36 protein-coding genes, 1 pseudogene and 1 riboswitch are annotated in these 42,474 nt (G+C 43.2%); of the genes and pseudogenes, 16 read left to right on the top strand and 21 right to left on the bottom strand.

The genetic code is table 11. The features are described from left to right. Positions 1-165 precede the first annotated feature (165 nt). The 9 genes from SHK35_RS09615 to SHK35_RS09575 all read right to left on the bottom strand — a co-directional run bounded on the left by SHK35_RS09615 (position 166) and on the right by SHK35_RS09575 (position 8,330). Positions 166-1,041: a DUF3881 family protein gene (locus SHK35_RS09615; RefSeq protein ID WP_318709618.1), complete on the bottom strand. Its 876-nt coding sequence runs from the start codon at positions 1,039-1,041 to the stop codon at positions 166-168. 193 nt (positions 1,042-1,234) lie between these two features. Beyond that, positions 1,235-1,651 (bottom strand): hypothetical protein, encoded by a 417-nt coding sequence (locus SHK35_RS09610; protein WP_442867438.1) that lies wholly within the window; start codon positions 1,649-1,651, stop codon positions 1,235-1,237. 61 nt (positions 1,652-1,712) lie between these two features. Continuing rightward, positions 1,713-3,002 carry a serine--tRNA ligase gene (serS, locus tag SHK35_RS09605; protein WP_318709616.1) on the bottom strand — a complete coding sequence of 430 codons (1,290 nt, stop codon included), beginning with the start codon at positions 3,000-3,002 and terminating at the stop codon, positions 1,713-1,715. A gap of 186 nt (positions 3,003-3,188) precedes the next feature. Then, a complete protein-coding gene (locus tag SHK35_RS09600) occupies positions 3,189-4,241 on the bottom strand; it encodes an HD-GYP domain-containing protein (protein WP_318709615.1) in 1,053 nt (350 codons plus the stop codon). Beyond that, a complete protein-coding gene (locus tag SHK35_RS09595; RefSeq protein WP_442867440.1) occupies positions 4,242-4,697 on the bottom strand; it encodes a DUF4446 family protein in 456 nt (151 codons plus the stop codon). It abuts the gene before it with no gap. A 112-nt stretch (positions 4,698-4,809) separates the two neighbouring features. Continuing rightward, a complete protein-coding gene (locus SHK35_RS09590) occupies positions 4,810-5,694 on the bottom strand; it encodes a ParB/RepB/Spo0J family partition protein (protein WP_318709620.1) in 885 nt (294 codons plus the stop codon). A 119-nt stretch (positions 5,695-5,813) separates the two neighbouring features. Beyond that, positions 5,814-6,575 (bottom strand): ParA family protein, encoded by a 762-nt coding sequence (locus SHK35_RS09585; RefSeq protein WP_318705111.1) that lies wholly within the window; start codon positions 6,573-6,575, stop codon positions 5,814-5,816. Positions 6,576-6,973: 398 nt separating this feature from the next. Continuing rightward, entirely contained in the window at positions 6,974-7,618 is a 645-nt protein-coding gene (locus tag SHK35_RS09580) for a response regulator transcription factor (protein ID WP_318705115.1), read from the bottom strand. Positions 7,619-7,685: 67 nt separating this feature from the next. Beyond that, the gene (locus tag SHK35_RS09575) at positions 7,686-8,330 is read right to left on the bottom strand and encodes a sensor histidine kinase (RefSeq protein ID WP_318709613.1); all 645 of its coding nucleotides are present in this window, start codon (positions 8,328-8,330) and stop codon (positions 7,686-7,688) included. Positions 8,331-8,840: 510 nt separating this feature from the next. On the opposite strand from SHK35_RS09575, the gene SHK35_RS09570 reads away from it, so the two are divergent. After that, on the top strand, positions 8,841-9,791 hold the full coding sequence (locus SHK35_RS09570; protein ID WP_318705109.1) for an alpha/beta fold hydrolase: 951 nt from the start codon (positions 8,841-8,843) through the stop codon (positions 9,789-9,791). Here SHK35_RS09570 and rsmG read toward each other — a convergent pair whose 3' ends face one another. The 8 genes from rsmG to rpmH form a co-directional block, all read right to left on the bottom strand. Continuing rightward, positions 9,792-10,538, bottom strand: a complete 747-nt coding sequence (rsmG, locus tag SHK35_RS09565; RefSeq protein ID WP_442867437.1) for a 16S rRNA (guanine(527)-N(7))-methyltransferase RsmG — start codon at positions 10,536-10,538, stop codon at positions 9,792-9,794. Beyond that, positions 10,535-12,481, bottom strand: a complete 1,947-nt coding sequence (gene mnmG / locus SHK35_RS09560; protein ID WP_318709611.1) for a tRNA uridine-5-carboxymethylaminomethyl(34) synthesis enzyme MnmG — start codon at positions 12,479-12,481, stop codon at positions 10,535-10,537. The genes rsmG and mnmG overlap by 4 nt, the downstream gene beginning before the upstream one ends. Positions 12,482-12,513: 32 nt before the next feature. Next, positions 12,514-13,917: a tRNA uridine-5-carboxymethylaminomethyl(34) synthesis GTPase MnmE gene (mnmE, locus tag SHK35_RS09555; RefSeq protein ID WP_318709619.1), complete on the bottom strand. Its 1,404-nt coding sequence runs from the start codon at positions 13,915-13,917 to the stop codon at positions 12,514-12,516. A gap of 89 nt (positions 13,918-14,006) precedes the next feature. Further along, positions 14,007-14,642: an RNA-binding cell elongation regulator Jag/EloR gene (gene jag, locus SHK35_RS09550; RefSeq protein ID WP_318705106.1), complete on the bottom strand. Its 636-nt coding sequence runs from the start codon at positions 14,640-14,642 to the stop codon at positions 14,007-14,009. Positions 14,643-14,658: 16 nt separating this feature from the next. Next, entirely contained in the window at positions 14,659-16,005 is a 1,347-nt protein-coding gene (locus tag SHK35_RS09545) for a YidC/Oxa1 family membrane protein insertase (RefSeq protein ID WP_318709610.1), read from the bottom strand. A 27-nt stretch (positions 16,006-16,032) separates the two neighbouring features. Next, positions 16,033-16,242: a membrane protein insertion efficiency factor YidD gene (gene yidD / locus SHK35_RS09540; RefSeq protein ID WP_318705104.1), complete on the bottom strand. Its 210-nt coding sequence runs from the start codon at positions 16,240-16,242 to the stop codon at positions 16,033-16,035. An 8-nt stretch (positions 16,243-16,250) separates the two neighbouring features. Next, the gene (rnpA, locus tag SHK35_RS09535; protein WP_318705103.1) at positions 16,251-16,613 is read right to left on the bottom strand and encodes a ribonuclease P protein component; all 363 of its coding nucleotides are present in this window, start codon (positions 16,611-16,613) and stop codon (positions 16,251-16,253) included. A gap of 52 nt (positions 16,614-16,665) precedes the next feature. Beyond that, positions 16,666-16,800 carry a 50S ribosomal protein L34 gene (rpmH, locus tag SHK35_RS09530; RefSeq protein ID WP_318705102.1) on the bottom strand — a complete coding sequence of 45 codons (135 nt, stop codon included), beginning with the start codon at positions 16,798-16,800 and terminating at the stop codon, positions 16,666-16,668. Positions 16,801-17,379: 579 nt separating this feature from the next. Between rpmH and dnaA the strand changes: the two genes are divergently transcribed. The 7 genes from dnaA (at position 17,380) to SHK35_RS09495 (ending at position 26,732) form a co-directional block, all read left to right on the top strand. Continuing rightward, positions 17,380-18,744 (top strand): chromosomal replication initiator protein DnaA, encoded by a 1,365-nt coding sequence (dnaA, locus tag SHK35_RS09525; RefSeq protein WP_318709609.1) that lies wholly within the window; start codon positions 17,380-17,382, stop codon positions 18,742-18,744. A 280-nt stretch (positions 18,745-19,024) separates the two neighbouring features. Then, complete coding sequence (gene dnaN, locus SHK35_RS09520) at positions 19,025-20,134, top strand: DNA polymerase III subunit beta (protein WP_318705100.1); 1,110 nt, start codon at positions 19,025-19,027, stop codon at positions 20,132-20,134. Between the two features lie 63 nt (positions 20,135-20,197). After that, a complete protein-coding gene (locus tag SHK35_RS09515; protein WP_318705099.1) occupies positions 20,198-20,407 on the top strand; it encodes an RNA-binding S4 domain-containing protein in 210 nt (69 codons plus the stop codon). 14 nt (positions 20,408-20,421) lie between these two features. Beyond that, positions 20,422-21,513, top strand: coding sequence for a DNA replication/repair protein RecF (gene recF / locus SHK35_RS09510; protein ID WP_318705098.1), 1,092 nt, complete (start codon positions 20,422-20,424; stop codon positions 21,511-21,513). Between the two features lie 44 nt (positions 21,514-21,557). Next, the gene (gene gyrB, locus SHK35_RS09505; RefSeq protein WP_442867439.1) at positions 21,558-23,624 is read left to right on the top strand and encodes a DNA topoisomerase (ATP-hydrolyzing) subunit B; all 2,067 of its coding nucleotides are present in this window, start codon (positions 21,558-21,560) and stop codon (positions 23,622-23,624) included. A 30-nt stretch (positions 23,625-23,654) separates the two neighbouring features. Further along, positions 23,655-26,261 (top strand): DNA gyrase subunit A, encoded by a 2,607-nt coding sequence (gene gyrA, locus SHK35_RS09500; protein WP_318709607.1) that lies wholly within the window; start codon positions 23,655-23,657, stop codon positions 26,259-26,261. Next, positions 26,262-26,732 carry a YbaK/EbsC family protein gene (locus SHK35_RS09495; protein WP_318709606.1) on the top strand — a complete coding sequence of 157 codons (471 nt, stop codon included), beginning with the start codon at positions 26,262-26,264 and terminating at the stop codon, positions 26,730-26,732. It begins immediately after the preceding gene. Positions 26,733-26,735: 3 nt separating this feature from the next. Here SHK35_RS09495 and SHK35_RS09490 read toward each other — a convergent pair whose 3' ends face one another. Further along, positions 26,736-28,091, bottom strand: a complete 1,356-nt coding sequence (locus tag SHK35_RS09490) for a hypothetical protein (protein WP_318709605.1) — start codon at positions 28,089-28,091, stop codon at positions 26,736-26,738. A 494-nt stretch (positions 28,092-28,585) separates the two neighbouring features. On the opposite strand from SHK35_RS09490, the gene abc-f reads away from it, so the two are divergent. The 4 genes from abc-f (at position 28,586) to SHK35_RS09470 (ending at position 32,520) form a co-directional block, all read left to right on the top strand. After that, on the top strand, positions 28,586-30,106 hold the full coding sequence (gene abc-f / locus SHK35_RS09485) for a ribosomal protection-like ABC-F family protein (RefSeq protein ID WP_318709604.1): 1,521 nt from the start codon (positions 28,586-28,588) through the stop codon (positions 30,104-30,106). Between the two features lie 14 nt (positions 30,107-30,120). After that, entirely contained in the window at positions 30,121-30,888 is a 768-nt protein-coding gene (locus SHK35_RS09480) for a hypothetical protein (RefSeq protein WP_318709603.1), read from the top strand. Positions 30,889-31,215: 327 nt separating this feature from the next. Beyond that, positions 31,216-31,404: riboswitch (cobalamin riboswitch) on the top strand. A 163-nt stretch (positions 31,405-31,567) separates the two neighbouring features. Then, positions 31,568-31,993, top strand: a complete 426-nt coding sequence (locus SHK35_RS09475) for a DUF4430 domain-containing protein (RefSeq protein ID WP_318705091.1) — start codon at positions 31,568-31,570, stop codon at positions 31,991-31,993. Positions 31,994-31,995: 2 nt separating this feature from the next. Then, a complete protein-coding gene (locus SHK35_RS09470; RefSeq protein WP_318709602.1) occupies positions 31,996-32,520 on the top strand; it encodes a hypothetical protein in 525 nt (174 codons plus the stop codon). Between the two features lie 3 nt (positions 32,521-32,523). Here SHK35_RS09470 and SHK35_RS09465 read toward each other — a convergent pair whose 3' ends face one another. Genes SHK35_RS09465 through SHK35_RS09455 form a run of 3 tightly spaced genes read right to left on the bottom strand, consistent with a single transcriptional unit; the run spans position 32,524 to position 37,063 of the window. After that, entirely contained in the window at positions 32,524-33,951 is a 1,428-nt protein-coding gene (locus SHK35_RS09465; RefSeq protein WP_318705089.1) for a HAMP domain-containing sensor histidine kinase, read from the bottom strand. Next, positions 33,948-34,655, bottom strand: coding sequence for a response regulator transcription factor (locus SHK35_RS09460; RefSeq protein ID WP_318705088.1), 708 nt, complete (start codon positions 34,653-34,655; stop codon positions 33,948-33,950). The genes SHK35_RS09465 and SHK35_RS09460 overlap by 4 nt, the downstream gene beginning before the upstream one ends. Before the next feature lie 29 nt (positions 34,656-34,684). Continuing rightward, positions 34,685-37,063 carry an endonuclease MutS2 gene (locus SHK35_RS09455; protein WP_318709601.1) on the bottom strand — a complete coding sequence of 793 codons (2,379 nt, stop codon included), beginning with the start codon at positions 37,061-37,063 and terminating at the stop codon, positions 34,685-34,687. A gap of 152 nt (positions 37,064-37,215) precedes the next feature. On the opposite strand from SHK35_RS09455, the gene SHK35_RS09450 reads away from it, so the two are divergent. The 4 genes and pseudogenes from SHK35_RS09450 to rlmD form a co-directional block, all read left to right on the top strand. After that, positions 37,216-38,547 (top strand): S1C family serine protease, encoded by a 1,332-nt coding sequence (locus tag SHK35_RS09450; protein ID WP_318709600.1) that lies wholly within the window; start codon positions 37,216-37,218, stop codon positions 38,545-38,547. Positions 38,548-38,579: 32 nt separating this feature from the next. After that, positions 38,580-39,527, top strand: a complete 948-nt coding sequence (locus tag SHK35_RS09445) for a 3'-5' exoribonuclease YhaM family protein (RefSeq protein ID WP_318709599.1) — start codon at positions 38,580-38,582, stop codon at positions 39,525-39,527. A gap of 14 nt (positions 39,528-39,541) precedes the next feature. Beyond that, positions 39,542-40,744 carry an FprA family A-type flavoprotein gene (locus SHK35_RS09440; protein WP_318709598.1) on the top strand — a complete coding sequence of 401 codons (1,203 nt, stop codon included), beginning with the start codon at positions 39,542-39,544 and terminating at the stop codon, positions 40,742-40,744. Between the two features lie 40 nt (positions 40,745-40,784). Then, positions 40,785-42,474, top strand: a pseudogene (rlmD, locus tag SHK35_RS09435) (23S rRNA (uracil(1939)-C(5))-methyltransferase RlmD); the annotation flags it as partial.

Genomic DNA, 42,474 nt, shown 5'->3' with positions numbered 1-42,474 from the left:
GAGACTTATATGAAATTGAATTGGTAACTATCACTTTTGGCTTCGAGTTGATTGGTTGAGCACAACCTTAGGAGGCGATCGCTCTATCCAACTGAGCTACGAGGACATTTATGAAAACCTGCTGATAAGCAGGAATCCAAACTTATTCAATTTTCCTCCGGCCCGCTACAAATCCTCCGGAAAATTAATTCTCCCCTGCAGCCAGATAATTCCCTTGAACCGTCTGCCAACCTGGGGTTCCCCAAACAAGTCTATTATATTAATACAAACGTCAAATGTCAATTCATTACAGCAAATTCTTAAAATATAAATTTTTTCCCCGGTGACATCATTGGCAGCCTCCTGCATGGAAACAATCTCTCCCAATATGGAATATTGATCGCATTCCACCCCATAGGGCATAAAATAGGTATCTACCAGGCTGAATACATCTTCCTTCTGAATCTTGCGGGAAATGGTGGTGTACATGTCCATGTCCTCCAGGGTCAGAGTCTCAATAGCGTCCTCATCTCCCTTTCTGGCCGCCGCCAGCAGATTATTCCTGTTGGCAGAATTTTTCTTGACTCTCAGCTTCTGCTCCTCATCCTTTTGTATGGGCATCATAATACTGCCGCTTACGGAAAGAGCCGAAAGAGTCAGGGTGGTTCCTCTGATGGGAAGCTTTCCCGTTGTCTGCGCCTTTACATAAGGAATTCTGTTTTTCAGGTAAAAAATCAGGGATATCCCAACCTTGACATCATCGCACACGCCAGCATAAGAATCCTTGGCCGCATGGCGTTCCACAGAGACATCCTCATGGGTTGTAATTCCGGTGCCGTTCAAATAGGGAAAATAATAGTCGTAAATAAATTTATCCTCCTCGTCAAATTCACCGCAGACTGTCACTCCCACGGAACCGGCAAAGTTTTTGCTGAATTCTCCCAGCATAATTCCTTCCTGATTTAAGGTATATGCACGTTGATCGGAATTCATAATGACATCCGTCAACAAATTTCTTATTTTTTTACGGTCAGAATAATCACTGAAGCCGATAGCACGCATATATCTATGCAACTCTTCACCTTCTCTCCCGATTTTACATTTCAATTTTACAAGGTGTCAGGTATAATCCACAATTCTTCCCTGTAAAACGCCTTGTATGTCTATATAATACTTACTGAAATCATTGCCATCCACATAGACACGGACTTCACTGCCCAAAGTGATTACCGGCTCAGGATTTGTCCATATATTTTCACTTTTGAAGCTGTCCGGCCTCCAGCAATCTTTTTTTCTTCCGGTTCCTTCTGGCAAAAAGGATCAGCGCAATAATGCAGATCAACAGAAAAATGAACCCAATCCCGACAAAGATACCTCCAATCAAAATATTGATTAATCCTGTGGACACATTGTAAAGGTCATCCGGCTGTACCAGCAGAGTAATCTCTTTTCCTTCATACATTCCGCTGCTGTATTCCTGAAGATTTACATTCTCATATGTTTTTCCGCCATAGGAATAGGTCACATACACTCTATGAGATATATCTCCATCTATATCCCGATAGCTCTCAATTTGAGTAATTTCAGCGCTGACCTCTACCGCTTCTTCCTGAAATCGTATGCTGGACACCAGCAATATGATACCGACTATGAAGAAAATAAATCCTACCACTGCTAAAATGCCAAAAACCAATTTTAATACAATATTATTTTTTTTTCATATGTGTTTTAATTTATTTTTGAGAGGGATATACTTTATCCTTTCCTCCCATATAGGGACGCAGCGCTTCCGGTATGCTGATACTGCCGTCCTGATTTACATTGTTTTCCAAAAATGCAATTAATCCTCTGGGCGATGCCAGAACAGTATTATTCAAGGTATGCACAAAATAAGTTCCATTCTCTCCCTTGGTGCGGATGCCAAGCCGTCTTGCCTGAGCATCTCCAAGAGTAGAGCAGGAGCCTACCTCGAAATATTTTTTCTGTCTGGGACTCCATGCCTCCACATCACAGGATTTCACCTTCAGGTCTGCCAAATCGCCGCTGCAGCATTCCAGAGTGCGCACCGGTATATCCAGACTGCGGAAAAATTCTACCGTGTAGGTCCACATTTTATTGTACCAATCCATGGATTCTTCCGGTCTGCACAATACTACCATCTCTTGCTTTTCAAACTGATGTACCCGGTACACTCCTCTTTCTTCAATGCCGTGAGAGCCTACTTCCTTTCTAAAACAAGGAGAATAGGAAGTCATGGTAATCGGCAGACCTGTCTCCTTTACGATCTGTCCTTTAAATTTTCCAATCATGGAATGCTCGGAGGTGCCGATTAAATACAAATCCTCTCCTTCGATTTTATACATCATGGCTTCCATCTCGGCAAAGCTCATCACACCATTTACCACGCTGCTGCGGATCATAAAAGGGGGAATACAATAAGTGAATCCCTTATCAATCATAAAATCCCTGGCATAGCTTATCATGGCAGAGTGAATTCTGGCTGCGTCTCCCATCAGGTAATAAAAGCCGTTTCCGCTGGTGCGCCCTGCGCTCTCCTTATCCAAGCCATTTATGCTGTCCAAAATATCTGCATGGTAGGGCACCTCAAAATCAGGCACAATAGGCTCACCAAATTTTTCTATCTCCACATTTTCACTATCATCCCTGCCGATAGGAACAGAAGCATCTATTATATTGGGAATCACCATCATAATTTTTGTGATCTTCTCCTGAAGCTGCGCCTCTTTCTCCTCCAGCTGGGCAAGTCTCTGTGCTCCTGCTGTCACCTGGGCTTTTTTTTCTTCTGCCTCTTCCTTTTTCCCCTGTGCCATCAAAGCGCCGATTTCCTTGGATATTTTATTGCGGGAAGCACGCAGGTCATCTGCCTCCTGCTTTACCTTCCTGCTCTCCGCATCCAGCTGAATCACTTCATCCACCATGGGAATTTTGGAATCCTGAAATTTCTTCCGAATATTTTCCTTCACAACCTCAGGGTTTTCTCTGAGAAATTTAATGTCTATCATAGCTTCCTCCCTTTTATCGTATCCTTACGATTTTTAATCTAATTAGGTACTTGCGAAACTCGCTCTCTGGTATCAGAAACTGGGCGTAATAACCAAAATAAGGGTGACTAGCCACTGCTTCGGAACCCGTTTTTGGTTATTATGACCAGGTTCGTGACTTTGTCAGTGAGTTTCGCAAACGCCTATTTAATCCAATGCTTTTTCAATATAAATATTGTGTACTTTGACAAGATCCTTAATCAATACACCCTCTACATCATTTCCTGCTTTATCCTTTATAATGCGCAACACTGGTCTCTCATGGAAATTTTTGTTTTGGGACAAAACTACTCCCACTTCTCCTTCGTTGGTTAGAACATGTGTTCCTGATGGGTATACTGCCGTGAAGGCCAGAAAAGTGTCTACAATTTCAGCATCAAATAAAATATCTTTATAATTTTTTAAATATTCGATGGCCTCATATACCTTTACTCTTTTACAGCCAATTCCGCATATCATTTCGTCGAAAGCGTCGCATACATTTACTATTCTGCATTCAAAGGGAATCTCTCTGATCCGCAAAGGGAAACCAGAACCATCCAGTCTCTCATGATGATACAGTACAATATTTTTGCTGATTTTTGAAATCCAGCCTTCCGTCTTTAAATTGCTGAAGCCATACACAGGATGCTTTTTATATTCTGCAATCTGCTGTTTGTTCATGGATGTCAAAGCTATACCATTAAAATCCATTGTAATATATCTGAGTCCTATGTCGTGAAGCAGACAGCCTACGCCGATTTCATGAATCATACTTTTGTCTGCCTTAAGCTTCAGCGCCGTAAGAATGGCAAAGGTACATACACTGATAGAGTGCTCATAGAGATCAAAGCTTCTCTCCTTGATGTCAAAAACCTTTTCTACGACCTGATCTTCTTCTAAAATAGTGGAAATAATTCGATCCGTCTCTAAACTTAATTCTTCCAGTTCCTGATTATGATGATAGGTATGTCTCTCCAGAATATCTCGGACCTTTGACTTAATATTTTCCTCGATCTCTGAGCGCAGAATGACCAACTCGCCCTCCTCCATTTTTTCTTCCTTCACATATACATAGAAAATCCCGAGCTCAATGATTTTATCAATATATTCCTTTTTCAGCTTCGCCCCTTCCGGAAGCATAATCTGATAATCCCATGTCATAATGGGTTTTGCTAAAATTTCTCCACCCTTAAGTTCATCAATTCTTTTTAATTCCATTTATATTTCCCCCATTGCCATTGACAGTGCTTCCTCTTCTTCCTTGCCAAGAGAAATAGAGCTTTCCCCTCCTTTTATTTCCTTAGTATAGGAATAGCAGCCTTCTGTGCTGTGAACAGAATTGATAATAAATCCATTATTATTCTCATCAAGCAGTGCCAGGCAGAAGCTTAACTGTCCTCCCATTTGATTGAATGCGTCGTATTTTACCAGACCCATTTTCTGAAATGCAGATTCCATATTTCTATATAGGGTACGGATATCCTTCTTATTCTTTTCTGCAATTTCTTTTAAGCTTTTATTGTCCTCAAATAACGCTGCGATATCCTGCTCCAGGCTGCCCCCATCCTTTCCCGTCAAAAACTGATCCAGCCTCTTTTTCATTTTTCCGATTTTTCTTAAAAGGATAACAGATATCACAATAAATATAAGAAGAAGGACTGCCAATATAGCCATCCCAATCAACAGATATCCCAAATCAAACGCGCCCAGTCCTATCTGATTTAAAAAATTACTGTAATTTGCACTCATTTTATCCGATTTCAATTTCTCCTCTGTACTTTATTTATTACTTCCCGATCATTTCAAGCAGCCTGTCCAAATCTTCATGGCTGTAAAATTCAATTTCAATTTTTCCAGCCCCCTCACCCTTTGCGGATACGATCACCTTTGTGCTGAGCTTTTGCTTTAGCTTTTCCTCTATATCCAGATAGATGGCCTGCAGCGCTTTATCATCCATTTTTTTCTGCTTGACAGGCTTATGTAGATTTTTTACCAGCTTTTCCACATCTCTGACACTAAGCTTTTCATCAAAGATTTTTTGAGCAAGGGTATACTGTTCCTCCGGATTTTCCACTGCCAAAAGAGCTCTTGCATGTCCGGTGCTGATCATTTCGTCAATAACCATCTGCTGCACCTCATCTGAAAGCTTCAAAAGACGGATGGAATTTGTCACCGCAGCGCGGCTTTTGGAAACCCTCTCAGCTACTTCATCCTGCTTTAAGTGAAATTCTGTCAGCAGTCTCTTATAAGCCTGGGCCTCTTCAATGGGATTCAAATCCTCGCGCTGTATATTTTCTATCAGGGATATTTCAACAATCTCCTGATCTGTATAATTGCGGATAATTACAGGAATCTCTTTTAATCCCGCCATTTTTGCAGCCCGCCATCTGCGCTCCCCTGCAATAATCTCATAATACTCTTTTCTGTCCTGTACCAAAATAGGCTGCAAAAGTCCAAATTGTTTGATAGAGTCTGCCAGCTCCTGCAGTGCATCCTCATCAAAATTCTTACGAGGCTGCTCTCTGTTGGGCTCCACTCTTGTTATCTTCACAATCGTCTCCGGCCCACTATTTTCAGAAACAGCATTCTTTATTTCTTTTTTTGTCTTTGCTTCCCCAACTGCATCTGGAATCAAAGAATCTAACCCTTTTCCCAATCCTCTTGCCGCCATATGATCGATCATCCTCTCCTTATTTAAAATCCTTCATGTAATTGCGAAGCTCGATTTGATTATTATAATCAGTTTCGTGACTTTATCAGCAAGTTTCGCAATTAATTGTTTTTAAAAGCTTATTCATTACGGATTACTTCCTCCGCCAGCTGCATGTAGGCCTCTGCTCCTGCAGATTTTGCATCATACATATTGATAGGCAATCCATAGCTGGGAGCTTCCGCCAGCCTGATATTTCTTGGAATTAAAGTCTCATAAACTCTTTGGTTTAAATTCTTTTTTACATTTTCCACAACCTGCATGGACAAGTTTGTCCTGGCGTCATACATAGTAAAGACTACACCCTCCATCTCAAGTTCCGGATTTAATCGTTCCTTAACCAAATTTACCGTATGAATTAACTGGCTTAAACCTTCCAACGCATAATATTCACATTGAATGGGTACTAAAACACTGTCAGCTGTAGTCATGGCATTTATAGTCAGCATATTCAGGGAAGGAGGACAATCAATAATGATAAAATCATATTCTTCCTTAATATAATCTACCTCATTGCTCAATATGTACTCCTTCTTGTCAATGCCAATCAGCTCAATTTCAGCCGCCGCAAGATTTACATTGGAGGGAACCACAGAAACACCTGGAATAACATCCTTTATAATACAATCTCTGATAGAACACTCTCCCAAAATTAATTCGTAAATTGTATTTTCCAGATTATTTTTATCTATACCGAATCCACTTGTAGTGTTTCCCTGTGGGTCTGTATCGATCACTAACACTTTCTTTCCTTTGGATGCCAATGAAGCAGATAAATTAATCGAGGTAGTAGTTTTTCCAACGCCCCCCTTTTGATTTGCAATTGCTATAATTCTTCCCATATTTTTTCGCCTTTCCTATGTTTCGCTTTACAATTATATCACTTATAGCAAAAGATATCTACATGAAAATATTGAAAACTGGTATAAAGTGTAATTGTTCAGCCTGCGCCATTCGCAAAGCCGCGCCAAGGCGCTTTTCCGCTGCTATGCAGCTGCCTTTGCTCATTATCGGGCGCTCCGCTCATAAGCTGCACAACAAGCAACTTCATGCAAGCATGATTTGCTTGTCATACAGCTTATGGCTGAACTGTTACAAAATTATGTTTCACACTGATTTATATGATGTTTCACGGATATTGGTCACAATATCTTGGGTTTAAATGTTTCACGTGAAACATTATCTTGTGTTTTATGAAAAAGAGAGAAAAATGTTTCACGTGAAACATTTTTCTCTCCCACTAATAAAGCTTAATTAAGTCATTTTTTATAGCAAAAACCGCAGCCTGGGTTCTGTCTGAAACATCTATTTTCTTAAATATATTTGAAATATGATTTTTCACAGTTCTCTCACTGATGTGTAAAGCAGAAGCTATCTCCTTATTAAACATACCATTAGCAACCTGAATTAAAACCTCTAATTCTCTCTTTGTAAGAGACTCTATTTTATCTCTGTCCGAATCTCTTACAATCAATCGGTGATTCAAAGCAGGTATCAAATTAGGCTGAATATAATTTTCACCCTTCATCAGCATATGAATTGCTTTCTTTAATTCGGACGATTCTGAATCCTTTAAAATATAACCATCTACTCCAATATCGATTGCTCTTATCAAATATTCAATCTCATTATGTACTGTAAGAATCAGTACCTTTACATCTATTTTTTCTTTCTTTATCTCCTCTAAAACTTCTATTCCATTTTTCTTTGGCATATTAATGTCTAAAAGAAGGACATCCGGTTTTGCTTTTCTTAACTTTGTCAAACATTCTTCTCCATCATTTGCTTCCTCCACAACCTCAATACTGCCGTCAAATTCTAAAAGCTGTCTGATACCCTCTCTCATAAGAATATGATCATCAGCCAACATCACTTTTACACACATTATATCCATGTCCTCTCATTCAAAATTTATTAAGTAATTCCAAAACTCACTTCTATACGTTTCGCAATTACTTATTAAAAATAGGCACTTCTATTCTTATTTTAGTGCCCTGGTCTATTTTAGAATCAATTTCTATTTTTCCACCAATCAAGGCAATTCGCTCCTTAATTACAGAAATTCCAAAATGCTTGTCAGAATCTTCACCCGGTCTGTTCGGATCGAAACCCTTTCCATTATCCTCTATATGAATCAGGCAAAGGTTGTCCTTACATTCACAATGAAATAAAATGCGATCCGCATCTGCATGCTTTACAATGTTAATCAGACATTCCTTTGCAACTCTGTATATAGACATTAAAATCAGATTGTTTTCACATGAAACTTCTTCTAAAGACAAATCAATTTCATAATTACCTTTTTCATTGATTCCACTGACCAAACGCTCAAAGGCAGCCTTCAAACCCAAATCATCAAAGCTCATAGGACGCAGATCAAAAATTGTACATCTGATTTCTTCAATAATTTCTCTAAGGTTTTTATTCACAACGGATAATTCCAGCTTTGCCCTCACCGGGTCCTGATCAATGAATAAACTGCTTAACTCAATCTTATGAATTAAATGGGCCAGGTTCTGCAGTGATGTATCATGAAGCTCCCTGGCAATCCTCTGTCTGTCCTCCTCCTGAATGCTTAAAGCCATCAGATTGGACAAATCCTTTTCCTCCTCCAGAATATCCTTCACAGTAGCCACCCTGGAGATAAGGATGTCTCTACTTTGATGCAGACGTTCATTTTCTGCAAGGCAGGACAATTTTTCTCTTTTTATCCTCTCAAATTCCTCCTTATGAATACTCTCTGCATCCCTGGGAGAAAAAACTTTAAAATCACGATCTTCCTTTTCTAAAATAGAAGCCGTATAAATATCAAATTCTTTTATCTTCAATAAATTATCATTTATTTTTTCTTCAATTTCTCTTTTTTCCTGCTCCAGCTCCTGGAGCAGGTGAGAAAGCTTTTTATAATTAGCATGATTCATAAGCTTATTAAGAACATACGTTCTAATCCTATATTTTCATTTCGTCTTTGATTCAAATATGCTTCCTATTTATTCTACATTAACATAATATAATAAAATCAATCATATGTAAAACACATTTTATTTGTATGTTTTAATTATTTCCTATATAATAAAAGAAAAACAGGAAAAGACAAGGGGTTTGGCATGAATCAAAAAGCAAAAAAAATTTTATTTCTGACAGCTTTGGCAGCAGGCACCATCCATATCATAAACCGTTTACAGTATGCCGCTTCCACAGGAAAAAACGTTCTGGCATTTCCCGATAATCAATACTATGAATGGAGATTTGGGAAAATCAGATATATCAAAAAGGGAACGGGAACGCCTCTTCTTCTGCTTCACAACCTGACAGTAGGAAGCTCTTGCTACGAATTTTCAAAAATATTAAATCAACTGGCAAAGGACCACGAGGTTTACGCCATTGATTTTTTAGGTTATGGACTTTCCGACAAGCCGGATATCACCTTTACCAATTATCTATACGTCCAAATGGTCACCGATTTTATCAAAAACGTAATCGGTAAAAAAACAGATATCACAGCCTCGGGGGACGCCTTTGCAGTTGCAGTGATGGTATGCCATAACGACAGTGAGACAGTGAGAAAACTCATCGGCATAAATCCTCAGAGTCTTTTTCAGCTGAATCAGATTCCTTCCAGGCAGACCAAAATTTTAAAGCTTCTTCTGGACACTCCCGTACTGGGTACTTTCCTCTACAATATGCAGACAGGAAGAACGGCTTTTCAAAAATTATTTGAAGAAAGTTACTTTTACAATCCTTACAAAATAGAAGAAAAAGATATATTATCCTACATGGAGGCTTCCCACACCACAGATTACCACTCTAAGCATTCCTATGCCAGCTATGTGGGAAGATACACAAACATCAACATTCTGCACGCCTTAAAGGAAATCAATAACAGCATTTATCTCATTTCCGGAAAGGAAAAAGCAGACATTGATACCATCATCGAAAATTACGTGTATTACAACGGCGCAATTGAAACCACTTTTATCGAAAAAACAAAGCAGCTCCCCCATCTGGAACGGCCCGAGGAAACACTATCTGCCATTCAGTTATTTTTAAATTCATAATTACAAAGGTTCTTTCCCAGGAATTCCTGCCTTCCTGGGAAATTTTTTTGGAGTCTGCTTTATTTTTTCCACAACAAACAGATTTCTGTAAATATCAGAATCCGGGAGATAAAAGGAAACCTGATCCTTGATTTTTCCCCCTAAAACCTGTATGGCATTTTCTGCAAGGGGAAGCTCTTCAGAAATCTTCTCAGATTTATAAGAAATAAAGCTGCCTCCCACCTTCACAAAAGGAAGGCAGTATTCCGAAAGAGTAGAAAGATTTGCAACGGCTCTGGAAACACACAGATCAAATCGTTCTCTCAGCTCCTTCTGCCTTGCCAGATCCTCAGCCCTTCCATGCAGCGCCGTAACTTCCTTCAAACCCAGTTTTTCAACCACTTCCTTCAAAAACAGTACTCTCTTATTTAAGGAATCTACAAGAGTCACCCTTAAATCAGGAAACACAATCTTTAAAGCAAGTCCCGGAAAGCCCGCTCCCGTTCCCACATCAACCACTGAAATCCCTCTCTTCATGTCACAGGCACGAACCAAAGAGACGCTGTCAACAAAATGCTTTTTCATCACCTCATCATAGTCCGTAATGGCCGTAAGATTCATCACCTGATTTTTTTCAATCAGCAGTTCATAATAGAGAAGAAACTGCTCCCTTTGCTTTTCTGAAAGCTCTATGCCAAACTCTTTTAAATCTTTTTCAAACTGCACTGTATTATATTCTTTATTCAAAGTGTTCCTCCAAAACTTCATGCTTTGTTATAATGCTCCAAAAAAACAAGAAGCACAGAAATATCCGCAGGAGACACCCCTGAAATCCGAGAAGCCTGCCCCACAGACACAGGCTTAAATTCCTTCAGCTTCTGCCTTGCCTCCAGACGTAGGGACGGCACCTGATCATAATCCAGTCCCTCCGGTATCTTCTTTTTCTCCATCTTTTTATATTGCTCTACCTGACGTTTTTGACGGACAATATAGCCCTCATATTTGATCTCAATCTCAACCTGTTCAATGACCTGGGCCGGAAGAGAGGGCTTTCCGGTAAGCTCCATGGAAAACCCGGTTCTCTCCTTGTCAATTTCAGAAAGCTTCCCATAGCTCAATTCAGGCCTGCACATTAATTCTGCTAAAGAAGCCGCAGTTTTTAAGGGAGAGCTTCCGTGAGCTTCCAAAAAAAGCTGTATCTCTTTGTTTGCCCCCACAATGGTATGCTTCAAACGCTCTATCTCCTTCTCTATCAGCTCTTTTTTCCGAAGGAGCGCATCCATCTGTTCCTTTGAAACCAGGCCAGCCTGATATCCCTTTTCCCTAAGGCGCAGATCTGCATTATCCTGACGCAGAAGCAGACGATATTCTGCTCTTGAGGTCATCATCCGATAGGGTTCCCTGTTATCCTTTGTAACCAGATCATCGATCAAAACCCCGATATAGCTCTCAGAACGGTCAAAAATAAATGGCTCCCTTCCCAGGATTTCCATGGAGGCATTTATGCCGGCCACCAAACCCTGACAGGCAGCCTCCTCATAACCGCTGCTTCCATTAAACTGTCCGCCGCTGAAAAGTCCCTTTATATCTTTAAATTCCAGCGTAGGATAAAGCTGCTTTGCATCAATACAGTCATACTCAATGGCATAAGCATTCCTCACCATCTCGCAATGCTCCAGCCCGGGCACTGTTCGATACATGGCAAGCTGTACATCCTCCGGAAGAGAGGATGACATGCCTCCCACATACATCTCATTGGTAGAAAGTCCCTCCGGCTCTATAAAAACCTGATGCCTTTCCTTCTCTGCAAATTTTACCACCTTATCCTCAATAGAGGGACAATACCTTGGGCCTGTCCCCTCTATAATTCCCGCATAAATAGGGGAACGGTCCAGATTATTTCTGATGATCTCGTGGGTTTTTTCATTGGTATAGGTCAAATAGCAGGAAACCTGCTCCTTCTGTATGGCTTCCGGGTCCGTGGAAAAGGAAAAGGGAACAATCCTTTCATCCCCAAACTGCTCCTCCATCTTTGAAAAATCAATGCTGCGTCTGTCCATTCTGGCAGGAGTCCCCGTCTTAAACCGCCTCATTACAATTCCCATTTTTTTCAGGGAATCCGTTAAATGATTTGCCGCCTGGAGTCCGTTTGGTCCTGTATAGGTTATGGCCTCTCCACACAGACATCTGGCCCGCAGATAAGTTCCCGTACAGAGAATCACAGCCTTACACTCATAAATGGTTCCCGTAAAGGTCTTTACGCCCGTAATTTTCTTTTGAAAAGAGGAAGAGGCATCCTCTCCGATTTTTTCATCCTCCCACAAAAGCTCGCAGACCTCCGCCTGCCTTATCAAAAGATTTTCCTGATTTTCCAACACCATTCTCATGGCTCTGGAATACTCCGCCTTATCAGCCTGGGCCCGCAGGGAATGAACGGCCGGACCCTTTGAAACATTTAACATCTTAGATTGAATAAAGGTCTTATCTATATTTTTTCCCATCTCTCCGCCCAGAGCGTCCAGCTCCCGCACAAGATGCCCCTTAGAGGTGCCGCCGATATTGGGATTACAGGGCATCAGGGCAATACTGTCCACACTGACCGTAAAAATAACCGTTTCCAGTCCCAGTCTGGCACAGGCCAAGGCTGCCTCACAGCCCGCATGGCCGGCGCCCACCACACATACATCCGTCTTCTTACGTACTTCACTCATTGCACAATTCACTCCCATACTGTCCTGTCACTTTACTTTCCCATGCAAAACTTAGAAAAGATTTCCTCAATCAAATCCTCTCCCACCTCTTCGCCGATAATGGTTCCAAGAGAAGCATAAGCGCTCATCAAATCAATGGAATAAAAATCCTCGGGCATTCCCTCTAAAATACTTTTTCTCACCAGATAAAGGCTTTCACAGGCCTCCTGCAAAGCCGCCTTATGGCGCAGATTCGTAATCACAACCTGATGATTGCTCTGAATATCTCCTTGAAAAAACATATCCCTCACTGTATTTTCAAACAAATCAATTCCCGTTTTTTCAAGGGTGGAGGTTTTTATCATAGGTATCCTTTTATGCCCTGGAAGCACCTCTTCTATCAGGGCATTCAGCTTTTCTTCTGTCACAATATTTTTCAGATCACTCTTATTCAACAAAATAACAGCATTCTTCTCTCCGATCAGGGAAATGATTTCTCTGTCGCTTTCATCCAGCTCTACGGATACATCCACCATATACACAATCAAATCCGCATCTGAAGCGTATTTTTTTGCCTTTTCCACACCTATCTTTTCCACAGTATCCTGGGTATCCCGAATTCCCGCAGTGTCTATTACGTGAAATCCAATCCCATGAAGACTGATATACTCCTCCAGCACATCCCTGGTAGTGCCCGCAATCTCCGTGACAATGGCTTTTTCTTCCCCGGTGAGAAGATTCATCAAAGAAGACTTTCCCGCATTTGGCTTTCCCACAATTACGGTGAAAATTCCCTCCTTTATCCTCTTCCCGTTATCTGCCGTGGAAATAAGCTTTTCTATCTCTTCGCAAAGAGAATTTACCTTTTCCAAAAGTCGATTTGGGTACCCCTCCAGACTGATGTGCTCCGGATCATCCAGGGCCGATTCAATAAAGGCAATTTCATATAAAATCTCAGCTCTAAGCTTCTTTACCTGCTGTGAAAGCTCTCCCCTCAGCTGATTGATGGAGGAGGAAAGGGCATACTCATTCTGGGCATGAATCAAATCCATCACGGCCTCCGCCTTGGAAAGATCGATTCTGCCATTCAAAAAAGCTCTCTTTGTAAATTCTCCCGGCTGGGCCATTCTGGCTCCATTTTTAAGAACTGTCTCCAGAATTTTCTGCATCACAAGGACTCCCCCATGGCAGTTGATTTCCACCGTATCCTCTCTGGTATAGGTATGGGGGGACAGCATCACTGCCGCCATTACCTCATCCACAATATTTTCCTGCTCATCTACAATAAACCCGTAATGTATGGTGTGACTTTTAACGCTGCTTAGCTTTTTTTCTCCCTTTTTCGTTCGAAAAACAGCGTCTCCCACTGCAATGGCGTTCTCTCCGCTGATGCGGACGATCCCAATGCCGGAATCTGAAAGGGCCGTGGCAATGGCCGCTATGGTATCCGTATTCATTATGATATCCCTTTCAAAATCAAAAATATCCCGAAAGCCTTCTGAAAAAACCGGATATACGAATCCTGTCATATATCCGGTCTTTTTTCTTATAAATTCTCTTTTCTTTTTAATGTGACAACCACTCTTCTAAAGGGCTCCTCCCCTTCGCTGTGGGTGGTCACATATTTATCATTCTGCAGAGCCGAATGAATGACACGTCTCTCGTAAGGATTCATAGGCTCCAGCGAAACAGGCCTCTTTGTCCTCTTTACCTTATATGCAATATTCTTTGCAAGGTTTTCCAAGGTTTCCTTTCTTCTCTGCCTGTAATTTTCTGTGTCTACCTTTACCTTAATATAGCTTTCCGCATCCTTATTGACCACAAGGGACACCAGATACTGCAGAGAATCCAGAGTCTGTCCTCTTTTTCCAATTAAGACCCCCATCTCATCTCCGCTTAAATCAATATTCATAAAATGATTTTCTTCATCATATTCAATCTGAACAGCAACCGTCATATTCATGGCATCGAAAACCTGATTCAGAAAATTTTTAGCGTTATCCGTAACGGAACACTTTGCTGCGGCCCTGATCACAGCAGGTCTGGAGCCGATTCCCAAAAATCCGCTTGATCCCTCATCCACAACCTGATAATCAAGCTTATCACTGGTAACCTCAAGTCTCTGACAAGCCTCTGTGATTGCGTCACTTACTGTTTTGGCAGATACTTCAATATATTCCATATACGAAACCCTCCCATTATTTTTTGTCCGTATTTTCCTTGCTGCTTTTGTTATTCTTCTCGTTGTACTGTCTCACCATGTTTGCCTTGGCCATCATGCTTCCCGGCTTTGCTGCGCCGCTGTTATAATACTCTGTGGCCTTCCTCATGGCCTCTTCCTTTTCCTCTTCTGTCATTCCGGAAGAAATATTTGCCTTCTTTTGAATGTTTCTGGTATTCATATTGGCATAGGCATTGAGCTTTTCCTGGTTTTCCTTCATCTTCTCCAGCTTTTTCGCACTCTTTGCAGAATTTTTCTGAATGATTTCATCAAAATCCATCTTATCGATATGCCTGTTGATAATTACCTGCTGAATGCTTCTGACCACGCTTCCGGCCACCCAGTAAAGTCCCATACCGGAGGGAAGGGTAAAGCAGAACCAGGCAGACATAATCGGCATAATCATATTCATGGTTTTCATAGAGGAAGCCATAGTGGAAGCCTGATCATTTTTGTTGTCTGAAGAAGTCTGCTGCGGCATCAGCTTTACGTTCACCCACTGTGTTACGGCGGAAAGAACAGGAATTGCCAGAGCTCCGACCACCACCAGCCAGGCTCCGTTTGCAAATGCCTCCGTAATCAAATGCCAGGGGGAATCTCCTATATTCAGGCCAAGAAAATTGTTATAGGTATCCAGCAGTCCTCTTGTAGTCTCATTGCTTAATATAAGCTCTCCCTCATAGGTCAGGGAAGCCAGTCCATAATGATCAGAAATAATAGACATATCCGAGGAGGAAAGCTTATTGAGAACGTCTATAATGCCGTTCTGCAGATTGCCGTCCGTCATGTTTGTCCCATACATGGATACCGTGCTTGCAATGCTCTCCACTCCGGAATTCTGGAGAAAGCTGCCGTTATCCACAGATATGATCTTATCCGCAAGCACACGAAAGGTATCTCCTATCTTCGTAACATAGGAAGGAATTGCATAGATCACTCGGTATAATGCAAACAAGATAGGCATCTGAATCAAAAGATACAGACAGCTTCCGGTAGGAGAAACGCCATACTTTGCATACACCGCCTGAATTTCCTGATTCTGAGCCATGGTAGACTCATTATCCTTCTTATTCTTATACTTCGCCTGAATCGCCTGTATTTCAGGATTCATCTTTGCAGAAAGCTTGGAAAATTTCTGCTGCTTAATTGTGAGGGGCATCATCAAAAGGTTTACTACAATGGTAAACAAAATGATGGCTAAACCAATGTTGGGAATCCCGATAAAATCAATGACCGTAAAAATTGCCTCCATGATTTTACCAAGCACCCACGCCACCTGACCTATAATGGGAGTGGTGTTCTGGGTTAAGAAAAATATGTTCATTTATCCTCCTAGCATTGCCGGACCAGATTAAGGCACAGGGTCATAACCGCCCTTTGAAAAGGGATTACATCTTAAAATCCTCCACACAGCTAACAGCGTTCCCTTGAAAGCGCCGTATTTTTGAATGGCTTCCAGCCCATACTGAGAACAGGTGGGAACATAAGGACACTTTGTGCTTTTTAAAGGCGATATATATCTTTGATAAAATCTGATGCCTGCAATCAATAGTTTTTTCATATTCTTTATCAAACTCTCTCATCAAAATAAAAATAAACTTTTATAATTTGATGCAGTTTTCCAAGATGCAGCAGCGCACTTTCCACCTCTTCATATCCTGCGGAAGCGGCACTTTTTCTTGCGATGATTACAATATCCAAACCACTATTGAATATACTTTCATGTAATCGGTAGCTTTCTCTTACCAGTCTTGTAACACGATGTCTTACAACACTGTTTCCAACCTTCTTGCTCACACTGATTCCAACTCTGTTTTTCGAAAAGCCATTTTCCTTTACATACATAATCAAATATTTATTGGCATAGGATCTGCCGTTTTTATAAACGAATTGGAACTGGTGATTCTTTTTCAAAGACTCAGAGAATTTCATGATATACTCCTGTTTTCTCAATGAAGAGAAAAAAAGGCCACATTTCTGTGACCTATGCGGATAATTTCTTTCTTCCTTTTGCGCGTCTTGCTGCTAAAACTCTTCTTCCGCCAGGAGTACTCATTCTGGCTCTGAAACCGTGTACCTTAGAACGGGAACGCTTCTTCGGCTGATATGTCATCTTCATGGAAAGGCACCTCCTTCTCTTACACCTTATCTAAAAAGGTAAACTCAATTTTTTCAGTAACAGGCATCTCTTTTCATGCCTGCCGTCAGGAAAATAGCATATTGATTGTATAAAAAAATCAAGTCCGTGTCAAGGGAAAATACTGAAAAATCAAGAAAAATCAGCAAATAGGAGGGTTCCATCCAGGCAAAAAAAATTTTTTTTCACATTATCCACATAGATATACACATAATTTTATTCACCTGAAGTTATACACAGCCTGTTGATTATTTGTGGATAATTTTCATTTTATTCTGTAAAAGCTGTGTAAAAGATGTGATCAAATGAAAATAGATTCCCGAAAACAGGGGATTTTTCTCTTTTTATAAATGAAATCTTATTTATCCACATATCTCATAAACTATCCACAACCCTTGTTGATTTTCCTATTTATAAACATACTTATCAACAAACTGTGGATAACTTTATCGGAACCTCTGTTTATAACTTGCATTTGAAATATTCCACAATCTATATTACAATGAAAAGACATGATCACAATGCTTTTTTTATGTACTTTTTTATGGAAGGACAGGCAAAATGGACGACATAAAGACAAATTGGACAGCCATTAAGGAGACCGTCAGAAGAGAATATAATCTCTCTGACATTTCTTATCATACCTGGGTGGAGCCTTTGGAATTTTTTAATGTAGAGAATGATGTGGTGAACATTATCATCCCATCAGATCAGGCTCATGCCTTAAATTATATCTCTACCAAATATAAGAGCTTTTTTCAGGTTACCATCACGGAAATGTTCAACCATAATTATGATGTGTATTTTCTGCTGGAAAATGACGTGAGCATAAAGGAGCTTCCTGAAAGCGAAAGCTCCTCCATGGGTTCTGCACATAATATCAATTATGAAAACGCAAACTTAAATTCAAAATACAACTTTGACACCTTTGTGGTGGGAAGCAACAATAAATTTGCACATTCGGCTTCTTTAGCGGTAGCAGAATCCCCAGGACAGGTTTATAACCCCCTTTACCTCTACGGTGGTCCGGGCCTCGGAAAAACCCATTTGATGCACTCCATCGGACATTTTATCCTAGATCAGAATCCAAATATGAAGGTTCTCTATGTTACCAGCGAGGAATTTACCAACGAGGTGATCGAATCCATCCGAAGCGGTAACGCTGCATCCATGACAAAGCTGCGGGAAAAGTACAGAACTGTGGATGTGCTCATGGTAGACGACGTGCAGTTTATTATAGGAAAGGAAAGTACCCAGGAGGAATTTTTCCACACCTTCAACGTGCTTCACGGAGCCCACAAGCAGATTATTCTCTCCTCGGACAAGCCGCCTAAGGAAATGGAGACTCTGGATGAGAGATTCCGTTCCCGTTTTGAATGGGGCCTGATCGCTGACATTCAGCCTCCCGATTACGAAACCCGTATGGCTATTCTGCGCAAATATGCAGAGTCCTATGACAAGCAGATTGACGAGGAGATCATAAAATATATTGCAAACAACGTAAAATCAAATATCAGGGAGCTTGAGGGCGCATTTAACAAAATTATCGCCTTTGCAAGGTTAAATAAGGTAGAGCTCACTCTTTCCCTTGCGGAAGAAGCCCTGAAAGACGTGATTTATCCAAACAAACCAAAGGAAATCACGCCGTCTTTGATTATCAATGTGGTAGCGGAGCATTTTGGCGTAAAGCCAGAGGATATTACCTCCAAAAAGCGCAATTCCGAATTTGTCCAGCCCAGACAGGTGGTGATGTACCTGTGCAGAGAGCTGACAGATACCTCCTTTACCAATATCGGAAAGCTTCTGGGCAAAAAGGATCACACCACTATTATTCACGGCGTAAACAAAATTACCGCAGAGATTGACACCAATGAGGAGCTGCGCAATAAGGTGGATATTATCACAAAGAAGATAAACCCTTCTTAGAAGATAAATCCTTCTTAGTTTTCCACAGGATGGTGTGGTTTGTCTGTTGAAGGAAGTGGAATGGATGTTGATAATTTTTCCCGCGAAAAACGGCAGTTAAAAATGAATGTGAATAACTGGCTGGTTATTCAAAAGTTATTCTGAAAGAATTCACCACTTATCCATTCCATTTTAAGCCGAATAATAGTATAATAAAAGCAGTTATGCACTTATCAACAGCTGTTAAGAAGAAGATGAAGAATTTCTTTTTTATATTATATTTACAGAAATGAGGAAAAGCATGAAATTAATTTGTTCCAAATCCAATCTTTTAAATGGTGTACAGATTGTATCCAAGGCAGTCCCTAATAAAACAACCATGTCTATTTTGGAATGTATTTTAATAGATGCGTCTCTGGGGGAAATCAAGCTTACGGCAAATGATATGGAGCTTGGCATAGAGACTGTGATAGAAGGCCAGATTGTGGAGAAAGGCATCATTGCGCTGGATGCAAAAATTTTTCTGGAAATTGTAAGAAAGCTTCCGGACAATGATATTACCATTGAGACGGACGCTTCCTTCAAAACTACCATTACCTGCGAAAAAGCAAAATTTAACATTATCGGAAAATCGGGGGAGGACTTTTCCTATCTTCCTGCGGTGGAAAAGGAGGAAAGTCTGGTTATCAGCCAATTCACCTTAAAGGAAGTGGTGCGGCAGACTATATTTTCCATTTCCGACAATGAGAACAATAAGCTGATGACAGGAGAGCTGTTTGACATAAAAGGGGACGAGCTTCGAGTGGTTTCTTTGGACGGCCATCGGATTTCCATCAGAAAAATTAAGCTCAGAGACCATTATCAGCCGAAAAAGGTGGTGGTTCCGGGAAAAACCTTAAGCGAGGTAAGTAAAATTCTGCCTGGCGACGCCCAGAGCGACGTACTGATTTCCTTTACTGAAAAGCATATTGTCTTTGAGTTTGATTCCACCACGGTGGTTTCAAGACTTTTGGAGGGAGAGTATTTCCCCATTGACCAGATGCTTTCCAGCGATTATGAGACCAAGGTTAAAATCAATAAAAAGGAGCTTTTAAACTGTATCGACAGAGCTACGCTTTTGGTAAAAGAAGGAGATAAAAAGCCCATTATCATTCATATCACTGACGAAACCATGGAGCTTAAGATCAATTCTGTTTTGGGAAGCATGAATGAGGATATTGATATTGAAAAACAGGGAAAGGATTTGATGATCGGATTCAATCCCAAGTTTTTGATTGATGCGCTGCGAGTGATAGATGATGAGGAGGTAGAGCTTTATATGGTGAATCCCAAGGCTCCCTGCTTTATCAAGAATCAGGAAGAAAGCTATATTTATCTGATACTGCCGGTCAACTTTACCACGGTACAGTAAACTTTACTACACTGTAGTAAAGCAGATAAAAATAAATCATAACAGGTTTAAATGAGGGAAAATATGGAAATTATTCATTTGAGGGACGATTTTATCAAGCTGGGACAGGCATTAAAGGCTTCCGGCTTTGCGGAGTCAGGCGTGGACGCCAAGTTTAAAATTCAGGAGGGTCTTGTGAAGGTAAACGGCCAGGTGGAGACGAGAAGAGGAAGAAAGCTCTTTGAAGGCGACACAGCCGAATATGATGGGAAGCTCATCAAAATTGAAAAGTAGAAATCGGGTAAAATATGATTATCAAATCAATTGAACTGGCGGATTACAGGAATTATGATTTTCTTACGCTTACCTTCGACAAAGGAACGAATATTTTATACGGGGATAACGCTCAGGGAAAAACCAATATTCTGGAAGCCATTTATGTGTCGGCTACCACAAAATCCCACAGAGGAAGCAAGGACAAAGAGATCATAAATTTTGAAAAAGAAGAGGCCCATATCAGAACCTATGTGGAAAAAGAAGGCATAGAAACCAGAGTGGACATGCACCTTAGAAAAAATAAATCCAAGGGAATTGCCATTGACGGCCAGAAGATAAAGAGGGCTGCAGATCTGTTAGGTCTTTGCAATGTAGTTTTCTTTTCTCCGGAGGATTTGGGAATTATCAAAAATGGTCCCTCTGAGAGAAGAAGATTTATGGACATGGAGCTGTGCCAGCTGGATGGCTTTTATCTGTATAATCTCAACCATTATAATAAAATAGTGAATCAACGGAATAAGCTGCTGAAGGATATGTATTTAAATCCCCAGTTGAAGGATACACTGCATATCTGGGATATGCAGCTTGTGTCCTTTGGCAGCAAGATCATCGAGCGCCGAAGGTTGTTTGTTGAGCAGCTCAATGAGATTATCTACGAGATACATAAGAAGCTTTCCGGCGGCAGGGAGGAGCTTTTCATAGAGTATGAGCCTGACACGGAAATCGAGGACTTTGAAAAAAAGCTTCAATTAAGCCAGGAAAGAGATATCAGGGCAAAAATGACCTCTGTGGGTCCCCACAGGGATGATTTTTCCTTCCTTGCAGGAAAGGTGGATATCAGAAAATATGGTTCTCAGGGTCAGCAGAGAACGGCGGCGTTGTCCTTAAAGCTTTCTGAGATAGAGCTTGTAAAAAAGATGACAAAGGATACGCCGGTACTTTTGCTGGACGATGTATTGTCTGAGCTTGACAGCAGCAGGCAGAATTATCTTTTAAACAGCATCGGAGAGATTCAGACGATTATTACCTGTACGGGTCTTGAAGAATTTATCAATAACAGATTTGAGATTGACCGCGTTTTTAAAGTGGCGGAAGGCAGCGTTGTGTGTATGAGCAATCAGTGACGAAAGACAGCGCAGAAATGAGGAGAGTCATGAGCGAAGAATTCATGAAGGATACGACAACAGAAGGGGAATATGGAGCAGACCAGATACAGATTTTAGAGGGGCTGGAGGCCGTGAGAAAAAGGCCCGGCATGTATATTGGGACAACCTCCAGCAGAGGGCTTCATCACCTGGTATATGAGATTGTAGACAATGCAGTGGACGAAGCTCTGGCGGGCTTTTGTGACACTATTGATGTGACTATCAATGAGGATAATTCCGTCACTGTTACGGATAATGGACGTGGAATTCCCGTGGGAATCAATCACAAGGCTGGTATTCCTGCTGTGGAGGTAGTATTTACCATTCTTCATGCAGGAGGAAAATTCGGAGGCGGGGGATATAAGGTTTCCGGCGGACTGCATGGTGTTGGAGCCTCTGTGGTAAATGCCCTGTCAAATTGGCTTGAGGTGGAAATCTGTCAGGATGGAAAAGTATATAAGCAGCGCTACGAAAAGGGAAACGTCTGCTTTCCTTTAAAAGAAATAGGGACCTGTCCGGAGGATAAGACGGGGACTAAGGTTACCTTTCTGCCTGATGAGACAATTTTTACGGAAACCACAGTCTTTGATTTTGATATCTTAAAGAGCCGTCTGCGGGAAATGGCGTTTTTGACAAAGGGCCTTCATATCATTTTGCGTGATAACAGGGTAACGGAGGAACCAAGGGAAGAGAATTTAACAGAAGAGGGTAAGGAGAACACAGAGAAAAGTCCTGATCTGAGTACGGAAAAGGAGCAGGAAAAAAAGCAGATTTCCCAGCTTTTGGAAAGAGCGCAGCCTGTAAAAAAGCAAAAGGTAGTAGAATTTCATTATGAAGGTGGAATCAAGGAATTTGTGGCTTATCTGAATAAGAGCAAAACTCCTATTTATGACAATATTCTTTATTTTGAGGGTGAAAAAAATAACGTGTATGTGGAGGTTTCCTTCCAGCACAATGATTCCTACAATGAAAGTGTATTCAGCTTTGTAAATAACATCAATACGCCGGAGGGCGGAACCCATCTTCAGGGTTTTAGAAACGCACTTACCAAAACCTTTAATGATTATGCCAGAAATGCAAAGCTTTTAAAGGACAGCGAGCCCAATCTGTCCGGAGAGGACATCAGAGAGGGACTTACGGCTATTATCAGCGTAAAGATAGAGGATCCCCAGTTTGAAGGACAAACCAAGCAGAAGCTTGGAAACAGCGAGGCCAGAGGTGCAGTTGACAGTATTGTCAGTGAACAGCTTACCTATTTTTTGGAGCTGAATCCCGCCATTGCAAAAGCAATCTGCGAGAAATCTATTTTGGCTCAGAGAGCCAGGGAGGCTGCCAGAAAGGCCAGGGATTTGACCAGAAGGAAAACGGCTTTAGAGGGCATGTCTCTTCCTGGAAAGCTTGCAGATTGTTCGGACAAGGATCCTAAAAACTGTGAGATTTACATTGTGGAGGGAGATTCCGCAGGAGGAAGCGCAAAGACGGCCCGTTCCCGTGCAACCCAGGCAATTTTACCCCTGCGTGGAAAAATTCTCAATGTGGAAAAGGCAAGGCTGGATAAGATTTATGCAAATGCGGAGATCAAGGCTATGATCACTGCCTTCGGCACCGGCATTCACGAGGATTTCGATATCACAAAGCTTCGCTATGACAAGATTATTATCATGACAGATGCGGATGTGGACGGGGCTCATATCAGTACCCTTCTGCTTACATTCCTTTACCGCTTTATGCCGGATCTGATCAAGGAGGGCCATGTTTTCCTTGCAAAGCCTCCTCTCTATAAGCTTGAAAAAAATAAAAAGGTATGGTACGCCTACAGCGATGAGGAGCTGGATGCGATTCTGAAGGAAGTGGGACGGGATCAGAGCAACAAAATTCAGCGTTATAAGGGTCTTGGAGAGATGGACGCGGAACAGCTCTGGGAGACTACCATGGATCCGGAACGGAGAATTTTGCTGCGCGTAAATTATGACGAGGAGATGGAGTCGGAAATCGATCTCACCTTTACCACCCTTATGGGAGACAAGGTAGAGCCCAGACGGGAATTTATCGAGGAAAATGCAAAGTTTGTAAAAAATCTGGATATATAATAGTTTGCCGAAAGGCGAGAAAGAGGAAGTATGAACGACGATATTTTTGACAAGAATCCGGAGTCTGAGGTGGATAAAATCCACGAAGTGGATTTGAAGGAGCGCATGGAAACCTTTTATATCGATTACGCCATGAGCGTAATCGCTTCCAGAGCTCTTCCCGATGTACGGGACGGTTTGAAGCCTGTGCAGCGAAGAGTTCTGTATTCCATGATAGAATTGAACAACGGCCCTGATAAGCCTCACCGAAAAAGCGCCCGTATTGTGGGTGATACCATGGGTAAATACCATCCTCACGGAGACAGCTCCATATATGGTGCCTTGGTAAATATGGCTCAGGAGTGGTCGACCAGATATCCTCTTGTGGACGGACACGGCAATTTCGGTTCTATGGACGGAGACGGCGCGGCTGCCATGCGTTATACGGAGGCAAGGCTTTCTAAAATTTCCATGGAGCTTCTGGCTGATATCAATAAGGATACTGTGGATTTTATTCCTAACTTTGACGATACGGAAAAAGAGCCTGCAGTGCTTCCCAGCCGTTATCCAAATCTTTTGGTAAACGGCACCACCGGCATTGCGGTGGGAATGGCCACCAATATTCCGCCTCATAATCTGCGTGAGGTGGTGAGCGCTGTTGTAAAAATTATAGATAACAAAGTAAATGAAGGAAGAGCCACTACCATCGAAGAAATACTTCCCATTATAAAGGCTCCTGATTTCCCCACGGGCGGACTGATTCTGGGAACCAGAGGCTGTGAGGAGGCCTACAGAACCGGCCGCGGAAAAATCAGGGTCCGGGCGGTGACGGATATTGAAACTCTTCCCAATGGCAAAAGCCAGATTGTTGCCACAGAGCTCCCCTATATGGTAAATAAGGCAAATCTGATTATCAAGATTGCGGAGCTTGTAAAGCTGAAAAAAATCGACGGCATTGTGGATATCCGGGATGAGTCCAACAGAGAGGGCGTGCGCGTGGTGATCGAGCTGAGAAGAGACGCCAACGCCAATGTGGTGCTGAATCAGCTCTTTAAGCATACACAGCTTCAGGACACCTTTGGTGTGATTATGCTGGCTCTGGTGAACAACGAGCCTAAGGTAATGAACCTTCTGGATATGCTGACTTATTACCTGAAGCATCAGGAGGAGGTTGTCACCAGAAGGACAAAATATGATCTCAACAAGGCTGAGGAAAGGGATCATATCCTGCAGGGACTCTTAAAGGCTCTGGATTTTATTGATGAAGTGATTTCTATTATCCGAAGCAGCCAGAATGCCCAGATAGCAAAGGAAAGGCTGATGGAGCGCTTTGCGCTTTCGGACGCCCAGGCTCAGGCCATTGTGGACATGCGGCTTCGCGCCCTCACAGGTCTGGAAAGAGAAAAGCTTGAAAACGAGCACAGGGAGCTGCAGATTAAGATTGGAGAATTGAAGGCAATTCTTGCGGATGAAAAGCTTCTTTTAAAAGTAATCAAAGAAGAAATGCTGATGATCAGCGAAAAATACGGCGATGAAAGAAGAAGCAAAATCGGATATGATGAATTTGATATTTCCATGGAGGATTTGATTCCCAGAGATAATACTGTAATCGCCATGACGAGCCTTGGATATATCAAGCGTATGACTGTGGATAATTTTAAGGCCCAGAACAGAGGCGGCAAGGGAATCAAGGGAATGCAGACCATAGAGGATGATTACATAGAGGATCTTCTCATGACCACAACCCATCATTATCTGCATTTCTTTACCAGTTTAGGAAGAGTGTATCGATTGAAGGCCTATGAAATTCCGGAAGCGGGGCGGACTGCCAGAGGGACTGCTATTATTAACCTTTTGCAGCTTTCTCCCGGGGAGAAGATAACGGCTATGATACCCATCCGGGAATACGACGGACAGAAAAATCTGTTTATGGTGACCAAAAAGGGAATCGTAAAGAAAACCTCCCTGATGGAATTTTCCAATGTGCGGAAAAACGGTCTTGCAGCCATTCACTTAAAGGATGACGATGAGCTGATAGAGGTAAAAACCACGGACAGCACCAGTGAAATTCTCCTTGTGACCAGACAGGGAATGTGTATCCGCTTCCAGGAGACAGATGTGCGCCCTACGGGAAGAACCTCCATGGGTGTGATTGGCATGAATTTGTCAGACGGGGATGAAATCGTAGGTATGCAGCTGCAGACTCAGGGAGACTCTCTTTTGATTGTATCGGAAAATGGTATGGGAAAGAGAACCTATCTTGATGAATTTACTGTGCAGAAGAGAGGCGGAAAGGGCGTTAAATGCTATAAGATCACCGATAAAACCGGAGATGTGGTGGGCGTCAAGGCGGTCAATGACGACAATGAAATTATGATGATCACCACAGAAGGCATCATTATCCAGCTTCGGATGCAGGATATTTCCACCATGGGAAGAATTACCTCAGGAGTGAAAATGATTCATCTGGATGAGGGTGTCAAGGTGGCCCAGATTGCCAAGGTGCGGGAGAAGGTTTCCAACGGAGATCAGGAATTTGATAATGTGGATGACGCTCTTGAGGAGATTTCTGAAAAGGTAAATAATGCGGCATATAACGATGTTTTGGATGACGAAGAAAAGGAAATTAATATGCCCAGGGAAGAAGAGGAAGAATAAATGTCTGTAGATGCAGTCAGAAATTATTTAAAGCAGTTTGATCTGGATGGAAAGGTAGAGGAATTTACCCAGTCCAGCGCAACGGTGGAGCTGGCAGCGAAGGCTGCCGGCGTTATCCCCGCCATGATTGCAAAGACCCTTTCCTTTAAGGTGCAGGATCATGGAATTTTGATCGTCACCAGCGGGGACACCAAGGTTGACAATCATAAGTACAAAGCAAAATTCGGCACCAAGGCAAAAATGCTGACTCCCGATGAGGTAATGGAATATACGGGACATGGCATAGGGGGCGTCTGTCCCTACGCCAATCCAGAGGGCAGGGTAAAGGTCTATCTGGATGAATCCCTAAAGCGTTATCCCATGGCTCTTCCTGCGGCGGGAAGCCCAAGCAGCTGCGTCAGGCTTACCATAGAGGAGCTGGAGAAATCCTGTCCCGGCGCGGAATGGGTGGATGTGTGCGTTGTTGTGTAATATTTATTTTACGTTAAGGATGACAATTTTATTTTTGTCCGTCTGATCTGCAAATTCAAAATATACAGAATGATCAACTCCCTGGAATGTAAAAAGAAAGGTATACGCATCATCCTCAGAGGAAAATAATTGTTCATAGGTCATTTCTTCCAGATCAAAGCAATAGATTCCTTCCTTTCCGTAAGAGGATTCTCTTCTTTGGTTTGCAATTATATAATGATCCAGAAGAGCGTAAGAAAAGAGACGGCCGGGGGAAAATTCTATTTGAGAGAGTTTTCCCTCATTAAAATCATATACATACAAAATATCAGCATCTCCCGATTCTTCTGTCCAAATGCAGAGATATTCATTGGCAGCAGGCCTGTGCACGGCGCCTTTCACAGAAAGAGTTCTTTTTTCATGGTTATCTATGTTTTGTATGGTGATGGAGGAGGTACCGTCACCCTTTTCTAATGAAATATCATAATTGCCGCATAAGGTAAAGGGATTTACAGCTTGAGACTCTAAATCAAGCTTTTTTGGCTGTGTCTGCGTAGTGGAATCTAGCATATAAATAGTTCTGTCATCTTTGACCTCTTCCCAGATTAAATAGGTTCCGTCAAATATTATATCTGAAATATCCACACAACCATCCTCATGGTATTGGTAAACAAGCTCATCAGAATCCGTCTTTGTATCATAGACTCTGATCTGAGTATTATATTTTTCTTCAAAGGATAAAAGGGAGGCGTCCTCCAGCTTGAGTTCTGCCTGAACCTGTCTTGCAGTATGGGACAATTCTTCAATGGTTTCCTTTAAATCCGATACCTTATCACTGTCTGAAATACAATAACAGATATCATCCTTTACAAAATAAGCGATGTAATTTTCTGTTTCACTGATATCTCCAGTTTCTGTATTCTCGGAGGTTATTTTATTTTGTATTACCGTAACCAGCGCGTCCAGGCTTTCACTTGTATATTGTTCATATAAGGTATATTCATAATTCTGCTCCTGATTAAGGTACTGAAGGGGGAAATCCTCCATTTCCTCTACCGTATAATCCGCAATATAATCACTTGCGTACATCATATGCACATAGATTCCAAATCCATCCTCTTTCACATAGGCTGCGGAAACCCTTCCTGCATCTCCTTCTTTTAAGCTGTAAAGGATTTCCGTTGTCTGATATTCTTCTGGCAGCTTTAAAAACCGGATTCCTGTCTCCGATTCTAACGTTTCCATATCATCAAAATTTCTTTCCACATAAGAGTCGCCGTCATAGGAAAATTCATCGCACAAAGAAGGCTCTGTCGCATCAACCTTATAAAGCGTCCCCAGCGGAATTTCTTCATTGTTCAGCGAAAGAACAGCCTGCATTTCCTCTTTTTCAGTACCGCATGAGCAAAGAAAAAAAAGAAAGAAAAATAGTGTCAAAAATAAATTTTTTTTCATTTTATCCCCTTATTTCAAAATTAGTATTAAAAAATATAATAGCAAATGTGCTATATTTATTATAATGTATTATCAAATATTCGTCTATTAATATTTCATTTTTTTATTTTTATAAATAAGCTTATACCTCTTAAATTTTTTGGCCGTATTGACAAAAAACCAGGATAAGGCTATGATAAAACAGAAGAAAAAATGGGAGAGGTGGAAAATGATTATTTCAGCAGCTGCTTAAGGTAACAAAACAGGTGGAAGAGGGTCTCGTAAAAGAGGGCTTTTTTCTGCGCAGCGGAATAATCATTCTCATCTTTAACCGATTTTTTATGATTGACAGCAATGAATCCTTGACGGATTTATGGTGATGAATAGGTGTGGGAATTTTTATTCCTGCGCCTTTTTTAAACGGTAAAGGAGGATTTGCTATGTCTCAGATTCGTGTAGATCATTTAACTTTTTATTATCAGGGAAGCCCGCAAAATATTTTTGATGATGTATCCTTTCAGATAGATACAAATTGGCGACTGGGGTTTATCGGCAGAAATGGCAAGGGAAAAACAACCTTTTTAAAGCTTCTTAAGGCTGGAAGCAATGGAGAGGGCGGCCTGGGAAATGAAAATTTTGCATATGGGGGAAAGATCACCTGTCCGGAAAAAGTGGATTATTTTCCTTTTTTCGTGGAGTGTCCGGAAAGAAATACCATTGACATTGTAGAGAAAATGTACCCGGATTATGAATTTTGGAAGCTTTGCAGAGAGCTTTCCCTTTTACAGATGGATGCAGATATTTTATACAGGCCCTTTTGCACCTTAAGCGGCGGAGAACAAACTAAGGTGATGCTGGCGGTGCTTTTTTCCATGGAAGAAAATTTTCTATTGATCGATGAACCTACCAATCATTTGGACAAAGAAGCCAGAGAAAGTGTGAGAGAGTATTTGAAGGGGAAAAAGGGATTTATTCTGGTGTCCCATGACAGAGATTTTCTGGATCAGTGTGTGGATCATATTTTGGTGATCAACAGAACCAATATAGAGGTATATCAGGGAAATTTCAGTACCTGGTGGGAGCAGAAAAAGAAGCAGGATGCTTTTGAGCTTTCTGAAAATAAGCGTCTGAAAAGGGAGATAGAGAGGCTGGGAGCGGCGGCAAGGGAAGCGGGAGAGAGAGCCGACAAAGTGGAGGCTGTAAAAATCGGGAGGGTGTGCGATAAAACCATTGCCTCCAGAGCCTATATTGGTGAAAAATCAAGAAAGACACAGATGCGCAGAAAGACTCTTGAGAAGAGAAAAAGCCGTGAAATAGAAGAAAAATCCAAGCTTTTAAAAAATTTGGAGGCTGTGGAGGATTTGAAGCTGTTTCCCTTAAGGCATCCCAAGGAAAGATTGGCAGAGCTTAAGGATGTGCAGATTTTCTATGGAGAAAAGCGGTTAAAAAAGGTAAGCTTTACTATTGAGAATGGAGACTGTGTGGCCCTGCAGGGAAGAAACGGCTGCGGAAAGTCCAGCATAATTAAGGCAATTTTGCAGGAAGCAGGTACGGAAATAAAGTGGACAGGAGAGTTAGAAAAGGCGTCCGGTCTTGTGATTTCCTATGTGCCTCAGAAAAGTGGATTTTTAAAGGGAAACCTGGTTTCGTATGCAGAAAACAGGGGACTGGACATTCCGGTATTTCTGGCGCTTTTGCGCAAGCTTGATTTTGAACGGGAGCAGTTCGAAAAGGATATGGAGCATTACAGTGAGGGACAAAAGAAAAAGGTGCTGATTGCTGCAAGCCTTTGTGAGAAGGCCCATCTTTATATTTGGGATGAGCCCTTAAACTATATTGATATTTTTTCCAGAATGCAGATTGAGGCGCTTTTGCGCACATATCGTCCCACGCTGTTGATGGTGGAGCATGATCGAGCTTTTGTGGAAAAAATCTGTAATAAAAAGATAAGCTGTGAATAAAAAGGATAATGCACATGGGGATGTTTGAGAGCAGGGAAGGCCTGATCAATCAGGATAGATTTGAACAGGCTAAAAAAAAGGTCATAGGAACGGACAGGCAGAGACTTGGTATCGGAACCTTGTCGGAAAAAACAGTACATGCTGTTTTGAAGAATTATTATGAACCGGATGAGGATAAACAGGAAATTCCTATTGAAAATTTTGTGGCTGACATCTATTCTCAGGGAGAGATCATTGAAATTCAAACCCGCCAGTTTAACAAGATGCGGGATAAGCTCAAATGCTTTCTCTCCTTATATCCGGTGACTATCGTATACCCCATACCACGGGAAAAATGGCTGATCTGGATTGATGAGGAAAGCGGAGAGGCCAGCCCAAAAAGAAAATCTCCTGCAAAGGGAAATCCGTATCTTGCCTTTATAGAGCTTTATCGGATCAAAATGTTTTTAAAAGACCCGAATCTGCGTCTTAAGATCGTTTTGCTGGATATGGAGGAATACCGTCTGTTAAACGGATGGAGCAGAGATAAAAAGAAGGGCTCCACCAGGTTTGACCGGATTCCCACGCAGCTTGTGGAGGAGGTGGATATTACCTGCCTTCAGGATTACCTGCAGTTTGTTCCCTGGGAGCTTGCAGAGTCCTTTACCTCAAAGGACTTTGCAAAGGCTGCTCATATTCCGGTATCTCTGGCCAGAACGGTATTGAACATATTAAACTATGTGGGAGTGGTAAAGCAGGTGGGAAAAGCGGGAAATTCTTTTTTATACCAGACTGTTTGGTGACAGAATAAAGATTTCGTTAGAAAAACAGTTACAAAATTGTGGATTTCATTTTTGTTTGTTATGATAAAGGGTAAAGGAAATTTTTAGCTGATTTTCAGCGGAAAAGCTTACAGGAAAGGAAGTTATTTATGCTGGAAAATGTTATAGCAATCGTTTTGACTGTCATTGCGGCGGCAGCTGGAATCTGGTGCATGTGGTTTGAAAATTTTAAAAAGTAGATTTTATAAGCCATAAAAATTATTGTATTTTAAAAAGAATTGTGCTACACTAGGCACGTCAATTAAATAGCGTTATGGGTGTCGGAGGACAGGGGCACGGAAAATTTTTTGAAGCTGCTCTTTGTCTGGCTCCGGTGAAAAGGGAAGCAGGTGGAAGTCCTGCACGAACCCGTCGCTGTAATAGAGGAGTCCTGCTTTGCCGCAAGGTTTCACTCACTGAAAACATTATTGTTTTTGGGAAGAGAAAGCAGGGTGAGGATACTTAAGTCAGAAGACCTGCCCGTAACGGATGCTGTAGACCACGCGGATTTGGTTTGTACAGAAGGACGGATAGGATTTTTGCTGGAAATGATATCCCTGTTTTTTGTGTATAAAGCTTCTGCGGCCTGCAGGAGCTTTTTTATTGACAGGAAGGATGCAGATGCGTCTCTTTCCTTATAAAATCAGGGAGGAAAATGAAAATGACAGAAACAAAAAAGAGCAGTAAAAAAACAGTGATTGGCGTGCTGATTCTGGTAGTGTTGATTGCAGTGCTGGGAATTGTGTACGCAGTATTTCGCGAGAAGCCCACAGAGGGAACCAAGAATATTACCATCGAGGTAGTGAACAAGGAGCAGGAAACCTCCTCCTATGAGGTGCAGACCAGCGCGGAATATCTCAGAGGGGCCATGGAGGAGGCAGAGGGCCTTACCTTTGCCGGAACAGACAGCGAATTTGGCCTTACCGTGGATACGGTAAACGGTGAAACGGCGGATTACAATACGGACGGAGCGTACTGGGCCTTTTATGTGAACGGGGAATACTGTAACTATGGTGTGGATTCCCAGCCCATTGCAGACGGAGATGTTTTCACCATTGCCTATACGGTATTTACCATGGAAGAATGAAAATGAAAAAAATAACTGTCAGAGATATTACCTTAATCGGCATGATGGTGGCGGTGATCGAGGTATGCAAGGCAGCTTTAAGCTTCCTGCCCAATATTGAGCTGACCACCTTCTGGCTGATTTTGTTTACCTTGTATTTTGGCAGAAAAATCCTTTTGGTGATTCCTGTTTTTATCCTGATAGAGGGATGTATTTACGGCTTTGGGCTTTGGTGGGTTATGTATCTGTATATGTGGCCTTTATTGGTGCTTCTTGTATGGATTTTTAAAAAGCATGGCTCCGTTTGGTTTTTCAGCACCCTGTCCGGCCTGTTTGGCTTGTTTTTCGGGTTTTTCTGCGCCATCCCCTATGTGGTGATTGGCGCCTGGGACGGGGGAATCCAAAATGGCCTCTATGCGGGGTTTACCTGGTGGGTGGCCGGAATTCCCTGGGATATCGTCCACGGCGTGGGCAATTTTGTGCTGATGCTTGTGTTGTACCATCCCGTGCGCCGGGTGATGGAGAGGATGAAAAGCAGGTGGACTTAAGGGTCAGTCCTCCTCATCATTTTTGCTGGAATTGGGGAGAGAGAAAATAAACTCGCTTCCCTCTCCCGGGGTGCTGATCACATTGATATGCTCGCCGTGTGCGTTTATGATCTCTTTTACGATGGACAGTCCGAGGCCGGTTCCCTTTTTATCCTTGCCACGGGAGAGATCGGATTTGTAAAACCGGTCCCAGATCAGCTTTAAATCCTCCTTGGGGATGCCGATTCCTGTGTCCTTCACCGATACAAACAGCTTATTTTTCTTTTCAGCAGTCTCTATTTTAATAATGGAATTCTGATGACTGAATTTGATGGCATTGTCCAGCAGGTTATACAAAACCTGCTGTATTTTTCCCATATCTGCATTCACATACATGATATCCCCTGTGAGAACCATTTCGATGGCAATATTTTTCCGGCGGCAGGTTCCCTCAAAGGAAGCGGCAGTGCTTCGGATGACCTGGTTGATATCAAAGTCCGTGCGGTCTAGCAGCATGCCCTTGGTGTTTAAATTGTTCAGGGTAAGCAGGCTGTTGGTGAGCTTTGTCAGCCGCTCTGTCTCGTTTAATACAATAGTGAGATATTTGTCGTACATATCCGGGGAAATTGTACCGTCCTTCATGGCCTCCAGATATCCGCGGATGGAGGTGAGAGGGGAGCGGAAGTCGTGGGATACGTTTGCCACGAATTTTTTCTGATCATCCTCAGACCTGGCAATTTCACTTGCCATGTAATTCAGACAGGCGGCCAGATATCCGATTTCATCCTCGCTGTCCACCTGAAATTCGTAGTGCATATTTCCTGCGGCGTACTGCTCTGTGGCGTGTGTGATTTTCCGCAAGGGAATATAGACGATTTCCGTAAAGAAAATCAAAATAATCAGCGAAAGCAGAAATAAAATAACCAGAGTGATATAGGAAATATTCAAAAGGCTGTTGCAGGATTCCTCGATATCCTGCATATCACAATGGATGGCCACATATCCCTTTACCATATAATTTGAGGTGATGGGGGCCAGCACAGTGAGCACATCCGTGTTGAAGCTTCCAAAAAAATCTCCTATGGTATAATAGGAGCCGCTTGTGATGGTGGGATCAAAATTCTCGATCACCACCACATTTTCCACATCTATGGGAGTATTGGTGTCCAACACCAGACGCCCGGAAGGATTGATAATGCGGATCACGGAGTTTAAGTACACTGCCAGGGAATCCAGCTGTGTTTTTACGGTTTCGAGACTGGTCTCGTTGGTGTAAAGGCCGCTGGCGTAAGTATTTCCGATGAGAGTGGCTTCATAGTAAAGGCTTTCGGCTTTTTCCCGGATCAGATGCTCCCTTGTCATGCTGGGGACGAAGGTGGTGACGATGATAAAGCCGAAAACGCCGAAAATGAAATAAGCCAGCACAAATTTCAGATAAAGGGTTTTTTTCATGATTCACTGCGCACCTCAAATTTGTAGCCGATTCCCCAGATAGTTGAAATCTTCCAGTTAGCGTGATCCTTGATCTTTTCCCGAAGGCGTTTGATGTGCACATCCACAGTGCGGGTATCCCCAATGTATTCATAGCCCCAAATCTGATCCAGAAGCTGTTCTCTGGTAAAAACATGGTTGGGGGAGGAGGCCAGAAAATACAAAAGCTCCAGCTCCTTGGGAGGCATCTCCACGGTATGCCCCATATAGACCACGGAATAATTTGTAAGGTTGATGGAAAGGTCCTGATATTCCACACATTTGTCGTTTGGGTTTTCCGGCAGCACTACCGCAGGCTTATACCGGCGCAGAACGGCTTTTACCCGGGCCACCAGCTCCTTGGAGTCAAAGGGCTTTTCGATGTAATCATCTGCGCCCAGCTCCAGTCCCAGCACCTTGTCAAAAACCTCTCCCTTTGCGGAAAGCATGATGATGGGAATGGTGTGCTTTGCCCGAACCTCTCTGCAGACCTGATATCCGTCAATGCCGGGAAGCATCAGATCCAGAAGAATCAAATTGGGAGAAAAGCTCTCCACTGCAGGAAGAACGGACTCTCCATCGTTTACGATCAAGGTTTCATAGCATTCCTTTGTGAGATACAGAGAAATCAGCTCTGCAATGTTGTTGTCGTCATCTACAATTAAAATTTTCTGTTTATTTACCATACCTGCTCCTTTATATAAATCATACAGTTCTATCGGAAGGTTACAATGGTAACGCCTGCATCTCCCTCTCCATACTCTCCCAGACGGAAATCCTTTACGTATTTCAGGCGCTTTAAATGATTGTGCACGGCGTTTCTAAGGGCTCCGGTTCCTTTGCCATGGACAATGCGCACACTGGGAAGATGGGCCAGATAAGCGTCGTCTAAGTATTTGTCCAAAAGGGAAAGAGCCTCGTCCACTGTTTTGCCCAGAAGATTGATCTCCGTGGAAACGGAATAGGATTTGGACAGCTTGATCTTACCGGTATTGGTGCGCTGGAGCCTGGGGGAGGTTACGGTCTCCTCCTCTGCGAATACTAGGTCTTTTACGTTTGTCTGGGTGCGTATGATACCGCACTGGACGAACAAGGCTCCCTTGGAGTCGGGGAGTGTGCTTACAGTGCCCTTTAACCCCATGGAAACGATTTTTACGCTGTCCCCCTTTTTCAGCTTTTTGGGGTCGATTCCGATTTTTTTGGAAGTTTCGGAGGAATTCTTTAAGCTGAGCTTTTGGCTTTTTTCCTCTATTTTTCCTCGCAGCTTCTGCCTTTTTTTCTCAAGCTCCTTGATATCCGATCCGGCGCCTGCTTTATTAAAGTCCCGGATGGTCTCGTCCGCCACTTCCTTTGCCTCCTGCAGAATGGCTCTGGCCTTTTCATTGGCCTCCTGCAGGATACGCTCCTTTGCCCGGTCGATTTTTTCGTTCTTTTGTCGGAGCTGTTCTTCCAGGGTGCGGACCTTTTCTTTATACTGGGCTGCTTCCTGCCGTTCCCTTTCGATGGTGATCCGGCTTTGCTCCAAATCTGCGATCACATCCTCGAAGGTCTTTTCCTCCTTGCCGATCTGTTCCTTTGCGGCGTTTATGATCTCATCAGGAAGCCCCAGCTTTGAGGAGATGGCAAAGGCGTTGCTTTTGCCAGGTATGCCGATCAAAAGCCGGTAGGTGGGACGCAGGGTTTCCACATCGAATTCACAGCAGGCGTTTTCCACAAAGGGGGTGGAGAGGGCGTAGAGCTTCAGCTCGCTGTAGTGGGTGGTGGCTATGGTGCGGATTCCCCTGTCATGCAGATGATTTAAAATGGCAATGGCAAGGGCCGCTCCCTCCGTGGGGTCCGTTCCGGCTCCAAGCTCGTCAAACAGGCACAGAGAGTTTTCATCCGCATGGGCCAGAATGTGGACAATGCTGGTCATGTGGGAGGAAAATGTGGACAGGCTCTGTTCGATGCTCTGCTCATCTCCGATATCCGCGTAAACCTCCGTAAAGATACAAAGCTGGGAGCGGTCAAGAGCGGGAATATGAAGCCCCGCCTGTCCCATGAGGGCAAAAAGCCCCACTGTTTTTAAGGATACGGTTTTTCCTCCGGTATTTGGCCCGGTAATGATCAAAAGGTCGAATTCCTTTCCCAGATGGATGTCGATGGGAACCACCTTCTTTTTGTCCAAAAGGGGATGGCGTCCCTTTCTGATCTGGATATAGCCCTCTGTATTGAATTGGGGCCTGGTGGCGTTTTGCTCCATGGCAAGCTTTGCCTTTGCAAAAATAAAATCCAGCTGTGTCATCACGGTCTGATTTTGGGCGAGCTCCTCCGTATGCTCTCCCGCCATGGCGCTTAAGGAGGCTAAGATTCGTTCGATTTCCTCCTGCTCCTTTAAGGCGAGCTCTTTTAATTGATTGTTTAAATTCACCACAGCGGCAGGCTCGATAAAAAAGGTGGAGCCTGTGGAGGACTGGTCGTGAACCATTCCGCTTACCTGTCCCTTGTACTCTGCCTTTACGGGGAGGCAGTAGCGGTCATTTCGCATGGTGATCACTGCATCCTGCAGATAGGTGCGAAGAGAGCCGTTGACCATGGAATTTAACTGGGAATGTATTTTTTCATTGGTAAGCAAAATAGAACGGCGGATGCCTTTGAGCTGTGGGCTGGCGTCGTCTGCAATTTCCTCCTCGGACAAAATACAGCGGTTGATCTCCGAGGCTATCTGTGTCAGAGGAGTGAGCTGTTCAAAATATCCGTCCAGACTGTCTGTCTTATCCTCCTCCCTTTCCCTTCTTCCATAGGTGCGAACCCGGTTTACATTGTCCAAAAAGCCCGCGATCTTTAAAAGCTCCGATGCGGAAAGGGTGCTTCCCACCTCCAGGGACTTTATGGAAAATGAAAGATTGGTGTTGCTGCCAAAGGAAGTGCTGCCTGCTTTAAACAGGCGGGAGAGAGCATCCTTCGTTTCCTCCTGTGCTTTTTGTATTTCACGGATGTCTGTGGAGGGCAGAAGGCCGCGGCAGCAGTTTCTGCCCGGTTCGGAATCCGCTTTATCGGTTAAAAGCCGTATGACCTTATAATATTCCAAGGTCCTTAATCCCTTTTCGTTCATATTTCCTCTCATTCTGCCGCGCAGGCGGCTTTGAAATTCTGGAACGTAATCATTATAGCATAGGTGAAAAGGATTTTGGTATAGGATTCTTTACTTTTATAGGGGAATCCGATATACTTTTAGGGAAAGATGCCCAGGGAAAGAGGAAGAAGATGTCTGGTTTGGAACAGAAGGACAAAAACGATTTCTTGATTGAAAAGATAAAGGAACGGCCGGTGAATAAAAGAAAGCTGATCCGGCGGACCATCATCACTGCTGCCATGGCCGTTATTTTCGGTTTGATTGCCTGCTTTACCTTTCTTGTGCTGGAGCCGGTGATCAGCAACTGGCTTTATCCTGAGGAGGAGCCTCAGCCCATTGTCTTTCCAGAGGACCAAGAGGAAATGTCGCCGGAGGAAATGCTGTCTGACAATATGCAGGCCCAGAATCAGGAGGAAAGCAGACAGGAAACAGAGGTTGTGTTAGAGGAGGAACAGATTGAGTCAATTCTTTCTCAGATTCAGCTGGATAAAGAGGATTACAGACAGCTGTACACTGCCATGTCGGAATTTGTTTCCCAGCTCAATGAATCCATGGTGACGGTTACAGGGGTCACCTCCAATATTGACTGGTTTAACAACGTGCAGGAAAGCCAGAACCAATCCTTCGGCGTGATAATAGCCAACAACGGGAGAGAGCTCCTTGTGCTGGCGGACAATACGCCCATAAGTGATGCCCAGGAGCTTTCCATGGAATTCTATAACGGAGTGCAGGTAAAAGCCCAGGTAAAGCAGAAGGATTCCTTTACCAATCTGGCGGTGCTTTCCGTAAGCTTAAATGATCTTCCCCAGGAGAACAGGGAGGATTTGATCAAGGTGGCAGTTCTTGGCTCCTCCAATGCCAAAAATATTGTGGGAACCCCGGTGATTGCAATGGGAAGTCCCATGGGGATCAGCAATTCTGTGGGATACGGCATGATTACCGCCGTCAACAGCCAGCTCTTTGCCGTGGACAGAAATTATAAGCTTCTGTTTACGGATATCAGCGGAAGCAGAAATGGGGGAGGAGTGCTTTTTAACCTGCAAGGACAGGTAATCGGAATTATAACCAGTGAAAAGGCCGGTTCAGACATGACCAATGTGATTGGCGCTTACGGTATTACAGAGCTGAAAAAGGTCATCGAAAAAATGTCAAACGGCGAGAGCGTGGCCTATCTGGGCGTCAGTGGAGTGGATGTAACACAGGAGGCTCATGAGGAGCTGGGAGTGCCCTACGGAGCTTATGTGAGGGAAGTGGATATGGATTCACCTGCCATGCTGGCCGGTATACAGCAAGGGGATGTGATTGTAGCCATAGACGACAGAACCATTGTAAATTTCGGGGAATATTCTACGGTGCTTCTGCAGATGGAGGCAGGAGACCAGGTAAATATTCAGATCATGCGCCAGGCCCAAAACGAGTACAGGGAAATGAATTTCAGCATTGTACTGGGAACAGCAGAATAGAGAAAGGAGAGGGGCTTTGGGCCCTGTGAAAAATGAAATATATCAAGGACTTTAAAGAGGGAGACAGAATTTTTGACATTTACCTGTGCAAGCATAAGCAGCCGGCGGTGACAAAAAACGGGAAGGCATACGAAAATGTGATTCTCCAGGATAAAACGGGAACCATAGACGCAAAGGTGTGGGAGCCCAACAATCCCGGCATCGGCGATTATGACACCATGGATTATATAGAGGTTTACGGAGATGTGACTAATTTTTTAGGGACCCTTCAGGTCAGCGTAAAAAGAATCCGGGTGTGCAGGGAAGGAGAATACAACGCTGCAGACTATCTTCCTGTAAGCTCCAAAAACATTGATGAAATGTATAAAGAGCTGGTTTCTTTGATACGAAGCATACAAAATTCCTATTTGAGACAGCTTTTGGAAGCCTTTTTTGTGGAGGATAGTGACTTTGTAAAGGTATTCTGCAATTCCTCCGCAGCAAAAACAGTACATCATGGGTTTGTGGGAGGATTATTGGAGCATACTTTAAGTGTGACAAAGCTGTGCGATTATTATTGCAGCGCTTATCCCATTTTAAAGAGAGACCTTCTTTTGACAGCGGCCATGTGCCACGATATTGGGAAAACCCGGGAAATATCCGCTTTTCCGGCAAATGATTACACAGACGAGGGACAGCTTTTGGGGCACATTGTTATGGGAGCCCAGATGGTTGCGGGAAAAGCAGCCAAGATCAAGGATTTTCCGGACAGCCTGCTGACACAGGTGGAGCACTGTATTTTGGCCCATCATGGGAAATACGAGTATGGTTCTCCCAAGGTGCCTGCCATTATTGAAGCCTTGGCCCTGAATTATGCGGACGACACAGATGCGAAGCTGGAGACCTTTAAAGAAATTCTGGAAAATAATGCAGACAATGCTGGCTGGTTTGGTTATAACAGATTGTTTGATTCCAATTTGAGAGCCAGCAGGCTGCAGTAGAAGGAAAGAAACGTTTGAGAAGGGAGATTGAAATGAAAATCAGCGACAGCGTAAGATATATTGGTGTAAATGATCACAAGACGGACTTGTTTGAAGGCCAGTACCCTGTTCCGATGGGTATGTCCTATAATTCCTATGTGATTCTGGATGAAAAGATTGCGGTTATGGATACCGTGGACGAGAGCTTTACCGGAGAATGGCTGGAAAATCTGGAAAGAGAGCTGGATGGACGAAGGCCCGACTATCTGATCGTTCAGCACATGGAGCCGGACCACTCAGGGGGAATTCCTTTGTTCCTGCGCAAATATCCAGACGCAAAGGTGGCAGCTACACCAAAAACCTTTGAAATGATAAAGCAGTTTCTTTATGGGGAAGAGGACGGCGCCCTTTTACAGGAAAAGATTGCGGAAAGAAGCATAAAGGCGGAGAACGGAGGCACCCTGTCCCTGGGAAGCCACACACTGCAGTTTCTCTTTGCTCCCATGGTTCACTGGCCGGAGGTGATGATGACCTACGAGCAGACGGAGCAGCTTTTCTTTAGTGCGGACGCCTTCGGAAAGTTTGGAGCCCTGGATAAAGAAGAGCCCTGGGCGGACGAGGCCCGCCGCTACTATATCGGCATTGTGGGGAAATATGGAGTGCAGGTGCAGAATGTATTAAAGAAGGCAGCAGAGCTTGACATTGCCGCCATCTACCCGCTTCATGGACCCATTTTACAGGAAAACCTGGGATATTATCTGGATCTGTATCAAAAATGGTCCTCCTATACGCCGGAAAGCCAGGGAATTGCAGTTTTCTATGCTTCCATTTACGGACACACAAGGAAGGCGGCTCTTTTCCTTGCGGAGGAATTGAAGAAAAGAAATGCAGGGGAGGTTGTGGTTTATGATCTGGCCAGAACCGACCTGTCTCAGGCCGTATCAGAGGCTTTCCGCTATGATAAGCTTGTGCTGGCATGCAGCACCTATAACGGCGGTATTTTTCCCTTTATGGAGGATTTTATCCGAAGGCTTCTGGAAAGAAACTTTCAAAACCGCAGAATCGGTCTTATAGAAAACGGCTCCTGGGCGCCCATGGCTGCTAAGGTGATAAAGGGAATGTTTGAGAAGAGTAAAAATATTACTTTTACAGATACCACCGTCACCATCACGTCCGCCATGAAGGAGCAGGATAAGGAACAGATGGAGAAGATGATTCTGGAGCTTTTGGACAAATAAGAAAGTTTCAAATTAAAATGCTGCGAAAACGGGAGAAGGCATGGAATATCAAAAAAATGATCACGTTACCGTCACGATAGAGGATATGGATAAGGACGGACAGGGAATCGGAAAGGTTGACGGCTTTACCTTGTTTGTGAAGGACGCCGTTATCGGCGACCAGGTGGAGGCCAAAATTGTAAAGAGTAAAAAGCATTATGCTTACGCCAGATTAGAGAAGGTGCTTGCGCCTTCTCCTTTTCGCGTGGAGCCAAAATGCCCTGTGTGCAGACAGTGCGGCGGCTGCCAGCTCCAGCCCCTTTCCTATGAAAGACAGCTTTTGTTTAAACAGGAAAAAATCAAAAACAATCTCATCCGCATCGGCGGCTTTTCTCCCGACTATGTGGAAGCCAGAATGGAGCCTGTAATCGGCATGGAAAACCCCTTCCGCTACCGCAATAAGGCCCAATATCCTGTGGGAAGAGACAAAGAGGGAAGGGTGACGGCTGGCTTTTATGCGGGCCGCACCCACTACATTATTCCCAATCAGGACTGTCTTCTTGGTCCGGAGGAGAACCAGAAGATTTTGCAGGTCATCTTAAATTACATGGAAGAAAACCATATTCCACCCTATGAGGAAGCCACGGGCCTTGGATTGGTGCGCCATATATTGATCAGAAAAGGCTTTTCCACCGGCGAAATCATGGTCTGCCTTGTACTCAATAAAAAAATGACAAAATTGTCATATCAAGCCAGGGGCACACAGAAACGAAACAATGAATTTTTGCCTAATCAGGGAGAATTGCTTGCAAAACTGGCCCGGATACAAGGCATGACAAGTGTGTCAGTCAGCATCAATACCGAAAAAACCAACGTAATCATGGGAAAGGAAATACATAACCTTTGGGGACAGCCCTTTATCACCGATGTGCTTCATACAAGAGATATGCAAAGGGAAGGGTATCCGGCCACAGAAAGGGCATTGACCTTTAAAATTTCTCCCCTTTCCTTTTATCAGGTAAATCCCGTACAGACAGAAAAGCTCTACAGTCTCGCCCTGGAATATGCAGACCTTACGGGAAAGGAAATCGTGTGGGACTTGTACTGCGGCATTGGAACCATTTCCCTTTTCCTTGCAGAAGGCGCAAAAAAGGTGTATGGAGTGGAGATTGTGCCCCAGGCCATAGAGGATGCAAAGGAGAACGCAGTTTTAAACGGTATAGAAAACGCAGAATTTTTTGCTGGCAGTGTACAGGAGGCGCTGTCGGAGGAGGCCTTGGGAAAATCCATCCTGCCCCCTGATGTGGTGGTGGTGGACCCGCCCAGAAAAGGCTGCGATCAGGCATGCCTTTCCGCTATGCTGAAGCTGCGCCCGGAGCGGATTGTGTATGTGAGCTGCGACTCCTCCACCCTGGCCCGGGATTTGAAGATTCTGTGCGATGGGGGGTATGAGGTGAAGAGAGTCAGGGGTGTGGACCAGTTTGGGATGACGGTGCATGTTGAGACGGTAGTACTTTTGTCCAAACTTAATACCAAGCAGCATATCGAGGTGGAGTTGAATCTGGACGAACTGGATTTGACAGCGGCGGAGAGCAAGGCTACCTATGAAGAGATTAAGGAGTATGTGCTGGAGAAGTATGGCTTGAAGGTGTCCAGCCTGTATATCTCCTAGGTTAAGCGGAAGTGCGGGCTGGATGTGGGGCAGAATTATAATCTGTCAAAGAAGGAAGACGCTAAAGTGCCGCAGTGTC

The sequence above is a fragment of the Candidatus Acetatifactor stercoripullorum genome (assembly GCF_944382095.1).
GTDB lineage: Bacteria > Bacillota > Clostridia > Lachnospirales > Lachnospiraceae > Acetatifactor > Acetatifactor stercoripullorum.
This window is presented reverse-complemented; position numbering and strand designations above follow the sequence as displayed.

What these genes read in the sequence shown, in the direction of transcription:
- SHK35_RS09475 (WP_318705091.1), top strand. Translation starts at nt 31,568, where the DNA reads ATGACAGAAACAAAAAAGAGCAGTAAAAAAACAGTGATTGGCGTGCTG.
- dnaN (WP_318705100.1), top strand. Translation starts at nt 19,025, where the DNA reads ATGAAATTAATTTGTTCCAAATCCAATCTTTTAAATGGTGTACAGATT.
- SHK35_RS09450 (WP_318709600.1), top strand. Translation starts at nt 37,216, where the DNA reads ATGTCTGGTTTGGAACAGAAGGACAAAAACGATTTCTTGATTGAAAAG.
- rpmH (WP_318705102.1), bottom strand. Translation starts at nt 16,800, where the DNA reads ATGAAGATGACATATCAGCCGAAGAAGCGTTCCCGTTCTAAGGTACAC.
- SHK35_RS09600 (WP_318709615.1), bottom strand. Translation starts at nt 4,241, where the DNA reads ATGGAATTAAAAAGAATTGATGAACTTAAGGGTGGAGAAATTTTAGCA.
- SHK35_RS09480 (WP_318709603.1), top strand. Translation starts at nt 30,121, where the DNA reads ATGGGGATGTTTGAGAGCAGGGAAGGCCTGATCAATCAGGATAGATTT.
- serS (WP_318709616.1), bottom strand. Translation starts at nt 3,002, where the DNA reads ATGATAGACATTAAATTTCTCAGAGAAAACCCTGAGGTTGTGAAGGAA.
- SHK35_RS09460 (WP_318705088.1), bottom strand. Translation starts at nt 34,655, where the DNA reads ATGGTAAATAAACAGAAAATTTTAATTGTAGATGACGACAACAACATT.
- SHK35_RS09445 (WP_318709599.1), top strand. Translation starts at nt 38,580, where the DNA reads ATGAAATATATCAAGGACTTTAAAGAGGGAGACAGAATTTTTGACATT.
- SHK35_RS09570 (WP_318705109.1), top strand. Translation starts at nt 8,841, where the DNA reads ATGAATCAAAAAGCAAAAAAAATTTTATTTCTGACAGCTTTGGCAGCA.
- gyrA (WP_318709607.1), top strand. Translation starts at nt 23,655, where the DNA reads ATGAACGACGATATTTTTGACAAGAATCCGGAGTCTGAGGTGGATAAA.
- mnmE (WP_318709619.1), bottom strand. Translation starts at nt 13,917, where the DNA reads ATGAATACGGATACCATAGCGGCCATTGCCACGGCCCTTTCAGATTCC.
- SHK35_RS09490 (WP_318709605.1), bottom strand. Translation starts at nt 28,091, where the DNA reads ATGCAGGCTGTTCTTTCGCTGAACAATGAAGAAATTCCGCTGGGGACG.
- abc-f (WP_318709604.1), top strand. Translation starts at nt 28,586, where the DNA reads ATGTCTCAGATTCGTGTAGATCATTTAACTTTTTATTATCAGGGAAGC.
- SHK35_RS09545 (WP_318709610.1), bottom strand. Translation starts at nt 16,005, where the DNA reads ATGAACATATTTTTCTTAACCCAGAACACCACTCCCATTATAGGTCAG.
- jag (WP_318705106.1), bottom strand. Translation starts at nt 14,642, where the DNA reads ATGGAATATATTGAAGTATCTGCCAAAACAGTAAGTGACGCAATCACA.
- SHK35_RS09595 (WP_442867440.1), bottom strand. Translation starts at nt 4,697, where the DNA reads ATGGCTATATTGGCAGTCCTTCTTCTTATATTTATTGTGATATCTGTT.
- gyrB (WP_442867439.1), top strand. Translation starts at nt 21,558, where the DNA reads ATGAAGGATACGACAACAGAAGGGGAATATGGAGCAGACCAGATACAG.
- SHK35_RS09615 (WP_318709618.1), bottom strand. Translation starts at nt 1,041, where the DNA reads ATGCGTGCTATCGGCTTCAGTGATTATTCTGACCGTAAAAAAATAAGA.
- SHK35_RS09580 (WP_318705115.1), bottom strand. Translation starts at nt 7,618, where the DNA reads ATGTGTGTAAAAGTGATGTTGGCTGATGATCATATTCTTATGAGAGAG.
- SHK35_RS09470 (WP_318709602.1), top strand. Translation starts at nt 31,996, where the DNA reads ATGAAAAAAATAACTGTCAGAGATATTACCTTAATCGGCATGATGGTG.
- SHK35_RS09585 (WP_318705111.1), bottom strand. Translation starts at nt 6,575, where the DNA reads ATGGGAAGAATTATAGCAATTGCAAATCAAAAGGGGGGCGTTGGAAAA.
- yidD (WP_318705104.1), bottom strand. Translation starts at nt 16,242, where the DNA reads ATGAAAAAACTATTGATTGCAGGCATCAGATTTTATCAAAGATATATA.
- SHK35_RS09455 (WP_318709601.1), bottom strand. Translation starts at nt 37,063, where the DNA reads ATGAACGAAAAGGGATTAAGGACCTTGGAATATTATAAGGTCATACGG.
- dnaA (WP_318709609.1), top strand. Translation starts at nt 17,380, where the DNA reads ATGGACGACATAAAGACAAATTGGACAGCCATTAAGGAGACCGTCAGA.
- recF (WP_318705098.1), top strand. Translation starts at nt 20,422, where the DNA reads ATGATTATCAAATCAATTGAACTGGCGGATTACAGGAATTATGATTTT.
- SHK35_RS09515 (WP_318705099.1), top strand. Translation starts at nt 20,198, where the DNA reads ATGGAAATTATTCATTTGAGGGACGATTTTATCAAGCTGGGACAGGCA.
- SHK35_RS09495 (WP_318709606.1), top strand. Translation starts at nt 26,262, where the DNA reads ATGTCTGTAGATGCAGTCAGAAATTATTTAAAGCAGTTTGATCTGGAT.
- SHK35_RS09465 (WP_318705089.1), bottom strand. Translation starts at nt 33,951, where the DNA reads ATGAAAAAAACCCTTTATCTGAAATTTGTGCTGGCTTATTTCATTTTC.
- SHK35_RS09590 (WP_318709620.1), bottom strand. Translation starts at nt 5,694, where the DNA reads ATGGCGGCAAGAGGATTGGGAAAAGGGTTAGATTCTTTGATTCCAGAT.
- rsmG (WP_442867437.1), bottom strand. Translation starts at nt 10,538, where the DNA reads ATGAAGTTTTGGAGGAACACTTTGAATAAAGAATATAATACAGTGCAG.
- rnpA (WP_318705103.1), bottom strand. Translation starts at nt 16,613, where the DNA reads ATGAAATTCTCTGAGTCTTTGAAAAAGAATCACCAGTTCCAATTCGTT.
- mnmG (WP_318709611.1), bottom strand. Translation starts at nt 12,481, where the DNA reads ATGAGTGAAGTACGTAAGAAGACGGATGTATGTGTGGTGGGCGCCGGC.